This is a genomic window from Micromonospora palomenae, assembly GCF_007829925.1.
GTDB lineage: Bacteria > Actinomycetota > Actinomycetes > Mycobacteriales > Micromonosporaceae > Micromonospora > Micromonospora purpureochromogenes.
Genome location: NZ_VIXA01000001.1, coordinates 1,486,591 through 1,544,261, shown reverse-complemented (window position 1 = coordinate 1,544,261; position 57,671 = coordinate 1,486,591). Strand labels below are relative to the sequence as shown.

At 68.1% G+C, this 57,671-nt stretch carries 51 protein-coding genes and 2 pseudogenes (1 of these 53 running past the window's edge); 28 read left to right on the top strand and 25 right to left on the bottom strand.

Going from position 1 to position 57,671, the window contains the following annotated elements; genetic code table 11:
• Positions 1–889: 889 nt before the first annotated feature.
• The 3 genes and pseudogenes from FHX75_RS06945 to FHX75_RS06940 form a co-directional block, all read left to right on the top strand.
• Positions 890–1,170, top strand: a pseudogene (locus FHX75_RS06945) (transcriptional regulator); the annotation flags it as partial.
• A 488-nt stretch (positions 1,171–1,658) separates the two neighbouring features.
• Positions 1,659–1,796: a hypothetical protein gene (locus tag FHX75_RS30615; RefSeq protein ID WP_170285302.1), complete on the top strand. Its 138-nt coding sequence runs from the start codon at positions 1,659–1,661 to the stop codon at positions 1,794–1,796.
• 92 nt (positions 1,797–1,888) lie between these two features.
• Positions 1,889–2,353: a hypothetical protein gene (locus FHX75_RS06940; RefSeq protein WP_154937218.1), complete on the top strand. Its 465-nt coding sequence runs from the start codon at positions 1,889–1,891 to the stop codon at positions 2,351–2,353.
• Positions 2,354–2,699: 346 nt separating this feature from the next.
• On the opposite strand, the gene FHX75_RS30610 is transcribed toward FHX75_RS06940, so the two are convergent.
• The 4 genes from FHX75_RS30610 to FHX75_RS06920 all read right to left on the bottom strand — a co-directional run bounded on the left by FHX75_RS30610 (position 2,700) and on the right by FHX75_RS06920 (position 5,321).
• Positions 2,700–2,846 carry a hypothetical protein gene (locus tag FHX75_RS30610; RefSeq protein ID WP_170285301.1) on the bottom strand — a complete coding sequence of 49 codons (147 nt, stop codon included), beginning with the start codon at positions 2,844–2,846 and terminating at the stop codon, positions 2,700–2,702.
• A gap of 5 nt (positions 2,847–2,851) precedes the next feature.
• Positions 2,852–3,604: a DUF4839 domain-containing protein gene (locus FHX75_RS06935; RefSeq protein ID WP_154937216.1), complete on the bottom strand. Its 753-nt coding sequence runs from the start codon at positions 3,602–3,604 to the stop codon at positions 2,852–2,854.
• A gap of 636 nt (positions 3,605–4,240) precedes the next feature.
• Complete coding sequence (locus FHX75_RS06925) at positions 4,241–4,513, bottom strand: hypothetical protein (RefSeq protein ID WP_154937212.1); 273 nt, start codon at positions 4,511–4,513, stop codon at positions 4,241–4,243.
• 220 nt (positions 4,514–4,733) lie between these two features.
• The gene (locus tag FHX75_RS06920) at positions 4,734–5,321 is read right to left on the bottom strand and encodes a hypothetical protein (RefSeq protein WP_246157754.1); all 588 of its coding nucleotides are present in this window, start codon (positions 5,319–5,321) and stop codon (positions 4,734–4,736) included.
• 449 nt (positions 5,322–5,770) lie between these two features.
• On the opposite strand from FHX75_RS06920, the gene FHX75_RS31495 reads away from it, so the two are divergent.
• The 8 genes and pseudogenes from FHX75_RS31495 to FHX75_RS06880 all read left to right on the top strand — a co-directional run bounded on the left by FHX75_RS31495 (position 5,771) and on the right by FHX75_RS06880 (position 20,723).
• A complete protein-coding gene (locus tag FHX75_RS31495; RefSeq protein WP_246157752.1) occupies positions 5,771–6,007 on the top strand; it encodes a hypothetical protein in 237 nt (78 codons plus the stop codon).
• 314 nt (positions 6,008–6,321) lie between these two features.
• The gene (locus FHX75_RS06910; protein ID WP_154937208.1) at positions 6,322–6,729 is read left to right on the top strand and encodes a hypothetical protein; all 408 of its coding nucleotides are present in this window, start codon (positions 6,322–6,324) and stop codon (positions 6,727–6,729) included.
• A 172-nt stretch (positions 6,730–6,901) separates the two neighbouring features.
• The gene (locus FHX75_RS06905) at positions 6,902–7,264 is read left to right on the top strand and encodes a hypothetical protein (protein WP_154937206.1); all 363 of its coding nucleotides are present in this window, start codon (positions 6,902–6,904) and stop codon (positions 7,262–7,264) included.
• Positions 7,265–7,623: 359 nt separating this feature from the next.
• Positions 7,624–8,442: a hypothetical protein gene (locus FHX75_RS06900; RefSeq protein ID WP_154937204.1), complete on the top strand. Its 819-nt coding sequence runs from the start codon at positions 7,624–7,626 to the stop codon at positions 8,440–8,442.
• A gap of 410 nt (positions 8,443–8,852) precedes the next feature.
• A pseudogene (locus FHX75_RS06895) lies at positions 8,853–10,251 on the top strand (IS30 family transposase).
• Positions 10,235–10,561, top strand: coding sequence for an integrase core domain-containing protein (locus FHX75_RS06890; RefSeq protein ID WP_154937202.1), 327 nt, complete (start codon positions 10,235–10,237; stop codon positions 10,559–10,561). Before FHX75_RS06895 ends, FHX75_RS06890 begins: the two are co-directional and overlap by 17 nt.
• Before the next feature lie 225 nt (positions 10,562–10,786).
• Positions 10,787–19,405, top strand: a complete 8,619-nt coding sequence (locus FHX75_RS06885; protein WP_154937200.1) for a golvesin C-terminal-like domain-containing protein — start codon at positions 10,787–10,789, stop codon at positions 19,403–19,405.
• Between the two features lie 94 nt (positions 19,406–19,499).
• Positions 19,500–20,723, top strand: coding sequence for a hypothetical protein (locus tag FHX75_RS06880; RefSeq protein ID WP_154937198.1), 1,224 nt, complete (start codon positions 19,500–19,502; stop codon positions 20,721–20,723).
• Between the two features lie 521 nt (positions 20,724–21,244).
• Here FHX75_RS06880 and FHX75_RS06875 read toward each other — a convergent pair.
• The gene (locus tag FHX75_RS06875) at positions 21,245–22,297 is read right to left on the bottom strand and encodes an ATP-dependent DNA ligase (RefSeq protein ID WP_246157749.1); all 1,053 of its coding nucleotides are present in this window, start codon (positions 22,295–22,297) and stop codon (positions 21,245–21,247) included.
• Between the two features lie 175 nt (positions 22,298–22,472).
• Between FHX75_RS06875 and FHX75_RS06870 the strand changes: the two genes are divergently transcribed.
• Positions 22,473–23,147 (top strand): HNH endonuclease family protein, encoded by a 675-nt coding sequence (locus FHX75_RS06870; protein WP_154937196.1) that lies wholly within the window; start codon positions 22,473–22,475, stop codon positions 23,145–23,147.
• Positions 23,148–23,211: 64 nt separating this feature from the next.
• On the opposite strand, the gene FHX75_RS06865 is transcribed toward FHX75_RS06870, so the two are convergent.
• Both FHX75_RS06865 and FHX75_RS06860 read right to left on the bottom strand, forming a co-directional pair.
• Positions 23,212–23,463 carry a hypothetical protein gene (locus FHX75_RS06865; RefSeq protein WP_154937194.1) on the bottom strand — a complete coding sequence of 84 codons (252 nt, stop codon included), beginning with the start codon at positions 23,461–23,463 and terminating at the stop codon, positions 23,212–23,214.
• A gap of 223 nt (positions 23,464–23,686) precedes the next feature.
• A complete protein-coding gene (locus FHX75_RS06860; RefSeq protein ID WP_246157748.1) occupies positions 23,687–24,064 on the bottom strand; it encodes an immunity protein Imm33 domain-containing protein in 378 nt (125 codons plus the stop codon).
• 284 nt (positions 24,065–24,348) lie between these two features.
• Here FHX75_RS06860 and FHX75_RS06855 point away from each other — a divergent pair, with 284 nt between their 5' ends.
• Positions 24,349–25,098 (top strand): hypothetical protein, encoded by a 750-nt coding sequence (locus FHX75_RS06855; protein ID WP_154937192.1) that lies wholly within the window; start codon positions 24,349–24,351, stop codon positions 25,096–25,098.
• Positions 25,099–25,205: 107 nt separating this feature from the next.
• On the opposite strand, the gene FHX75_RS06850 is transcribed toward FHX75_RS06855, so the two are convergent.
• Positions 25,206–26,063, bottom strand: a complete 858-nt coding sequence (locus FHX75_RS06850) for a hypothetical protein (protein ID WP_154937190.1) — start codon at positions 26,061–26,063, stop codon at positions 25,206–25,208.
• A 171-nt stretch (positions 26,064–26,234) separates the two neighbouring features.
• Between FHX75_RS06850 and FHX75_RS06845 the strand changes: the two genes are divergently transcribed.
• The 13 genes from FHX75_RS06845 (at position 26,235) to FHX75_RS06785 (ending at position 41,958) form a co-directional block, all read left to right on the top strand.
• Positions 26,235–28,100 (top strand): Hsp70 family protein, encoded by a 1,866-nt coding sequence (locus FHX75_RS06845; protein ID WP_154937188.1) that lies wholly within the window; start codon positions 26,235–26,237, stop codon positions 28,098–28,100.
• Between the two features lie 181 nt (positions 28,101–28,281).
• Positions 28,282–30,162 (top strand): AfsR/SARP family transcriptional regulator, encoded by a 1,881-nt coding sequence (locus FHX75_RS06840; protein WP_154937186.1) that lies wholly within the window; start codon positions 28,282–28,284, stop codon positions 30,160–30,162.
• 225 nt (positions 30,163–30,387) lie between these two features.
• A complete protein-coding gene (locus FHX75_RS31490; RefSeq protein WP_154937184.1) occupies positions 30,388–33,294 on the top strand; it encodes a BTAD domain-containing putative transcriptional regulator in 2,907 nt (968 codons plus the stop codon).
• A complete protein-coding gene (locus tag FHX75_RS31485) occupies positions 33,291–34,415 on the top strand; it encodes a DUF2637 domain-containing protein (protein ID WP_425463470.1) in 1,125 nt (374 codons plus the stop codon). The genes FHX75_RS31490 and FHX75_RS31485 overlap by 4 nt, the downstream gene beginning before the upstream one ends.
• Before the next feature lie 304 nt (positions 34,416–34,719).
• Complete coding sequence (locus FHX75_RS06825; protein ID WP_154937182.1) at positions 34,720–35,787, top strand: hypothetical protein; 1,068 nt, start codon at positions 34,720–34,722, stop codon at positions 35,785–35,787.
• 157 nt (positions 35,788–35,944) lie between these two features.
• A complete protein-coding gene (locus FHX75_RS06820) occupies positions 35,945–36,271 on the top strand; it encodes a TraR/DksA family transcriptional regulator (protein ID WP_154937180.1) in 327 nt (108 codons plus the stop codon).
• A gap of 208 nt (positions 36,272–36,479) precedes the next feature.
• Positions 36,480–36,905, top strand: a complete 426-nt coding sequence (locus FHX75_RS06815) for a DUF6924 domain-containing protein (RefSeq protein ID WP_154937178.1) — start codon at positions 36,480–36,482, stop codon at positions 36,903–36,905.
• 219 nt (positions 36,906–37,124) lie between these two features.
• Complete coding sequence (locus FHX75_RS06810; protein WP_154937176.1) at positions 37,125–38,156, top strand: outer membrane protein assembly factor BamB family protein; 1,032 nt, start codon at positions 37,125–37,127, stop codon at positions 38,154–38,156.
• Between the two features lie 697 nt (positions 38,157–38,853).
• Entirely contained in the window at positions 38,854–39,888 is a 1,035-nt protein-coding gene (locus FHX75_RS06805; RefSeq protein WP_154937174.1) for a hypothetical protein, read from the top strand.
• A gap of 277 nt (positions 39,889–40,165) precedes the next feature.
• Positions 40,166–40,558 (top strand): hypothetical protein, encoded by a 393-nt coding sequence (locus FHX75_RS06800; RefSeq protein ID WP_246157746.1) that lies wholly within the window; start codon positions 40,166–40,168, stop codon positions 40,556–40,558.
• Positions 40,555–40,917 carry a WXG100 family type VII secretion target gene (locus FHX75_RS06795; RefSeq protein ID WP_154937172.1) on the top strand — a complete coding sequence of 121 codons (363 nt, stop codon included), beginning with the start codon at positions 40,555–40,557 and terminating at the stop codon, positions 40,915–40,917. The genes FHX75_RS06800 and FHX75_RS06795 overlap by 4 nt, the downstream gene beginning before the upstream one ends.
• On the top strand, positions 40,914–41,645 hold the full coding sequence (locus FHX75_RS06790) for a WXG100 family type VII secretion target (protein ID WP_154937170.1): 732 nt from the start codon (positions 40,914–40,916) through the stop codon (positions 41,643–41,645). Before FHX75_RS06795 ends, FHX75_RS06790 begins: the two co-directional genes overlap by 4 nt.
• Positions 41,632–41,958 (top strand): hypothetical protein, encoded by a 327-nt coding sequence (locus FHX75_RS06785; RefSeq protein WP_154937168.1) that lies wholly within the window; start codon positions 41,632–41,634, stop codon positions 41,956–41,958. The genes FHX75_RS06790 and FHX75_RS06785 overlap by 14 nt, the downstream gene beginning before the upstream one ends.
• A gap of 684 nt (positions 41,959–42,642) precedes the next feature.
• Here the strand turns inward: FHX75_RS06785 and FHX75_RS06780 are convergent.
• From FHX75_RS06780 to FHX75_RS06765, 4 genes are all read right to left on the bottom strand, one after another.
• Positions 42,643–43,182: a DinB family protein gene (locus tag FHX75_RS06780; RefSeq protein ID WP_246157743.1), complete on the bottom strand. Its 540-nt coding sequence runs from the start codon at positions 43,180–43,182 to the stop codon at positions 42,643–42,645.
• A 409-nt stretch (positions 43,183–43,591) separates the two neighbouring features.
• Positions 43,592–44,266, bottom strand: a complete 675-nt coding sequence (locus FHX75_RS06775) for a hypothetical protein (protein ID WP_154937166.1) — start codon at positions 44,264–44,266, stop codon at positions 43,592–43,594.
• A gap of 147 nt (positions 44,267–44,413) precedes the next feature.
• Complete coding sequence (locus tag FHX75_RS06770) at positions 44,414–44,812, bottom strand: hypothetical protein (RefSeq protein WP_154937164.1); 399 nt, start codon at positions 44,810–44,812, stop codon at positions 44,414–44,416.
• Between the two features lie 68 nt (positions 44,813–44,880).
• The gene (locus tag FHX75_RS06765; RefSeq protein ID WP_246157741.1) at positions 44,881–46,209 is read right to left on the bottom strand and encodes an IS110 family RNA-guided transposase; all 1,329 of its coding nucleotides are present in this window, start codon (positions 46,207–46,209) and stop codon (positions 44,881–44,883) included.
• A 118-nt stretch (positions 46,210–46,327) separates the two neighbouring features.
• Between FHX75_RS06765 and FHX75_RS06760 the strand changes: the two genes are divergently transcribed.
• On the top strand, positions 46,328–46,468 hold the full coding sequence (locus FHX75_RS06760; protein WP_211364352.1) for a hypothetical protein: 141 nt from the start codon (positions 46,328–46,330) through the stop codon (positions 46,466–46,468).
• A 62-nt stretch (positions 46,469–46,530) separates the two neighbouring features.
• Positions 46,531–47,076 (top strand): GNAT family N-acetyltransferase, encoded by a 546-nt coding sequence (locus FHX75_RS06755; protein ID WP_211364351.1) that lies wholly within the window; start codon positions 46,531–46,533, stop codon positions 47,074–47,076.
• 212 nt (positions 47,077–47,288) lie between these two features.
• On the opposite strand, the gene FHX75_RS06750 is transcribed toward FHX75_RS06755, so the two are convergent.
• The 13 genes from FHX75_RS06750 to FHX75_RS06690 all read right to left on the bottom strand — a co-directional run.
• The gene (locus FHX75_RS06750) at positions 47,289–47,669 is read right to left on the bottom strand and encodes a hypothetical protein (protein WP_154937160.1); all 381 of its coding nucleotides are present in this window, start codon (positions 47,667–47,669) and stop codon (positions 47,289–47,291) included.
• An 83-nt stretch (positions 47,670–47,752) separates the two neighbouring features.
• Positions 47,753–48,238: a hypothetical protein gene (locus FHX75_RS06745; protein WP_154937159.1), complete on the bottom strand. Its 486-nt coding sequence runs from the start codon at positions 48,236–48,238 to the stop codon at positions 47,753–47,755.
• A gap of 82 nt (positions 48,239–48,320) precedes the next feature.
• Entirely contained in the window at positions 48,321–48,659 is a 339-nt protein-coding gene (locus tag FHX75_RS06740) for a hypothetical protein (protein ID WP_154937156.1), read from the bottom strand.
• Between the two features lie 139 nt (positions 48,660–48,798).
• A complete protein-coding gene (locus FHX75_RS06735; protein WP_154937154.1) occupies positions 48,799–49,329 on the bottom strand; it encodes a hypothetical protein in 531 nt (176 codons plus the stop codon).
• 72 nt (positions 49,330–49,401) lie between these two features.
• The gene (locus FHX75_RS06730) at positions 49,402–49,815 is read right to left on the bottom strand and encodes a hypothetical protein (protein ID WP_154937152.1); all 414 of its coding nucleotides are present in this window, start codon (positions 49,813–49,815) and stop codon (positions 49,402–49,404) included.
• A 56-nt stretch (positions 49,816–49,871) separates the two neighbouring features.
• On the bottom strand, positions 49,872–50,846 hold the full coding sequence (locus FHX75_RS06725) for a DUF4192 domain-containing protein (protein WP_170285300.1): 975 nt from the start codon (positions 50,844–50,846) through the stop codon (positions 49,872–49,874).
• Between the two features lie 204 nt (positions 50,847–51,050).
• A complete protein-coding gene (locus tag FHX75_RS06720) occupies positions 51,051–52,649 on the bottom strand; it encodes a vWA domain-containing protein (protein ID WP_154937150.1) in 1,599 nt (532 codons plus the stop codon).
• A 20-nt stretch (positions 52,650–52,669) separates the two neighbouring features.
• Positions 52,670–53,794: an AAA family ATPase gene (locus FHX75_RS31935; protein ID WP_154937149.1), complete on the bottom strand. Its 1,125-nt coding sequence runs from the start codon at positions 53,792–53,794 to the stop codon at positions 52,670–52,672.
• 261 nt (positions 53,795–54,055) lie between these two features.
• On the bottom strand, positions 54,056–54,358 hold the full coding sequence (locus FHX75_RS06710) for a hypothetical protein (protein ID WP_154937148.1): 303 nt from the start codon (positions 54,356–54,358) through the stop codon (positions 54,056–54,058).
• A 44-nt stretch (positions 54,359–54,402) separates the two neighbouring features.
• Entirely contained in the window at positions 54,403–55,356 is a 954-nt protein-coding gene (locus FHX75_RS06705; RefSeq protein WP_154937147.1) for a DUF4314 domain-containing protein, read from the bottom strand.
• Positions 55,353–56,174: a hypothetical protein gene (locus FHX75_RS06700; RefSeq protein WP_154937146.1), complete on the bottom strand. Its 822-nt coding sequence runs from the start codon at positions 56,172–56,174 to the stop codon at positions 55,353–55,355. The genes FHX75_RS06705 and FHX75_RS06700 overlap by 4 nt, the downstream gene beginning before the upstream one ends.
• A gap of 92 nt (positions 56,175–56,266) precedes the next feature.
• Positions 56,267–57,370 carry a C40 family peptidase gene (locus FHX75_RS06695; RefSeq protein WP_246157739.1) on the bottom strand — a complete coding sequence of 368 codons (1,104 nt, stop codon included), beginning with the start codon at positions 57,368–57,370 and terminating at the stop codon, positions 56,267–56,269.
• Positions 57,367–57,671, bottom strand: the 3' portion of a protein-coding gene (locus tag FHX75_RS06690; RefSeq protein ID WP_246157737.1) for a hypothetical protein. 235 nt of this gene lie beyond the right edge of the window; 305 of the gene's 540 nt are visible here — the last part of the coding sequence; its start codon lies beyond the right edge, outside the window — the gene reads right to left on this strand; it ends in the stop codon at positions 57,367–57,369. The genes FHX75_RS06695 and FHX75_RS06690 overlap by 4 nt, the downstream gene beginning before the upstream one ends.

Genomic DNA, 57,671 nt, shown 5'->3' with positions numbered 1-57,671 from the left:
GCATGACGGGGGCTGGGCACCCGCAGCTCCGCTTGTACAGAGGCAGCGCCATCGGTAGCGGCCAGCAACTGGTCAAGCCGGTCGACGCGCAGCCCCGCCCCTGCGTGCAGATGCGCAAGTAGCACCGGCGCTGGCTCCGCCATCAAGGCCGAGACGATTAGGATCCCCGCAGCCAAGCTGGCTGCGTGCAGGTCCGCGATCACCGAACCAGCGAGCAGCCACACCGCGGCAGTCAACGCCCTGCGTAGCGGCTGCGGTATCGTAGCCCTGCTGCCCAGCCAGGCACTCCCGGTCGCCAATCGCGCCACGGGTGCGACCTGGTACAGCCACTCGAAAGGCGGGTGTGCGTCGGACATCTGGTCCGTCACCCGACCACCTCCTGTACAGACCATCTACTTCCCTCACAGGTCACTCGGCTGCAAATCAACATGCAGACTGCAATATCTAATCTGCCTGTGGCTGTTTGCCTCTGGCAGATTAGCCCCCGAGCGGGCGGGTGGCGTGACGCCACGCTCAGACACGCCGGACGGACTCAGCGCGCAAGTGGGCAACACGTCACCGATGCCCGAGCGGTCCTCGCCGCCGCGCCGCAACAGCCAAGCCGACCTGCGGGGGAAAGACCCCAGCTCCGCCGTCATATTTCGCCGGCAGCGGGCCGGTGGCCTGACACGCCGGCAAGGCCGGCCACAGCCACAACCCTGATCGACCGCGTAGGCCAGCCAGCGTGTGTGCTCGACCCGGTAGCGCGCGGCGGGCGACCTGCTCACCGTCATCGCCCAACGCCGTCGCTGGTTCAGGCGGAGCGCCTCGCCGGCACGCCACCGGGTACCTGAGCCCGTTCCCTCCCGCTAGCTGCCACCGCGCCGGCGGCGGAGACGCCCGGCGATGGGCAGTGTTGGCCGACCTGGACCCGGATGGCGACGGGGGAGCGAGGCCCCGCCGGTCCGCGTCGGCCCGTCTCGACCTTTGGGCTTGCTCTAGTCGCCGCCGGGCAGGCGGACGAGGCGGTCGTCTCGGGGCGCAGGCTGTGGCGTCCGGGCGCGTGGTGCCGTCGAACTGGTGGCGGGCTGAGGAGTTGCTGACGAGGGTGGAGCAGACGGGGTGCCAGAGGTGGAGACGTTGCGCAACCTGCTGGGCAACACCTCTCACTCACCTATGACCGGACCATAGGCAAGGGCCTCTGGGTGGGCCTGCACTATCCAGGCGACATCTTCGCCGCCGTAGCCGTCGTCGCCGTCGCGCCAGTCGTCGTAGGCAACCCCTGCAGCGCAACCGCGGGTGGTTGAGGCCGAGGTGCGAACTGGCCGATCAGCTGATCGCCGCCGTCCCGGCCGACATTCGGCAGGTGTTTTCGCATGCGCTCATCCGCTTCCAGACTCAGCGACCAGACGCGGCGAGCAGGGCCTTTGGTCGAGCAGGCGCCCCAGGGCTGTCTTCCTGGGGCGCCTGCTCCCTGAGCTGAGTGAACTATCGAGCCCCTTACCGCGTCAGCCGGTGTACCAGCACTTCTCGGTCTGGGGCTGCGGGTTGGCGGCGGTGCCCGGAGTGTTGAGGTTGTGGTCGTTGATCCATCCGTGGGTGCCGCGCTGCCAGTCGTAGGCGTGGTACCAGAGAGTGTTGTTATACGGGCCGGCCGGCGCGCCTCCATGAGCCAGGGCATGAGCGACGTCATCAACGGCCTCGTATATAACGCCGCGCACCTCCTCATCAAGCTGTCCCGCTCCACCGGGCAGCCACAGGAGGAGATCCTCCAGGAGTTCGGGGCGATGTACGCCGACCCAAACTGTGGAGCATGACCCGTTGCCCGCGCCGCGACCGCCGGCTCGACGGACACGGCCCCTTTCAACTGGCGGTTCGGGCCCCGTTGGGAGCTGGCTACGCTGAGATCGTGAAGTTCGATCTGGGGGACGTGCCGGCCTGGGCCGCGCTCCTCGCCTCCGTCGGGGCTATCTACGTGGCTACCCGCGCCAACCGGCACGCCCGTGATTCCGCCGCCGCCTCCAAGGACTCCGCCGTCTCCGCGCGCCGATCCGCTGACGCCAGTGAGCGGCAGGCCCAAGCCGCCGAGCAGGCGCTCGCGCCATCGTCGCCGCAGGTGAGGTGGCGCATCACCCGGGGGCAGGGCCGCGAATCATACGTCCTTCGTAACGTAGGGACTGCCACAGCTACCGCCGTCCAGGTCGACCTCACCTGCCTGCCGACGCACACGGTTTTGGACCTCGGCGACCACGTCTTCCGGCCAGGTCAGGCCATCACGTTTTGGATCATCCTCGCCGCCAGCGACGACGACGTACAGCAACTTTGGCTGACCTGGGATGGGCAACCCGAGGCGGTCCCGGTCCCCATGCCCTGACCCTGTTCCTGGCCCATTCGTCTCGTCAGAGGTCGACCAGCGGGCGACTGGATGAGTCGGGTTTGTACATGCCATCCACAGTGGGCCGTCAGGTATGCCCGATTGGGGTCTAGCGAGGGGACCTGAGGGGAGGCTTGTGTTTGCGCAGGTCAGAAGGCCCGCCGCTCGTCCGAGGTAGGGGCTTGACCTCGGACGAGCCACCCGCCGGCTGCGGCCGACCGTCCCAAGCCGGGTCGTGTCAACCTGGCGATGGCAGCGCCTCCGCGCGAGACCCGCCATCTGGTGTGCCATGACAGCCAGGACGAAAGCAGCAATCCACCGAGAACGGTCCGGCCGAGCGGCAAGGTCAGCGTGAAGACCGCCACGCGTTGGACTTCCCGCGCAGGGCAGCGGTCAACCAAGGCAAGAAGTAGCCGAGAGTGATCACGGTCAGGATGATGCTGATGGTGACGCTGATCGGCCGTGCGCGCCGGTCCGTGATGATCCGACTCACGTCGCCTACCGAATTTTCGTAGAGACCGGCTCAAGGAAGAACAGGCATTGGTTCGGGTTGTAGTCGCCAACCCGAGCAACGACGTGGAGAAGGTCGCCGGTACCTACGGAATCCGGGATGTTCGCGCCAGTGAGATGCAGGTCAGAGACGTTGACGTCTTCGAACTTGAATGCGGGCCCAACCACAGACTTCGGGCCCTTATCTCCGGGATAGACGCCGATGTCGTAGCGAGTGTTGTAATCGCCGTGACTTGGCATTGATGCGATGGAACCGTCGAACTCGATGGTCCTGCCCTCGTACTTGGCCGCGAACGTTCCGATCGTCTCGTCGCAGTAGTCCCGCACCGCCAAGAGCGCCGCGAGATCCTTGCTGTTCTTGACCGTCAGGACCTGGTCCGCGTCGGACTTATCTGAAGCCGATTCTTCGGGCTTCGGCGTCTCCGAGGGCTTTCCGCTGGCCACGACCGTCGTCTCGCTCGGCAACGTGGTGGGCTTGGAGTCCTTGTCGTCTCCGCCTTGGAGCGCGCTGGCGATTCCGCCGAGAATGGCTAGGAGCAGGACGACACCGGCGGCCACGGCAATGAGTACCCACGGGAGCTTCGGCTTCGGGCGGCGGAAGTTCAGCGTTGTCCGCAACGTCCCCTGGTTCTGGTCGACGAGCTCCCAACCAGCCTTCTGCCACTTCGCGATCGACCTGGCCTCGATGCCGCGGATTGCCTGCACGGACTTGAACTCGTACTGCACACCGTCGTCAGCCATGCGGCTCCCAGACCCCCCGAATCGGATTCATCGCTCATGAACTCCTCGCGAGGATAGGGGCTCAGCGAAGTCAGCGGGGGTCGAGGTGGCCTCGGGCCCGTCGGGTAGTGGCGCAGCGGGTTCGGAGCCGTTGGTCGACGCGGTTGCGGAAGCCGTAGGCGTCGCGGACGCTGTCGCTGTCATCCGTCCCTTGTGTAGACCGATCATCGGCCGCTCCGGCCGGGCGTCCGCGAGGTGCTGCCCGCGCTGGGCCCGCCGGTCCGGTCGCCGAGGTCAGCCGCCTCTTGGGCAGGACCTCGTAGAGCAACGGTTTCCTAAGACGGTGCTCGATCCGCGTGCGCAGGCTGACGTCCTGCATCCCCTCTGATCCTGCCGTACGTGTGCCGGTCGCAACGGATAGGCGCTGTGCTCGTCGGCCGGTAGATCAGCAGGCCGGCTGTAGGGCCTGCTTGACCGCCTTTCGCGGTTGCCCTGCTCACGTGGCGGCCGCTCGTAACCTTCTGATCCGTAGCCTGGGCCGCACTGTCCGGCTCGGTCCAGATGCGCCCGCAACCATTGGTCGCGGTGCTCTTCCCGTCTGCTGCCGTGTCTGGCCGTCCAGTGCCGCTGCTGTCAACGGTTGCTGTCATCGCGGGTCTACTCGGAAGACAACCAGAGGCCGGGAAGCTCGGTTCCCTCCGGAACGCCGTCAAGGACCAAGGACGTGTTCACGCCGGCCAGAGCCACACGCGAGTCGATGAACCTGGCGCAGAGGTGGTGTACGGCTCGCACGGAGACGCGGTGCCGCAGCTCGCCCTGGTTGAGCCAGAGGGCATCACCCTCGCGGATGTCCGCCAACTCCGGCCGTCCGGTGATCACAACCCCAACACGGGGAACCGTGAAGGAGTCAACGATCAGCATTCGAGCCACAGGTACCTCCTTCACGCAGTCTCGGCCCCTGACTTGCAAAGATCAAGACCGCTGTCGACGGATGTCGGCCACCGTCGCTGACCTGCGCGCCGCGTCGGGCGGTGTCGGTCTTCGTAGTACGTCGTCGGCCGGCTTGGCTGTACGGACGGCTGTACAGCCAAGCTCAAGTGTCTATATGCGCTCGCATCAACGTCTCGAAGCCCGGCGGCACCTGGAGCCGCTACGCCGTCCCCGGCGGGTAGCTGATCTCGGCGAGATATTCAACGAGGTCCATCGTCACGTCAGGATTCAGGCGCCGTACCAGGTCTTCGGTGAGCGGGCGCAGCGCGAGGACTTCACTGACAGCCTCGATGTCCACGCTCGTCTCGTAGTAGTCCTCGGCGAAGCGTTGGTACCCCATAGGCGTGGGGTCGACCAGCACCTCGAACAGTCCGTCCGCACCGTCAGGGTCGTCGCCACTGGGGAAGTCGATGTCGCCGGCCTGCCACCGGTCGTCGTCGACCTGGCGCCACAGGCACACCGTCGCGGACAACATGCCCTTGTAGCTGAACGCCGGCTCGTTCACATGCGCGGAGAACACTTCCGGCACGGTGTCGACCAACCCCGGCCACAGTTCGTCGTTGCGAGCCGGGCTCATCGGCGACTCGTGGTCGAGCCCCCTGATGAACGCGCCGGGTGGCGAGAACACGATCGAGTAGGCGTCACCCGAGCCGTTCCGCATCGACGCCATCTCCTCGCCGGGCCCCCATCGCGAGTCGAAGGAGTAGTAGCGGAACTCCCAATCCGGGCTCATGATCGCGTCCAGCATCGCCAACGCCCGGCACCGGTCGCGAAGCGTTGCGATGTCCGGCAGGGCTTGAGCTACAGCATGAGCGGTCACGGCGAACTCTAACCCGACGCGCGTCTGGCGGCCTGAAACGGACTAGACAAGGGGACTGCCAGTTTGGAAGAGCGTGATCCGCCGCCCGTGATGCCCGAAACGCCTGCGGCCGGCGGCTGACCCGGTTGCGTCTCGTGCCTGCTGGTGCCCGCTGCGCCCCACCGATACTGGCCCACGGATGGCCCACTGGCCATTGCCCGGCTCCGGAATACTCCCGTCATGCCTGAACGACCGACAGCCGGATGGCGCCGCTACCTTGATGAGCAGAGGGCCCAGCTCCGAGCAGGGACGCTGGAGGAAGGCGAAGACTGGGCGCTGGAGGCTTACCGGACTCCTTCATAGCGGCGACGGATGCCGCGCTCGCCAACTTCGAGCGGATGCTCACCCAGGTAGACCGGGAGTCCGATTCGGCCGTCCTCGGCGCAGTAGAGCAGGTTGTCCTCGTGCTCAACGATGTCAACGCGAACCATGACTCGTACGACACGGACGAACGCGAAGAGTTGTGTGAGTACATCGATGAGGCGCTTGTGAGTGCCGGCATCGACACCGAGGCGTTGGCCGCTAGGCACGGACTCAAGCGGTGGGAGATTACCGACCGCTGGCGCGATTGGTAGTCGGGACTCCTGCCGCTCGGGCTGATAGCGGATCTCCTCGTCGGGCAGTCGTAGACCGTCCAGCGTCCGGGGAGGCTGGTAGCCCTTGTGGTGCCCGGCGAGGTGAGCCGCGGGCGGCATCTCTGAGGAGGGTCGGGGTTCGGGGCGGAGCCCCGAGGTCTTCAAAGATCAAGACTGCTGTCTGGCCGCGTCGCTCCTTGTCTCCGGCCTGCTCATCTTGTCGGCTGATGCCGCCTTCGCCCTACCGCCGTCGACCGGCTTGGCTGTACGGATGGCTGTACAGCCACACGGCGCAAGGCTGGCACGATCGACGCATGGACGGAGCGGACACGCAACCAGGTCAGCCAGCCGCAGCTCTCAGCGACCTGGTCATGGTCGACCTCACCGAAGCTGAGCGCCACCTACTCGCCCGGGGGCTCAAGGAGTGGGGCGGGCCGGCTCATAGCACTGAAGCGTTGGCGGTCGCCATGGGCTTCGAGGGGGTCGAGGATCTCTATGCGCAGGCCGGTCCTTTGTACGCGTCGATCCGCGCTGAAGCGCCGCTCAGCCGTCGTGACTGGCGACGTGTCCTGATAGCCACTGAGGTAGTTTTCGCCAGCGACATTTTCGGATCCGGTTGTGATTGGTCGACCACCACCGGCCTATCAGACGAAGAGACGATTCTTCTCCTCCGGGCCGTTCAGCGCAAACTGGCACGCTCGGCGAACGTTCACAACCCATAAGGTCCCAATGGCGGCTGTCAAGCGCCGGCAGCCCGAGCCGCCCGGGGTTAGAAGAAGATCACGGGCGGCTGGTCAGGTGGCGGCTCCCCTGATCAGCCCGTCCGTGGATGTCGGGCGGCGTCGGCGCTTTTGGGCAGTCTTGGCTGTACGTATGGCTGTACAGTCCTCGGCCGTGAGCAGAGACGTGGATTTGCTTGTCGGTACCGCCGAACCGGACAGTGCACCCTCACTGAAGCCGTTCGCGCGGGACGTCGCTGCTGTGCTCGGCCTCGAAGGCTTGAGGGTCGTTGGCGACCCGGAGTATGTCATTGGTGACGGGGAGGATTTTAAGGTTTGGCTCAGCTTCCGCCCGGAAGACGAGGAGCCGAGCCTCAGTCACCCCTTCTGGCTAGAAGTCGCGGCCGAGATGGACGCGGAGTACGAAGTAGGCAGGAGGGTATTCCAGATGCTGGCGGACAGCGGACGCTTCCGTGTGATGCTGCTGCTGGATCATGACTGCGTGCGGTCGACGCACTTCCCGTGCGGGAACTGGTGACCAGGTCGCTGTTAGATCCGCCTGACGAGGACCGGACCATCGACCTACGCATTATGAGATCAAATTGCTTCCCCCGCCGACCTGGGCGTGTGGGCGTGTAGCAGCGGAAACCCTTCTCGACATCGCACACTGCTCCCCTGCTATCGGTCGACCTCTTGCGGACCAGATGCGGACCGCCCGCTCATCATCGGCTCGAAGCGATCGGTTTAGGGCCCGTCCGCGACCGCACCGCACTGCACGAGAGCCTGTCACCGCCGTCCGACGCGGTGAAAATCTGGAACGGACGCGCGATGTGAGCCTTGCTCGGCGTTGCTAACGTCGCGGCGACCTCTGGAGGGGCGAACGGGGAGGACGACGCGGTGGCCAGCAGCGGAAGTGCAGCGACCTTGGCGAATCGGCGTGCTCGCGCGCCGATGGTCGTGATCGGCAGCGTCGTCGCGTTGGCCGCCCTCATCGCGCTGGGGTACCGGCTGGGTACCGACCCGCGGGTCGAGCACGGAGAGGTCGTCATCCTCGTGGCGCTGGCTCCGGGAGCCCTTCTGGTGCTGTCCTGGCTCGTCCGCCTGGTGCAGTGGTGGGGTGCCGCTCGTGCTCCCGCGAGGCGCGTCATGGTGACCGCGCATCTCGCGCAGTCGCCGCAGCCGGGAAGTGCGGGGCGGGTCACCGGTGCGGCGCACGCCGTGAGCGCCGCCGGCGGGATCGACACCAGTCCCAAGGGATACGCTGTGTGGCTGACGGTGAGCGGCCGGGACGGCGGTGTCCTGCACCAACGCGTCGTCTGGGAACCGTGGTTGCGCGAGCTGACCAGGCCGCGTCAGGCCATGGTCCGGCACGGGTCCGGCGTCAGCGTGGTCGACGTGGCCGGGTACGGGCGGCTCTGGCCGGCGAGTTTCACGCTGCGCCGTCGTCCCTACGGAGTCAGACTCATTCCGTTCCGCAAGGCCCGGAGGCTGCCGAAGGAGAACAGCCTCTCGCACGGCCGTCTGGCCTACCTTTTTCTCCTGCTCGTCGTGCCCTGCCTGGGCGGCGCCGTCGCCCAGGGTGTGTGGGCGCTGCTCGGGTGGTGGGTGGCGTACCTCGTCGCCTCGATGGCCGCCGCCGGAGCCTGGTTCGGCATCATCCCGCCCGGCGTGCTTCCGGAAGCAGCCCGTCGGGGCCGCGCCCCGGCGACCTCGTGACCACGGACGCGATCGAGCGGACAGGCGGCGACCTCGGCCAGCTCCGTGAGGCGCTGCTCGATAGCATCGCCGAGCTCGTGCCGCACCGCTTCTTCCGTACTGCGAGTCGGCGCGCCCCAGCTACGAGAAGGCCCTCGCCGCCTACGGCGAAGCGGCGGCGCAGATTAACATTCCCGGCACGACGGGCTTTCTCGACAACCGGCACTGCGACAGTGTGCCAAGGACCGCATGCACCCACCAGGCCGCATGGAGCATTGTCAACATCGCTGATACACACGCCCCCGGCTGTGCTTGCGAGCGGATCTTCGTACCCTGCGAAGTCTCGCCGCAGGCCAAGGTCAACTGTCAAGGATCAGGTGGGGCGGCGAATTCAACTGGTCGTCGCAACACCTCGTCGGAAGGGTGAAGCGATGGCGTATGGGCCGAGGCAGGAGCGGGTTCGGGAGTATCGGGGTCAGATTCCCTCGCCGGGACGACCGACGGTGGCGTGGCGTGAGGGCAGGGTCAGGTTCTGGGCTGCGATCAGTCGTGGTGTGATGACCGAGGACGCGGCCACGGCGGCGGGCGTGTCGTCACCGGTCGGATTCCGGTGGTTCCGGCACGCTGGCGGCGTGAATCCCGCGTTGCCCGCAATGGTGCCGGGCCGGTATCTGTCGTTCAGCGAACGCGAAGACATCGCTCTGTCGAAGGCGCAAGGCATGGGCGTCCGCGAGATCGCACGCCGGCTCGGCCGAGACCCGTCGACAATCTCGCGGGAATTGCGGCGCAACGCCTCGACCAGGACATACCGGTTGGACTACAAGGCCACGACCGCGCAGTGGCACGCCAAGCGTCGAGCCCGCCGGCCGAAGACCGCGAAGCTGCTCGCCAATGATCGGCTCCGAGAGTACGTCCAGGAACGACTCTCGGGCGCGATCCGGACCGCGGACGGCGTCCCGATCACCGGACCGCAGGGCCCGAAGTGGAAGGGCCGCAACAAACCCCACCGCGGCGACCGGACATGGACTACCGGATGGAGTCCGGAGCAGATCTCCCGAAGACTCAGAGCCGAGTTTCCGGAGGGTGAGTCGATGCGCATCAGCCACGAGGCGATCTACCAAACGCTCTATGTCCAGAGCCGCGGCGCCCTCAAGCGCGAACTCGTCACCTGTTTGCGGACCGGGCGGGCGCTTCGTGTCCCGGGCACGCGCGAAACAACGCGCATGGGCGCACATCACCAGCGACACGCTGATCAGTGAACGTCCCGCCGAAGCCGCGGACCGCGCCGTCCCCGGGCACTGGGAAGGAGATCTGATCATCGGTTTGCAGCGTTCCGCGATCGGGACTCTGGTCGAGCGGACGACCAGGTTCACGATGCTAGTTCACCTGCCTCGTGAGGCCGGCTGGGGTGTGATCCCGCGGACGAAGAACGGGCGGGCTCTCGCCGGGTGTGGGGCGATCACGATGAGCAAAGCCCTCGCCGAGACGATCACGACCTTGCCCGAGCAGCTCCGCAGATCGCTGACATGGGACCGTGGCAAGGAGTTGTCTGCGCATGCACGGTTTACGGTCGAGACCGGAGTCCCGGTGTTCTTCGCCGATCCGCATAGCCCCTGGCAGCGCGGCAGCAACGAGAACACCAACGGGCTGCTGCGGTAGTACTTCCCGAAAGGCACCGACCTGTCCAGATGGAGCGCCGACGAGATCAACGCTGTCGCCCACGCGCTCAACGGCAGACCCCGGAAAACTCTCGGCTGGAAGGCTCCAGCCGAAGTCCTCGACGAACACCTACGATCGCTCCAACAACCCAGTGTTGCGACGACCAGTTGAATCCGCCCAGTACACGTCGTTCGAGTTCGGCCGGACCCTGCGCTCCTGCGGCGTCCTGGCCTCGATGGGCTCCGTGGCCGACTGCTTCGATAACGCCCTGGCCGAGACGTTCTTCGCGACCTTGAAGACCGAACTGGTCTACACCCGCGCCTGGCCTAGTCGCCACGAGCTGGAGGTAGAGGTCTTCTCCTGCATCGAGGGCTTCTACAACCCTCGCCGCCGGCACAGCCGTCTGGGTAACGTCAGCCTCAACACCAACGAGAAGATCCACCGAGAGTCCCTGACAGACATTGAGGTGTTCGGCCGATAGGGGTCACTTCAGCTCCGGACGCCGCTTCCGACTGTCACTTGACAAAAAAGACCTACAGGCCCATTCGGTTGGTCAAATATCTCCAATATAGGAGATCATATATCCGGCCTCGGGATCCTTACCCATCGTGTCTGTCGATGGACCGGAGGGTCACGGGTGAAGAAGCGATCACGAGGTCCCCTTGTCGGGGGACTGGTGCTGGCGTTGGTGGCCACGGTGGGCTGGATGGAGGTGCCAGACGACCAGCTCGGCGATGCCGTCCCGGTGGCGAAGGCCGAGGAGGACGACGGTTTCCTCTCGAAGCTGGGCAACGCGGCGCGGGACCTGGTCGACGGTGGGCCGCGCAAGGCCCGGCCGGAGGCGGTCAGCGCCGGGCTGGCGGTGAACGAGAAGCCGCCGCCGGCGAAGAACTGGCCGCCGCAGAAGCGGGTCAAGGAGCTGACCGGCAAGCGGACCGCCAACGGCAGGGTCTATCAGCTCTCGGACGGTCGGACGCAGGCCGAGATCTCGATGGTGCCGCTGCACTACAAGGACGCCAAGGGCAAGTTCCAGACCATCGACACCACGGTCCGCCCGGCCAAGGACAAGGGGTACGTCCAGGGCAACCGGACCAACAGCTTCACCAGCCTCTTCGGTGACAGCTCCAAGGATCTGGTCCGCTTCGAGCAGGACGGCCGGAGCATCGAGCTGGGCCTGGCCGGCGCCGCGAAGGGCGTGACGCCGAAGGTTTCCGGTTCCACGGTCACCTATCCGGGGCTGGCCGGTGGCGCGGATGTCGTATACGACGTCACCTCCACCGCGCTGAAGGAAAAGATTGTCCTGCACCGCGCCCCGGCCGGGCCGGTGTCGTACACCTTCACCCTGGACACCGCCGGACTGACCGCCGAGCAGCGCCAGGACGGCTCGATCGCGTTCGTGCGTCCGGGTGGTGGTGAGCCGGTGTTCGTGATGCCGGCGCCGTTCATGTACGACGCGAAGGACGACAAGGCCGCTCCGCACGGCAAGGTGTGGAGCGACAAGGTCACCCAGCGGGTGCAGCAGATGTACGGGCAGACGACCGTCACGGTGTCCGCGGACGCCGGCTGGCTGGCCGACCCGGCGCGGGTGTACCCGGTGGTCATCGACCCGACCATCAAGGTGCAGCCGGTGCCGACCGACGCCCAGGACGTGGAGATCTACTCGGGTGACACCGCCAGGAACTACAACGACACCTACCAGTTGAAGGTCGGCACGACCGACACGCAGGCCTGGCGGTCGTTGCTGAAGTTCAACCTGGGCTCAATCCCGGCGAACACCCCGATCAGCGACGCGCAACTGCAGCTGTACTACTCGCAGACGCACACCACCTACGCCTACGACGTGCCGATCGAGGCGCGGCGGATCACCGCCGGCTGGAGCGAGGACTCCGCGACGTGGCAGAACATGAACGCGAACAGCTCCACCGCGACGGTGGGCAACATCGTCGTCCAGGACGACGGTGACCCGGGCACGTCCGTGGTGGGCACCTGGAACTACTCCGGAGACACCAACCTGACCCCGCAGGCCGTTAACGGCGACTACCGCGTCAACAACGACTCCACAGGCGGGCACACGCACACCTGGGTGCCGACTCTCACCGAGCCCGGCAACTACAAGGTGGAGGCGCACTTCGTCGCCTCAGCGAACCGGGCCACCAACGCGCCGTACACCGTCCACTACGACGGCGGCTCCCAGGCATACCCGATCAACCAGACCACGCCGTCGGGCGAGGGAGTCTGGGTGCCGCTCGGCACGCACCCCTTCGTGGCCGGTACCTCCGGCAAGGTGGTCCTCGGTGACGTCGCTGGCAAGGCGGTGATCGCCGATGCGGTGCGGTTCACCAAGACCGGCGCGGTCAAGCTGAACGCGAAGTCGAGCGTCTGGAACTCGTTCCCGGTCCGGAGCCTCGTGCAGGACTGGGTCAACGGCACCTCCAACTACGGGTTCATGGTCAAGGCGGTCGACGAGGCGACCAAGGGCCGCGGCGGGCCGATCTACGAGGCCTCCGAGTACGCCTACAACAACGACCGGCGGGACTTCAACCTGCCGAAGCTGGTGGTCACCTACGGGCGGCCGGGTGTCACGGTGAACCCGCCGACGACGATCACCTCGACCGGTGCGGTGCTGGACTGGCCCGGGTACGTCGACCCGTCGACGGCGACCGGCGATGACATCGTCGAATACCAGGTGCACCGCAGCGTGCACCAGAACTTCGAGCCCTCGGACGCAACGCTGATCTCGCCGGTGTCGTCGGCCACGCGGTCGTATCAGGACACCACCGCGGTGCCGACGGCGGCCGACAACACCGACCCGATGGCCCGGAAGTTCTACTACTACATGATCGCGGTCAAGACCCAGGACGGGCAGGTCATCGCCGGCCCGACCCAGCAGGCGATGCTGCCCAAGGCCGGCCAGATCACCCGGATCTACCGGAGCGCGGCGAGCGACTTGGCCGATCCCTCGGGCTACAAGGGCGTCATCGACACCACCCTGTCGGCGGCCCGGCCGACCGAGAACGTCAACTACTACGACGGCGACCCGTATGTCAGCCCGGGCAACAACTCCAGCTGGTTCGGCGACACCCGGGGTCTGCTCAAGTTCCCCGCCTTGGCCGGCATCCCCACCGACGCGCAGATCGTCGACGCCGACCTGCGGATGTACAACAACGCCCTGTACCCGGGCACCGACACCGACGAGTACGTCGACGTCTACAAGCTCAAGCGGGCCTTCCACGAGACCAAGGCCACCTGGGACACCTACGACGGCGTCAACCCATGGCTCACCAAGGGCGGTGAATACGACACCACCTGGAAGGCGAGTTTCAACGGGTTCACCAATGACCCGGAGTGGGAGACCTGGGACGTCACTACCGCGGTGAAGGGGTGGCACACCACTCCGACGACCAACTACGGCCTGCTGCTGCGCCAGCGCGACGAGGTCAACCAGACCGCGCGAGCGATGCTGCTCTCCTCCGAGGGCGCCGAGCCGCTGCTGCGCCCGACGCTGGAGGTCACCTACCTCGAACAGACCGCCGAGTCGACCTACTACGCGGCCTCCACCCCGAAGCTGACAACGCCGAACGCCACGTACACCGTGCCGGTGACGGTGTCGAACCCGACTCTGGCCCCGTGGAACATCGCGGACTGGGAACTGTCGTATGACTGGATGCGGCCCGACGGCGTCAACGACGCCACCGACGACAGCTTCGAGCTGAAGACGCCGCTGCCGAAGGACATCCCGCCCGGCGGCACGGTTGACATCACCGCCTTGGTCAAGACCCCACCACCGTCGCTAGACGGGAACAAGCGCACCGACTACGTGCTCCAGTGGGACCTGCGGCGCAAACTCGACGGCAAGCGGTTGTCGGCGACGAGCATGATCAGGCACCTGCCGCAGAACGTGGCGGTGGAGGAGCCGACCTCCGACCAGCTTGGCTTGGAGAAGTTCTACTCGTACGCGGGTAAGAACACCGGTGCCGGCGGCACCCTGATGAACAACCTGTTCGCCGGCAACACCGTCTGGTCGTACAACCCGATCAACAACCCGTCGCGTGGCCTGTCGACGTTCGTCCGGATGTCCTACAACTCGCTGGACACCAGCGACTCGGTCGCCGGTTTCGGCTGGTCGCTGCAGGCGTCGTCGATGATGCGCCTGGGCACCCCGCTGGACTTCCACCCCAATCCGAACCCGACGAAGGTCACGCTGACCGACGGCGACGGCACCAGCCACTGGTTCACCTGGGACTCGGCCACCTCCGAGTGGAAGAGCCCCAAGGGGGTCAACCTCTACCTGCAGAAGAACAGCCCGGTCGACTGCAAGCCGAACGTGCAGGAGCGCAAGGCCTGGGTGCTGACCAAGCCGGACCGCACGCAGTTCTTCTACGACTGCGAGGGCTTCCTCTCCAGCACGGTCGACAACAACGGCAACGAGATGCTCTTCACCTACGAGGAGCGCAAGAGCAACAACAAGCCGACCAAGTTCCTGCGCTACCTCACGGACGCGGCCGGCCGGAAGACCCTGACCATCGACTACTACGCCAAGGGTCAGGCTTACGACTACATCAACGACACCACCTGGGCGCGGACGCCGGCGACCGACCTGACCAACTCGAAAATCATCGACCACGTCTCGCAGATCACCGACATCTCCGGGCAGAAGCTGACCTTCACGTACACCGACAAAGGTCTGTTGGGTGAGTTGATCGACGGTGCCGGATCCACCAACGGCGCGCCTAAGGTGTTCAAGTTCTCCTACGACATGACGCAGGGGAACAAGAACGTCAAGCTGGTCAAGGTCACCGACCCGCGCGGCAGTGCTACCGACCTGACCTACCACTACCCCCAGACCGGCGACGATCCGAAGTGGCACTGGCGGACCAAGTCCTACACCGACCGGCTCGGCTACCTGACCCAGTTCGGCTACGTCGACCCGGACGCCACCAACAACATCCGCACGACGGTCACCGACGCGGAGAACCACGCGACGGCCTACCTGCAGGACGGCTACGGCCGGCCGATCGAGACCACCAACGCCAAAAGCCAGACCACCAAGCTCGGCTGGGACGACGACCACAACGTCACCCGGCTCGAGGAGGCCAACGGCGCGGTCTCGACTTGGACGTACGACGCCAAGACCGGTTACCCCACTGAGATCAAGGACGCCGAGGCGGTCAAGAACGGCACGTCGGGCACGGTACTGGCCTACCAGCGCCAGCTCAACGGATACGTCGCTGACCTGACTGAGAAGACCAGCCCCGAGGGACGCAAGTACACCTTCGGCTACGAGACTGACGGTGATCTGGCCTGGGTGGTCGACCCGATGGGCAACACCACGGCGGACTCGGGCGACTACAAGACGTCCTACACGTACGACGCGTGGGGCCAGCAGGTGACGACGACCGATGCCAGGAACAACACCACCGTCAACAGCGGCTTCGACCCGAACGGCTATCCGCAGACCATCACAGACGCGGACAGTCGGGCGACGAAGTTCGTCTACGACGTGCGCGGGAACGTTCTTAAGGTCACCGACGCGCTGAACCATGACACCACCCAGACGTACGACACGTTCGGGCGGCCGCTGGAAAACAGGGTGGCCAAAAACCAGGCCGCCAGCGAGTGGATTACCACGCCGGCGCCGACATACGACGAGAACGACAACATCGTCGAGTCCATGGCAGCAAACGGGGCTATCTCTAAGGCGTCGTTCGACAAGGCTGACCAGGCGGTCTACACCCTTTCCCCGCCCGACTTCACTAGTGATCCAGAGCGAAAAACGTCGTTTAGCTACGACAAGGTGGGCAACCTTCTCACCACAACTGAGCCGAAGGGTAATCTCACGGCGGTGGCCGGGGATTTCACCACGACCAACGGCTACGACGCGATCTACCAGTTGACCTCGGCGACAAACGCTGCTGGCCAGACCATCACCTATGAGTACGACAACGTGGGCAACGTAATCAAGGTGGTCGACCCGCGCAAGAATGCAACCGCTGATGCAAACGATTACACCAGTAGGTATGTCTATGACCTTGCCCATCGGCGAACCAAGGTCACGGACGCGGCCGGCAAGTCCGTCGTCAGCACCTATGACCGGGATGGCCTAGTAACGGCAACGACCGACCAGCTCGGACTCACTGCCGAATTCACCCTCGATCCTCGGGGCAAGCTGACCCAGCTCAAGGTCCCTCACAAAGACGAAGCTGGAACGACCATCTACCGCATCACCAGATACGAGTACGACGGGGTCGGAAACCAGACCAAGTTGATCAGCCCGCGGGGCGTGGCCACTGAGGACGACCCGGACGACTTCGCCACGGTCAACATCTACGACAAGCTGAACCGCGTCAAGGAGAGCCGCACCGCGTACGACAAGGACGACACCCGCTACACCACGGCGGACGTCACCACCTATGAGTACGACGAGGTGGGGCGGCTCAAGACCCTGTCGGCCCCGCCCTCCGCGGGCGAGTCCGTCCGCAACAACACCACGTACACGTACTTCGACAACGGCTGGACGAAGACCAGCAGCGACCCGTGGGACATCGCCACCGCGTACGACTACAACGAGCTTGGCGCCCAGACCAGGCGGACGTTGACGCCGGCCGGCGAGGACCGGTCGAACTCATCTGCCAACCGGACGATGACGTGGACCTACTACCCGGACGGCAAGCTTGAGTCCCGCGCGGACAACGGTGTGCCGGTCGGCAAGCAGGTTGTACTCGTCGACAACTCCGACTTCAACAACACAACCGCCACCGGCACCTGGACCGCCGCCACCACGGCTGGCAACAAGTACGGAACCAACTACGTCACCCGGCCCGGGGGGACCGGCGCGAATACCTTTACCTGGCAGTTGAACGTGCCGCAGTCCGGCACGTACCAGGTCTTCGCCCGCTACCCGACGGTCACCGGCGCGGCCACCGACGCGAAGTACACGGTGAGCCACGGCGGCGGCAACACGCCCAAGACGGTCAACCAAACCACTGGCGCCGGCACCTGGGTCAGTCTCGGCTCGTACAGCTTCACTGAGGGCAACAGCCACAAGGTGTCGCTGTCGGACCAGGCCACTGGCACGGTCGCGGCGGACGCGGTCAAGCTCGTCCGCGACAACACCGGCGAGATGGACGACGAGGAACAGGAATACAAGTACCGGTACGACCCCAACGGGAACCTCGAGACCATCACCGACTCGTCGCCGGGCAACCGGGTCGACACCTATGCGGTTGAATACACCGGCCTTAACCAGGTGCAGAAGGTCACCGAAAGCAAGTTGGGGGCGTTCAAGAACAGCACCTCGTTCACCTACAACGAGAACAGCGCCCCGCTGACCACCAAACACGAGAAGCAGTACTCAACCTACGAGTACGACGTCCGGGACCTGCTGTCGAAGGTCACCAACGGCAAATCACCCACCGACACCGACAAGAAAATCACCACCTTCACCTACACCGATCGCGGCGAAAAGCTCAAGGAGACCAAGGGCAACGGCAACACCGTCGACCACACCTACTACCACGATGGGCTACTCAAGTACCAGGTCGAGAAAAAGCCAGACGGTGTCCTCGTCTCCGAGCACTCCATGTACTACGACCTTAACGGTAATCGCACCAAGGACATCAACAAGAAGATGCGCGCGGACAACCACTCCGCCTACATCTTCAACACCAATGAGCACACGTACGACCCGCGCAACCGGCTAGTGTCGGTAACAAAGACTGGTGACACGCCCGGCGGTGAAGCGTACGTCCACGACGCCAACAACAACGTAATCAGCCAGACCATCAAGGGCGCAACCACAACCTTTAACTACGACCGAAATCGTCTTTTGACGGCAAGCGCCGGCGGTGTCACCTCCTCGTACAACTATGACCCGTTCGGCCGACTGGATACGGTGACGGCCGCGGGGACAATCCTCCAGCGCAATGTCTATGACGGCTTCGACCATATTCTCGAGAGCCGCTCGACGACCGGTTCGGGTACGTCCGTCACTAAGTACACTTACGACCCCTTGGATCGCACCGCGACCAAGACAACGGACGCCCGCAGCGCGAAGGAAAAAACAACCACCTTCAACTACCTCGGACTGTCAGCGGAGGTGCTAGACGAGGAGGTCGGCGGGCGGCTGACCAAGTCGTATCAGTACTCGCCATGGGGTCAGCGCCTTTCTCAGGTGACCCACAAAGCCGACGGTACCGAAGAAGCCGCCTACTACGGTTACAACCCGCATTCAGATGTTGAGCAGTTGACCGATGTAGCGGGAGACACCAAAGCCACATACGGCTATACCGCTTATGGCAAGAATGACGATGCCCAGTTCACTGGCATTGACAAACCGGACACTGCCGACCCGACTAAGGAGCCATACAGCGCCTATCGCTTCAACTCCAAGCGATGGGATCAGGCCTCCGGTTCCTACGACATGGGATTCCGGGATTACGATCCGGGCCTGAACCGATTCTTGTCTCGCGACAGCTACAATGGCGCGCTTTCGGATCTCGATCTAAGCCTCAGTCCATTCACGGGTAACAGATACGCATTTGGTGGCGGCAACCCGATCTCAATGATCGAGGATGACGGTCACACGCCGTACATCGATGACGCTGAGCGCGTCAGCATGAACTCCTGGATGGCGTACTACTACCAGAAGGTTCAGGATATTCCGAAGTCCGGCAAGACGGAATCAGGATATGGGTACGGAGTCACGAAGAAGACCCTGTTCGGTTCGGCTGCCGTTTATGACAAGGACGGCAACCTGCTGGCTTCTGAGGACAATATCCGGAGCGGCGGCGGGACGCTTCCTGGGGAAGGGTCGAAGGTCCAACAGGACAAACACGTCGAGAAGCGTGCAATTGACTGGTTTGACAGGAAGGGACTGCTTCAGCGTGGGAACACTCTCGTAATCGCAGTCAACAAGGAGGGCGCGCCCCCTTGCCCGCGAGGAAAGAGTTGCAATACTGCCATGCAGAGGGTGGCTGACAGTAAAGGGATTCGAATCATCTATGTCGAGCCGGGTGCGGAGCCAGTGAAGTACGGCGAGAAGAATTCAAGCGCTGTTCTGAAGGGGCAGCCTGTTACGCCCAAGCGACCTATTGTGTCCAAACCTCCGGTCGGCGGTGTGCCTGAGCCTGGGGGGACCGGGCGCGGAGGCGCGAGTGGGGTTGGGCCGCGTGGAATAGGCGCAGCGGGCGCGTTCAGCCTCCTCGGTGACCTTTACATGATCCATAAGGGAGCCCAGGCACTCTCGGACCCCGAGGCAGGGAAAGACCTCATGTGTGAGATGGGGTATACATTGTATTGTCGCAGCAATTTGCCTCCCGTAATTTAGCTTTCCATTCAGGCTGACTGCTAGCTTGCTGGTTCGCAAGGGCCTGCGGCTCCCGCCGCAGGCCCTTGCTTGTTAGAGGTGGTACGATTCCCAGATGCCTGAGTGGTCGATTCCTAACCAAGAAGTTGACTGGTCGTCGGTAAGCCATGCATATGGTCCTGCCACCGAAATCCCCTCTCTGCTGCGTTCGGTCAGGTCCGGCAGTCAGCAGGTCCGCCAGCGCGCCTACCAGGAACTCGCGGGACTGGTGGTGGACCAAGGTTCTAGGTTCGAGGCGAGTGCCGCTGTGGCCCCGTACCTCATCCAGCTGGTGGCTGATCCCGGGGCCCCCGACCGATTCGCCGCCTGTCAGGTGTTGGCTGCCATCGCGGTGGGCGACGACAGCTCCTGGCTCAGCGACCCCGTTCACCCCGCTCACCTCAGGTCAGAGGCGAACCGCCGCGCGCTGATGAGCCGAGACGAACTGGAGGAGGAGCATCGAGCGTGGATCGCTGCGGCACCGAACGAAGAGGAGCGCAGCGCGCGGGCCCGGCGAGCGGAGTGGGGGGACGTCGAGGCTGACCGCGATGAGGAGCGGTGGACCATTCAAGCCTACGATGCGGTGCGGGCCGGAGTGCCCGTGTACGTAGCGGCGCTGGCGGCACCTGAGGCGGCGGTCCGGCTGTACGCCGCCTATCTGCTTGCATGGTTTCCTGAGGACGGGGAGACCATCATTCCCGCCATGACCCGGCTAATTCGGGAGGAGCGGGACCCGATCGTCGTGTCGACGGCCTGTGTCGCAGCAGGGCTCGTTGGCGCCCCCGGTGATGAAGCTTTGATCGAGGCTCTCTCCGCCCGCCGTGGCAGTCCTAATCGTGGCGAATCCTGGTCAGCGGTGCTGGGGCTTTCTAGGGTCATTACGCGTCCCGACCGCTCCCTTGTTCGAGACCTTTACTCGTGCTTGCTCGAAGCGACCGGGCCCGTTCCCCACTGGCCCTTCCTGGACGGGGATATGTCGGCAATGGCTGCGTTCTCGATTCGGGATTTGGGACCCGAATTGGCGCGTGACCGGGTCGAGGTCCTAGTGGAGCGTGTGGTGAATGCATCAGAGAGCACTGACGTCTTCCTGTTGTTAACGGCTATGCTGGATGCCGCCTTCCCGGCTGGACCGGTGCCCGACGGAGCAGGGTTCGATGAACTTGCAGCTGAGCAGCAAATGGCACTTCTGGCTCTGCTGGAGAGCAACCTACTGCAGGCTGGCCCAATGGTGCCTATGCTCCTCGGGCGCTACAACCTGCCTCAGACCGAGCCCAAGCTCCAAGCCTGGTGTGGCCGTTGAAGTGAGCCACCAGCATGGATGACCTTATGAATGCTGTTCGGCCCGCCACAAGGACGCGGATGAACGCGGTCGATACCGAGCACCACATGGACTCCTCCAGGTGGCCGTGCTGGCTAGCCGGGTCGCACTTTGGCGGTAGCCAGCTCCGGTAGTTCTCTGCCCACATCGGCACGCAAGCTCCGCCCGCCCGTGATGGCCTGGGTTGGTCTATTGCTGGAAGCGAGGGCAGCCGGTCCCCGCGCCCGGTTGGTTGACGCGGGGACCGGTGGTCGGTGGCCTGCGGTCGGGGCTGCTCCACCTGCACGTGGCCGTGGCCAGCAGCCGGGCGGCGTCCTCGCCGACCATTTCAGCTTCTCCGCCAAGACGTTGGCGCGCTGCGGCCGCTCATGTGGCTGTGGATAACTCTCGTGCCTGTGGATAACGCCCTGATCATGTTCGGTTGTGCTAGCGCCGGACCGGGCGCGAAGGCTTCATGAAGTCGCGAAATGGCCGTCTCTGCCGGGTGACGGTGTTGCCGGGCCTCAAAACCGGCTGTTGAGCGGTGGTACGTCGGCGATGGCCAGGTCGAGGCGCGGGCGTCGGTAGCGGACGAGGTGGCGCCACCGGTGGTGCTCATAGGCGATGTCGACCTCGATCTCCGCGGCGACGGCGGGGAGGACCGGGGTGTAGGGGAGCGGCTGGGGCCGGTCCAGATGCCCCGTCCAGGAGGCGGGCAGTGGTTGCGGCCAAGGATGGACGGTCCCGTCTGGTGCCGAGGTGTGAGGGGCAAGCAGGTCGATCAGCTCCGCGCGCTGGGCGGGCCGCAGGGCGTGAGTCCGGCCGGTGTAGCGGAGTCGTCCGTGCTCGTCGAGGCGGCCGAGCAGGAGAGTCTCGAGATTGGCGAGGCTGGGGGTGACGCCGCCGATGATGGCCTCGGTGGTGTGGTAGGCGCGGTACTTATGCCAGCCACGCTTGCCGGGCTCGTAGCGGCTGTCCAGCCGTTTGATCATCAGTCCTTCGATGCCGGCGGCGGTCCAGGTGCGCAGCCACTCGGTGGCCTGCGCGACGTCGGTGCTCTGCGGTGACAGGGTCAGCTGTGCCGGGGCGTCGGCGAGCAGTGACGTCAGCAGGGCGCGCCGTTCGGCGAGCGGCTTGTCCAGCAGGGGAAGGCCGGGCGGTGCGCTGAGGAGGTCGAAGACCACGTAGTGGGCGGGGTGGCTCCTGGCCAGGGCGTCGCGGCCAGTCCCGGCGGTGACCCGCCGCTGCAACAGGGAGAAGTCGGTCCGTTCTCCCGCCCACACCACGAGTTCCCCGTCCAGCACGGCGCCGGGTGCCACCGCCTGGTTGACCGCCTCACGCACGTCAGGGAAGTAGGCGCCAAGGTCACGCCCGGCTCTGGACTGCAGATAGACCCCGTCCTGGTGGCGGAACGCCAGGGCACGCCAGCCGTCCCACTTCGGCTCATAGGACAGGCCGTGGCCTGCCGGCACAATCTCGACGGGTTTTGCCAGCATCGGCGCGACCGGTGGCCGCAACATGCCACCGGCATCGGGTGGGCTGGCGCGCCGGCGGCCAGGGCTCACCGCGAGACACACCTTGGGCGGACCTGAATACCCCTCACCTCCTCCCTTCATGGTTGGACCGGGGTGGCGGGCGGCGCGGGAAGATGCCGAACAGTCGATGCCTGTACGACATCCCTTTACAGGCACGCCCTTCGATCGACATGATCGTTAGAGACGGTAGCCGTCCACCACCACGAGGAGGCCCGCCATGTCGATCACCCAAACCTCTCCCCGATTCCCGCGCGCCAGACGACACGCCGCCGCGCTCGCCGTCGCGGCACTCGCGGGAACCTTGCTGGCCGGCGTGAACCCGCAGCCCGCCTCGGCCACGCCTCCCGGCATCCCATCGAAAGCCACGGCGCAGTCCCAGCTCAACGCCCTGACCGTGGCGGCGCAAGGCTCGACCAGCGGCTACTCACGGGACCTGTTCCCGCACTGGATCACCATCAGCGGCAGCTGCAACACCCGCGAGCAGGTCCTCAAGCGCGACGGCACCTCCGTCGTCGTCGACAGCTCCTGCGCGGCCATCTCCGGCCGCTGGTACAGCCCCTACGACGGCGCCACCTGGTACGCCGCCTCCGACGTCGACATCGACCACGTCGTGCCCCTGGCAGAGGCGTGGCGCTCCGGCGCCAACTCCTGGACCACCAGCCGGCGGCAGAGCTTCGCCAACGACCTCACCCGCCCCCAGCTGATCGCGGTCACCGACAACGTCAACCAGGCCAAAGGCGACCAGGACCCCTCGACCTGGCAACCGCCCCTGTCGTCCTACCGATGCACCTACAGCAAGATGTGGATCACCGTAAAATACAGCTGGGGCCTGACCCTGCAATCGACGGAAAAGTCCGCCCTGCAGAGCATGCTCAACACCTGCAGCTCCTGACCGCACAGATCCGGCCGGCGGCGCCGTCTCTCGGGATGCGACCGCTGGCCGGACCCTTCTGCCGTCACTGAGGTGGGGACGAAGCGGCGTCACCGTCTTGCTTGCGCCAACTGCCGCCCGCGTCCGCGGCGAGCAGGCGCTGGATCATGGCGAGGGCTTCGGGCTCGGTGTCGAAATCCCACCGCAGTACCCGACCCGTCTCGGCATCGCCAGCGCGGGCGATGACCTTCCACCGAACCTCGCGGGTCAGCCACACGTCCCGGCGGCCCAGCCGGCCCCAGATGCCATTCCACCAGCGCCCCGCCACCTCCCGCACCACCGCATCGTACAAGCGTTCGACTGGCGCTGTCGGGCGAGCCGCTGTTCGAGGGCGGTGTGGCGGCTTGCACCGATGGTGGCCGCCCACTTCGCGCTACGTCGGGTCGTTGCGCCGTGTCGGGACTGGGCGCGGTGCTCGGGACCGCGCATCTCGCCGCGGTTCAGTGCCGGAGAATGCCAGGGCTGGCCTACCTGCGGGGCCTGGTGCTGCCGAGCCAAGGTCAGACGTCGAGGAGAGTCTCGTCGTACCAGACGTCCTCGTAGCCGGGTGCCAGTACCACGCCCCAGCCCGGTGGAAGAGCGAGATACGGCCCAAGCTCCGGGGCGTATTCGTGCAAGTGCTCGACATGCAAGGGTGCGAAGAAGTTGTCGTCTTCCCGGGGAATCGCCTGGCCGCGCCACACGAACCAGCCGTTGCTGCTACCGGCGATCGGGTGCCGCAGGGCGTTGAGCGGCTCCAAGTGCCGGGGGCGCGACAGTGCGAGGCCGACCATCGTCCGCTGTCCGGGCGGCACCGGCTCGACCGCGAAGCGTCGACACGTGTCGTGTTGCGCAGCCGAGACACCGAAGCCCGACCTGCGTCGACGCCAACTGATCATGTCGCCCATCATGTGAAGTCGAACCGTCACAGGTCAATCGGAGTGCGACAGCCGGCTGATCCGTCAACCACCACTCACGCTTCGCAAAGGATGACGAACACGTGCGTCCTCTCCCGGTAGACCTGCAGCTTGACGTGGACGGATCAGCCGGCGACCTGAGAGAGGTCGCGTACGAGTGGCTGGAGGGGGTGTCAGCGCGGCTGTTGCCTGACGAGCGGAACGCGCTGGCTCCCCTCCCTGGCCGGGTATCAAGGGGTCTGGGGGAACCGGGATCACTGTTCGGCGTGCTCGGCGTGACGCGTGGCGGTATCGACGCGCCGCCGAAGTCGACCGAGCGCAACTGCTCCGTGTCGGGATTCACGTGGTTGCGGAAGGAGTTGGCCGACCTTCCCGCGATGGCGACTCTTGAGATCGGCACCTTCGATGAACGCGGGCATCGAGCGGAGCGACAACTGGGTCTCAGCGTTCGGCACCACCCTCTGTCGCCCGGGTGGCTTCGACTTGCTGTGTTGAAGGACGACCGGCCGCTCGACGGATCCGCTGACAGCCTGAGCGTCCAGCAGGAATGGTTAGACACCCTTCGTTTCTATGCGGAGAAATGGGACCCTGGATTCGGCCATATTTCCTACAGCTACGGACTCGGTGCCACGGCGCTGGAGGACTGCCTACCCCCGCGAAGTTACCCGCCGGAGCAGCGGGAGCCTGAGCGCACGGTGAATGAGTGCCGCCGCCTGCTGCGCGGCTATTCGTGGCTGACCATCGTGCCGAAGGAACTTGCCGCCCAGGTCGGCGGGCCAGCGGCCCTGTCGGCGACAGGAGCCTTCTGCCGGGTCGATGAGCTGCCCGGCGGTGCGCTGTGGCTACAGGCCACCGAGCGGTTCGAGGACTACCACGGCGAGATCGTGACTAAGGTCTTCGCTGCCCTCGCCCCGGTGCTGCGGCCCGGCCTGCCCGTCGAGACGCTCCGATACCCCGGTCAGCCTCCACACCTGCTTGTTTTCGAGGACGCGGCAGAGCACACCGGAAGGGGGTAGGCCCTGCAGCCCCGGCCGGTACGGCCCTACAGGGTCAGTCGCCTTCGCAACCAGAGCACCCGGCGGCTATCGCAGCACCACCGAAGCCGGGCTCTGCGTGCCGCTGATCACGGTATCGGCAGCCCATGCGGATCGATGTGCTGGACGCTCACCCGTTCGGTCATCACAGCGAGGTCGGCGAAGGGCCACCAAGGTCCGGACGTCAACGCCACTTCCCGGCAGCCCTTCCAGCCGGGGTTCGGGGTGGTGCCGAACGCGGTGCGGTAGGTGTCGATGGCGGCGAGGACGACGAGGTCGGGGTAGAAGTGCCAGGCGGGATCGAAGAACCGATCTTTGGCGTCCGGTAGGCAGTACTGCACGACGGCGCGTGCCTCGTCTTTCTGTTCGACCCCGGTGTGATGATCCTGCCAGTACCGCACGGCACGCAAAGGGTAGCTGCGCACTGCCGTGCCCAGCGCGTCCCAAGCCGGGCGCAGCACCTGCTCATAGGTGCTGCGCACGGCGGTCAGGACTGGTCGCAGCGCTGCCCGCTCTGCGGGCAGGACGGGTGAGCAGAGGTAGGGGTGTTCCATCAGGTCGTAGCGTTCGTCCATGCCGTCGTAGCGTTGTTCGCCGTAGTAACCCTTCCACTCGAAGAAGTGGTGGAAGGCGCCGAACGCCTTGCTCTGTTCGAGGTCGGATGCCTTCTGCCACAGCGGTGCCCGCGCCGTGGACAGGGCCTGTTGGAGAACGTCGCGGCGCACCTGGCGCACCAGCGGCGTGTGGCCTTGGGCGATGTGGCGCCCGAGCTGATCTATGGCCTCGTGCAGCGATGTGCACCAGATGAATCGGGTAGGTGCCGGGAGGTCGGCAGCGCGGTAGGCCGCCCGGGCGGCGGCTTCGGCGGCTTCTCGGTCCACGGGATCGGTCGCGGTAGCGGCTGTCGTCCAGAGGGCTGCGACGTCGTCGGGGGATACGGGCGTCATTCGTGGTTGCACGGTGTCATCCAATCCGTGGCGGTCAAGGTAACCAAGTGGGTGAAGCGATCGAGGGCGGTAGGTAGGACGTCGGATTTTTTCTCCAGCCCCTGCCGCCGTTGGTGGCTGTGCGTGATTCATGGGTGACGTGCCAGTGATCCTCATGTTTGACTGGGGTCTATGCGACCGGGGGAGGCGCGGCTAGCGATCGATTGCGGCAGTGCCACCACGACCGCGGTCGTCGCCTGGCCGGACGGTCGATGGTTTCCGCTGCAGTTCGACGGTGGGCCGGCACTGCCCAGCGCCGTGTACCTGTCCGACGACGGGAACATCCTCACCGGACAGCGGGCCTGGCAAGCGGCGGCCGCGGAGCCGCGACGGTTCATCCCGGCGCCTCGACGCTCCGCCGAGCAGACCCTCACCGTCGCCGGCACTGAAGTCGACGCATTGGACCTTGTCGTGGCGACCCTGCGCCGCGTGGCCGGTGAAGCGCAGCAGGCGGTAGGCGTCGCGGTGGAGGACGTGCGCGTGGTGGTGCCTGCGGGGTGGGGGCCCCGGCGGCGGACGTGGATGCGGCACGCCGCGCACCGCGCTGGCCTGCCGCAGCCTCGCCTGGTGGAAGCCCCGGTGGCCGTGGCCGGCCAGCTGCTGACCGAAGGGGTGCAGCTGCCGGTGGGCGCGTTCTTCGTCGTCTGCGATGTCGGCGCTACCGCGGAGGTCAGCGTTCTGAGGCGTGGCCCGGCAGGATTCGAGGTCCTGGCAACCCTCACCGACCTGGACGCCGGCGGCAGCGCCATCGACGACGCGTTGATGGCCATGCTCGTCCCAGCGGCGACCGGTAGGAACGGCGAGCAGGCAGACAGGTGGGGCCTGACCGCCAGCGTGCAGGCGGGCAAGCACGCCCTTGCCCACCATCCGGCGGTCACCGTGCCCCTGCCCGGCGGCCCCGCCGCGGTGGTGAACGCTGCCCTGCTGGAGCAGGCCGCGCGGCCCGCGCTGGACCGAGTCGCTGAGTTGACGGTGGAAGCGATCGCCGCGGCGGAAGTCGACCGGGCCCATGTCGTGAGCATCTTCTGCGCCGGCGGGGTCGCTCACATGCCCCTGCTGGCGAAGACCCTCAACGCGGCGACCGGCATCAGCCCGGTCGTGGCGGCTGATCCTGACCTGGCCGCGGTGCGTGGTGCCGCCGACGTCGGCGCCGTCGTAGTCGGCGGCGGTGCTGTCGCGCCAGAGACGGCTGTGGTGCCGCCGGTGCGCAGGGCTGTCGCCATCGCGGTGCCCGGCTTCGCGTCCCTGGCATTGGTGGCGCAGTTCCTGCTCACCCCGGAGTGGATGGGAGGGATCCTCGGTGTCATTCCGGCCACGGCAATGCTGAACTGGGGTGAACTGGCCCTGGCCGCGGTGTTCGCCCTGATCGCCTGCCTCGGCGCCGGCACGGTCATCGCCTCAGCCATCGCCGCCCGCAACTCCACCGAGCCCAGCCCACCCGGCGCTCAGACCGGCACGGGCATCCTCGCCGCCGCGAGCATGGGCAGCGCGATCGCCGGCATGTACGCGGTCGTCGGCAGCCTCTACATCGAGACGGCCGTCGGGCCCTTCCTGCGGTGGGCGCTGCTGCCGATCGCCCCGATCATCGCGGTCGCGGCGGTGCTGGCACTGGTTGCCGCCCGCCAGTGGCGCACACCTGACGGCGGCTGGTCACAGCTTCTAGCCTTCCCCACCAGCTCGGTGGTGACGGCGGCCGCCGGGATGCTGTGCATCCAGTACTCCCTGACCGCCGACCGCTGGCCCAACATGATCCTGTTCATCGACATCACCGGCCGCCTCGGCGGACTGCTCCTCGGCGCCGGCACCATCATGGCGATAGTGCGCCAACCGCTGCTACGACTCATCCTCGGCGCCCCCATGGCCGTCATCACCGCCGCGCTCGTCAGCCCCCGCGCCACCGGAATCCTCGGCGTCATCTACGCAATCGCGGTCGCCATGTGGTGGATCCGCCAACTGTGGACCCGGATCCTACGACCGCACCCCCACCCGCACACATGAGCGCCTCCACCGACATGGACCCCCATCTCGCCGCAGGCGAAGCGGCTGGCGAAGCGGCTGCTTCCGGGTGGTGGTGGCGGTGAGATGGTCACAGCGTGTGGCAGGGCTTCTTGCGCTGTCGCTGCTGTTGGTCGTCCCGCCGCTGGTCCTGCTCAGGACCACTCGGTGGCCCATCCAAGACATGCCCACCGCTGAGCAGATACGGGACTGGGTGGCGCAGCCGCTGACGCAACGCACACTGACCGCCGGGTTGACCATGCTGGCTTGGTTGATCTGGCTGTTCGTCGCCTACACCGCCATCGCGGCCGCCGCCCGGCGGGTGCGCTCGGGCGCGCGGTGGCTGCGCCGCCTGCCGCTGCCCACGCCGCTGCAGGCCACCGCCACCAGCGTCGCGGGCGCGGCGGCCCTGGGCGCGGGCCACGCCGCTGTTGCCCAGCCTGCGGAACCGGTGGCCCCGGTCACCGCCTCCACCGTTGACGGCTCACCTATCAGCCCCGAACCCGCTGACACGGTGGGCGTGGGGGAGGGGGTCACCATCGCGGGAGGGTGGCTGCCCCGCGAGACGGCTGAGCAGGTAGCGGCTGCGTCGGTGCTGGTGTGGCTGCGTCGCCGCCGCGACTACCAACCCCTGACCGCGGCAGGACCGCCACACCATGACCTGGCGCCGCTGTCGCAGACCCTCGCAGCTGTCCGGGCGGCCCTGGACGCCACCACCCCCACCGACGGCCCGGCTGGACGGCCACCACCGGGCGAGGCTACGCCAGCGGGGCCGCCGACCGTGCTGCCAACGGCGGTCGCACTGACCGGGCCCGGCGCTCTACAAGCAGGCAGGGGAGTACTGGTCACCACACTGCTCGCCGCCGTGCGACAGCCGGCGGACGGAACGCCAACCGTGATCACCCGCACGGCCCTGACGATGCTGCTCGGCCCGGCCGCCGCCGTCGCACTGCAACAAGGGCTTCCCGGCCTGCAGACGACGGCCAGCCTCGACGACGCGCTGACGCTCGCCCACGGCACCGCACGCAAGATGCTGCTGATCAGCGAGACCGTGCCCGCGCCGGCGGGCGGCCGGTTGGCCGCTGTGCTCGATACCGGCACCCTCACCGCAGTGGTTCTCGGTACCTCGCCGGTCGGGGCGACGTGGCACGTCGACGTCCGCGGCCACACCAGCGAGGTCGGGCGGTCGCAGGAGGGCGGGCCGCGGCTGTGCGTGCTGGACCAGGTTGCCGCCACCGACCTGCTCGCGGTCCTCACCCTCACCCGGCCACCGCTGCAGCGCCAGTCAGCCGACGCCACGGTCGTTCCCCGCCCGCGGCCTCCCGCCGATCCGGTCACCCTCGGCGCAACGACGGCCGAAGTCGCGGAGCCGACGCCATCGGTTCACCTGCGGGTTCTCGGCAAACCCGCCGTCCTCGTCGACGGGCGACCCGTCGCGGTCCGCCGCAGCGCCGCCTGGCAGGGCCTCATCCTTCTCGCTGTTCACCCTGAGGGCCTGGGCGCCCGGCAGCTGACCGAGGCCATCTGGCCGGGCATACCGGCCCACACCGTCACGGGCCGCCTCTACACCACCCTCAGCGACCTGCGCCGCACCATCGGCGCGGCTGCTGTACACCACCGTGACGACCGCTACCGCCTCGACCCGGACCACGTCGACGTCGACCTGTGGCGCCTACGCGCGGCAGCCCAGCACGCCGCTACCGCCCTCACCGACCGCCCCGGCGCCTGGCAGAAGGTCATCGACACCTACACCGGCGACCTCGCCACCGGCCACACCTGGGCCTGGATCGACCCGCCGCGCGAAACGACCCGCCGACTGGTCATCGACGCCTACGCCGCCGCGGCCGCCGCCCAACCCGAACCACACCGCGCCTTGGAGCTGCTGGAAGCGGCGCTGCGCGTCGACCCCTACAACGCGCACCTGCACCGCCGCGCCGCCGAAGCCCTCACCGCCATCGGTGACGAAAGCGGCGCAGCGCAGCTCCTGCACAACTACACCCATCGCCTCGCCGACGCCGGGCTCGCACCCATCCTCCTGGGTCAGACGACACCTTCCACGCGGTAAGCCACCCAGGGCCGTGGCTGCCTCGGCGAGTGGACCTTGCCGCGCGTCGCTGACCTGCGCGTGTAAGGCCGTGTGAGGTGGTGTGAGGGTCTGTCAGCCGCCGGCCCCTGCCCCCCACACCCCGCCCGCTCCTAGCGTCGATCACGAACCACGCCGACCACATGGCAAGGGGAGAGGAGGCGTCAGGTGAAATCCACGTCGGGCGTTTTGGGCGCCATCAGCGCCGTGACTCTCGTGTCCGCCGGCTACGCCGCGTTGCTGCACGCGAGCCTGTTGCCGGCACCGCGGCTGCCGTCCGCGGCACAGACCCGGGCCTGGATCGCGCAGCCGTTGACCGAAGGCTTCATCGTCTTCCTCGCACAGGCCGCGGGCGGTGTTCTCGCCGTCTACCTCGTCACCGCGATGACCACCCGCGTGGCCGTCCGCCTCACCCGCGCCGCCCGTTGGCTGGCCGTACTGCACCTGCCCGGCCCGATGCAGAGCCTGGCCGCCGCGCTGCTCGGCGCCACCGCGGCCACCGCCACCGCGGCGGGCATCCCCGCCGCTGCTGCCGCGACGAACACCGCCGACACCGACGGGCAACCGGCCGGGCGCGGCGCAAGCACCGAAGCCGGGAACGCCGCTGACGCCTCCCAGCAGCCGTCGGCGGCGGCGCACGACACCGGGCCGAGACGCCCGACCTACACCGTGCGGCGCGGTGACACCCTCTCCTCGATCGCCGCGCGGCACCTCGGCGACGAGCACCGCTGGCCCGACCTGTACCACCTCAACCGCGGCACCCGCTTCCCCCACCCCGGCGGCACGCTGCGCGACCCGAACCTCATCCGCCCCGGCTGGACCCTCACCCTGCCCACCGACGCCCCCCGCGCACCGCAGCGCACCGCCCCACCGCCGCAGCAGCCCGAGACCGCAACCCCTGGGCCCGCCCCCACGACCGCACCGTCGACCGGACCGGGAACCACCACCGGCGCACCTGGCCCGGCGGCCACGAGCGCACCGGAAAGTCCCACGCCCGCCACACCCACCTGTGCCGGCGACCGCGCAGGCGGTGCACCCGACCGCCGCAGCGACGCCGCGCGGCGCGGGATCAGTCTGCCCAGCGGCAGTTGGGTCGATCTCGGCCTCGCCCTCGCGATCGCCGCCGCGGTCACTGTGGTGTGGGCACACCGGCAACGGCGCTACGTCCCCCGCACAGTCCCGACGCCGCACCGCCTGGACACCCCGGACCTGGCGCCGATGCCCCGCGTCATCGCGCACATCCGCCGCGGCCTACGCCGGGCCTCCGTCAACCGGCCCGACCTCCACACGTCGGCGAACCGGCGCGGCGCCGACCACGACGATGTGGACAACCTTGACAACGGCCCCCTGCCCCTCCGTCCGGACGCCGACAGCGGCACCCCGCTGCCGGTGGTGCCGGCGTTGGACAACCCGCTTGCGGCGCTGTGGCCTCCGGCCGGGCTCGGCCTGACCGGGCCCGGCGCGGACGCCGCCGCCCGCGGACTGCTCACCGCGGCCCTCGCGACGGGCGGTGTGGACCAGCCCGAGGCGCGCACCGAAGTGGTCATCTCGAAGATGACCGCGGTGACGCTGCTCGGCGACGCGGCCCTCACTCTGCCCCGCACACCCCGGCTGACCGTCACCGCCGACCTCGACGAAGCCCTGGACCTCTGCGAAGCGCAGACGATGCACCGCACCCGCCTGACCTGTCAGCACGAGGTCGACACCGTCGCCGACCTGCGCCGCGCCGCCCCCTACGAACAGCCCTTCCCGCCGGTCCTGCTGATCGCCGAGGCCACCAACCGCCACGACCGCGCCCGCGCCGCGGCCCTGCTCGTCCAAGGCCAACGTCTGGACATCCGCGGCGTGCTGCTCGGCGACTGGCCCGACACCGTCACCGTCACCGTCGCCGCCGACGGCACCACCACCCCCGCCGACGGTGAAGGCGCTAGCCAGGGCAGCCACCGCGCCGACGTCGGCCGTCTCGCCGTCCTCAACCCCGCAGAGACCACCGACCTGCTCACCACCCTCGCCGAGTCCCACACCGGCCAGCCGCCAGCCCCCGCACCTTCCCCACCCACACCCCAGCCACCGGCCGAGACGTCCGGCTGCAGCGCGCCCGCCACTCCCACCGACCGCAGCGCACCGGCCGTGACGGCTCCGGCCGGCAGCCATGCCGACGACGCCTCCGACGGCACGGCAGCAGCGCACCACGTGCAGCACACACCCACCGATGTCGCATGCGGCACCGAGAGCGATCAGCAGCTTGCGCCCGCGGAATCAGCCACAGCCAGCGGTCAAGCCGCGGCCGGGCAGCAGACAGCAAACAACCCGCACGACGGCAGGCTCAGGCGTCCGGTGCGCGTGCGGGTGTTGGGCACACCCGGCGTCGTCGACGGCGACCCGCAGCGCACCCCACGCGCCAAATCCCTGGAACTGCTGGTCTACCTGGCCGTGCACGACGGAGCAGCCTCGACGGAGGCGATCCTCGACGACCTGCTTCCCGACGCCCCGACCAGCAAGGCCGCCGGCCGGCTCTACACCTACGTCTCCGGGCTCCGCGCCGTCCTGCGCCACACCGGCGGCCCCGGCAGCTACGTCAACCACCCCGGCCACCGCTACCTGCTAGACCGCGACGTGCTCGATGTGGACCTGTGGCGGATGCGGGCGGCGATCCGCGAGGCCGGCCAAGCCAACGACGCGCAAACCCGCACCGCCGCGCTGCGCCGCGCCGTCGATGCCTACACCGGGCCCCTAGCAGAGGGCTGCGACTACGAGTGGGTCGAGCCCTACCGCGAAGCGATCCGCCAGGACGCCCTCGACGCCCACCTCGCCCTCGCCGACGCCCTCGCCGGCGAACCCGCGCAGCAAATCGCCGTGCTCGACGCGGCCATCGCCAACCACCCGCACCACGAGGCCCTCTACCGCTCGGCGATGCGCGCCCACGCCCAGTTGGGGCACCTGGACGTCATCCGCGCCCTGCGCCGCCGGCTGACCCACGCCCTCGCCGAGATCGACGCCGAACCCGACGACGACACCCTCGCCCTGGCGGACCGGCTCGTCGCCCAGATCCAACGCACCCCGCGCCCCTGCCCGTCGCCCGCGCCCCGCTACGACGGCGAGACTGCGGCATGAGCAGCGCGACGACACCCGTCACCGCTGAGGTGAGCGAGGTGGACCGGCGGCACCTGCGGCGGCTGCGGTGGGCGGTGCGCGCCGTGCTCGCCCTCGGCGTCGCCGCGTCGATCGCGGCGAACGTGCTGCACGCCCGACCCAACCCGATCAGCCAGGTCATCTCGGCGTGGCCGCCGCTGGCGCTGATGCTCACCGTCGAGCTGATCTCCCGCGTACCCACCCACCAGCGGGCGCTGGGAATACTGCGACTGGCCGCCGCCGCACCGATCGCCGCCATCGCCGCGTGGGTCAGCTACTGGCACATGGCCGGCGTCGCCGCCCGCTACGGCGAAACCGAAGCCGCCGCCGCCTACCTGCTACCGCTGTCCGTCGACGGGCTCGTCGTGGTCGCCAGCGTCAGCCTCGTCGAAATCACCGGCCGGCTGCGCGCCACGCCACCACGCCCTGCGGCTGCCCCCGGGTCGACCACGGCCGGCCACCAGTCGCGGCCCGGCAACGCCACACCGTACGTTCCGCTTGCAGCCGAGACCGAGTCCGAGGCTGCGAGCGGGACTGCTCTCCATCTTGCGACTCCGGTTATCCCGGGGCGGACGCAGGGATCGCAACCCGTTGCGCCCGTCGCCGTAGCCGCCCACACGCGGCGCCTGCCCGAGTCGCCACCGGCCACACATTCGCGTCAGCAGCCTTATCGCAACGGCACGCACACGGGTGACGACAGGCGAGCGGCGTCAGCGGACGATGACCGCACCAGCGCCGAAGCCGTCGGACAGCGTGGCAGTGGTCAAGTGAGCGGTCACCATCCTGCCGACGCCCACCCGGGCCTGCACCCCGTCGCGGCGGGGGTAACCGATCCTGCCGCGCAGACACCCGGACAGTCCCTCGTGGACTCCACCGACGCGCAGCACCGGCCGGGTGAGGATGCGGTGCCGACGGACACCGCCGCAGCGGTGGCGTACTGGCACGGTCGCGATCCGACGCTGCACCCGTCGGAGATCGCTGCGCGGATCGGCCGGTCTGAACGCACCGTCCGCCGCTACTGGCCGCCACGGCCCCACAGCAGCGGGCCGCAAGTCAACGGTCCCCTCGCCGGCAGCCGCAGGAACGGGCGGGCGGCATCGTGACGTCCCGTTACCAGCGAGTCGGCATTGACCGTATGGCCCATCCGCTTCTGCCGATAGCAGTGCACTTGATCAAGCTAGTCGAGGCGAGGCATACCACAACGAAAAGGGCGGACCGTCTCAATGATCAGTCGCAGGACTTGAAGTCGGCGATATCTATTAGCGGATAGCTGTCGCTCGCAATTTCAAGCTACCTCTGCGGCTAGGACTTGCCGTACGTTGACGGGTAGGTGTATCTCGCTACACTTAGCGGCGACGGGAGGTCATGTTGACGCGACGCACGAGGTTGACCCGACGCATGAGGATAGTGACGTCGGCCCTTCTCTTCGTCTTCACTGTAGTCATCGGAATCGCTATCAACAAGGTCACGGACACGTTCACTTGGGCCTGGGCCGGGGCCTTGGCGACGCTGGTCCTCGGTGGCGTTGCGGTACAGATCACTGCCACCCGTCTGCAGGAGGGAGCAACAGAGCCTGCTATAGACGAAGGCGCGATCGCGCAGCAAACATTCGCCGTCACGGGCGGCATCGTCGTTAATCCTATTCAAAAGCTCGTAGTGGGCGTCTCAGGACGGTCCTTGGCCGTCATGGCAGCGTCGATGGCCGTCGTGGCAGCGTTAACCTTCCTGCTCGCTTTGCTTGCCGTCGCTATTGATCGAAGAGCTGACGATGCTGGTGGGGGACCACTCAAGTCGCAGGACACTGAGACCGGTAACCCTCGACTCGACGGCCCCGATCCGTACCTTTACGTCGGTTTCGATAACAGCGTCCACCTGGCCCGTAAGCAGACCTGTGCAGGACTGTTCGGACTTTGTTTGGGGCAACCGGTCCAGCTTGCGCTCGACTCGTTCGGTACCACTGAGGTCGACGGCTTTCCGCAGAATGGAGGGCGGCCGGGAGCAACGTGCCACCGCTGGCATCCCAAACACTTGGACACGGTCACTGTGTGCGACTTCGCCGGCGCAATCGAATCGATACGCTACGACTCCCTGTCGAGCACCTCTTTGACACTGGCCGCTCCACAAGACGTGGTAGTCGAGTTTCCCGCTACCCTGCCGATACAGGCCTCATTGATCACGGAGGCATTTAAGAACAAGCCGTTCTCGTCAACGTACGTGCCGGGCGAGGGGGAGGGGATCTTCGGGATGGACTGGTTCTTGCCCCAAGAAGCCGAAGGTACACCTGATGCCTACCTGTCTATCGTAGCCCGCGTGCCCGGCCTGTTCGAGATTGATGGAAGGCTATGCTTGGGTGAGGATGATGTCTACTATCCATACGATGAGCTTCTCCGAAGCGGCGAGATGGCGATCATTACCAGCGTCGAGGTCAACCTGACTAAGGCCGGATATCTCCGAGGCCCGAAGAATTGCAAATAGCCTGTGGCTGTAACGTCCGCATCACGGCGGATTGTTTTACTATCGTGCCGCTGACAGCGCGTTGGTAGCGCCTGGCGCCGTGCGCTGTCATGCCGCCACCCGTGCGCGTCCCCTCCATGGCCTGTCTGTGCCGGCTGGAGGCCGTTAGGCTACACATATGGTCCGGGATGAACTGCTGCGGCTGCGAGCGAGGGCGGAGGCTGAGGCGGCGACGCTGGCCCAGGATCTGGAGGCGCTGTTCCTGGCATCGCGGGATTCGAATGCCGACGACGAGCACGACCCGGAGGGCGCCACCATCGGCTTCGAACGCGCCCAGTTGACCGCGCTGCTGGCCGGGGCGCGGGAGCGGATCGCCGACGTTGACGACGCGCTGCGTCGGGTGGACGCGGCGACCTACGGCGTCTGCGAACGATGCGGGCAGCCGATCGGCGATGAACGGCTCGCCGCGCGGCCGTTCGCCCGCTTCTGCATGGCATGCGCATAGGGCATCAAGGAGAGTGAACACTGGGGGCGCTCACTAATTCCAGCGAAGCGTTTACGCGGGCCACGACCAGATGCGCTCAACTGCCGCAGACTGTGCGCTTGCGCTACGCAGCGTCACCGCACTGGATCTAGCCGGCACCCCGGTCGCGGCGAGAACATTGCGCCTCCTAGCGCGACCGGAGGAACGTTCGCCTCGCTACGCTTTTGCCGTGGCCGATCTACCAGAGACGTGGTGCGTTCCGGTCGTGCGTGCGGACTTCCGCGACGACGGTGTGTGGGAGCAGTTCAAGGACGAGATCGTCACCCCCACGGAAGAGGGCTTCGTGGCCAGTGTCGAGTTCGTCGAGGACCGAGCGCTGATTGGCCTCAGCGGTGCGGAAATCGCGGCCAGCTATCCTCACGCCTACCCGCGTCAGTACAGGCACCCGGTGGTGTTCGTCGTCGACGCCGTCACCGTCTCACTGCCGGAGCATCCCCTGCTCGTCGTTAATCTGAAGGAAGGGGACGAGACAGGTCCGTTCAGGACACTGCCACGGCAGGTCCAGGCGATTGAGAACAACCTGTCGATCGTGAACATGGACTTCTTTGAGTTCGCGCGTTCGGCAGGCCCGGACGGCGTGTTTCGAGGCTTCTAAGCGCAACGCCGGCCGGCCCACGCCGCGCCCGGATTCACTGATCTGCCGCCGTGCGTGCGCGCCGGCCGTTGGATCGTTCGTCACCGCCCATAACTGGCGTTCGTAGGCGTGAGCATCCTACTTTGCCGAGTTGAGTGCGTGGCGTTCGCGTCAGCCAGCGAGCCGTATTCGACGATCGCAGGTTCCTCCGCACGTACTGAGGTACGTGACACTGGGGTGGTGGATCAGTCGATGGAGATGCTGTGGTCACGGCCTTTGCACGTGCGGTCGAGCCCGACGGCAGTGGCGGCGACATCCGATTCCCTCATCGTGGCGGAGCGACACTCGCGCCTGGTCCGGCTTGACCCGAGCAGCGGGGCGCCGCTATGGGAACAGCGCGTCGAGGACTGCTGGGGCACCGCGGTCGTCGCGGAAGAACGGTGTCTCTATCTAAGCCAGACAGGTGTTCTGCATTGCTTCGACCTGTGCAGTGGACGCCGCATGTGGTCGACCCCGGGTCTGCGATTCCATCATTACGTCAGCGTCAGCGGAACCGTCGTCGTCCTAGGCGGCTGGCGCGGCTACCACCCGCTGATGCGAGTTGACCTCACGGATGGCACGTGTCTCGCGGGCGATCCGACGTTCGCCCCAGGCATTGCGTTGGTCTGGCCTCTGCCGCTTCGGCTCAAGCCAGAGTCGGGTTCCGCCGCCGATGCGGTGCTCCTCGCCAGTACCAGTCAGCCAGCACTCCGACTGCTGGACACTCGAACCGGCGCTGAACTGGGTGCGTGGCCGCTGCCGGCGCCGGTGCATTGCCCTGACTCCGGCAACGCCTACAGGGTCGGCGACGACGGCCGCATCGTCTTCATCAGCGGCAGGCGCACCGTCATGGCCTTCCACCCCGCCAGTGGCGTGGAAGTGCTGTGGCAGCACGAACGGGACCTGCCACCACTGCCACCGATCCTGAGTGATGGCACGCTGTTGCTGGCCGGAGCCTCCTGCGTCACGGTCGTCGACCTAGTCAATGGTGGCCGCACTGAGGTGACGTCCCTATCTCCCGGCGCCGCCTGCGCTGCCGTGGCCGTGCCCGGTGGTGCGTTGTTCGCCCGCACCGACGGCGACCTCATCACCATCGACCGCGTCGGTCGGCTCCGCGCCCGAGTGCGGCTGCCAGCACCCATCGACGGCTTGTTCTCCGGGGGCGGTTCTCTCGTGCACACCATCGGCAAAGGGCACCTCACCACGCTCAAGGTCTCGAGCATGCAGAACTGACCACCCTTGACGGTTGACCATCATCCGCGGATGCCCAGGCCCCGTCTGGGTGCGCGAGCCAGCCAACGGGCGGAGCGCCATCCGGACATGCCGCTGCCCGCGCGTTTCGACGGGCCGTCGAGTCCGCCCAGCGGCGCCGCCTGCCCCACCTGCATCGACGCACGTCAAGCCGTCCTTGACGTCCGGCGACCATGCTGTCGGTGGCCTCAGCGCGACCCGTCAGCGAGACAGGGCGGATGTCGACCTGCTCGCCCCATGCCCATCGGCCGGCCCTCAACCCGGTGGATCCACGGACGCTCGTCTTCCGCGACCGGGTCGGGCGCGCACTGCGCCGGTCGAAACTTCCGCCGGCACGTCCGGGAGACGCCCTGTGAGCTGGGCCGGAGCCCGTACCCCGAATAGGGACGACCCCCGTCGGGGGGAGCCTGGTCGATGTTGCCGGGCAGTGGCAGCGGGTGTCGTTCCCTGTGGTCCCGCCCTCGGTGTCATGCCGGCTGTGACCATTGGAGTCGGTCGCGCACCACAGCGTTCGCTGATTTTCTGCTGACGCGGTGCCTCCTTGACCCCACAACCGCGCCGACAGGGGCCCCACCAGCCGGTAGGCCCCTCGTCATCTTGTCCACCACGTGTCAACTACGACATGAGTCGCTAGCCTTCCGGTCCTTCCCCGCATCGGGGGCGGTCTTACTTTTGGTATATGACGGTGCGTCGGCGGGCGCCACCGATGTGGCTGACCGCCGTGTTGATGTTTGCAGTTGCCGGTTGCGGGACCGGCACGTCACCCAAACCCGAGCAGGTTGAGGAGCGCCTCAGCGAGATCGCCGCCGGGGCCGAACGGCCGGTCTACTACCTCGGCCCGCGGTTCCGTGACTGGCCGCTGACCGAGGTGGGCGCGGACGACACCGGCCGGGTCGATGCGATCTACGGGACATGTCGCGCGGTCGTTGACGGGTGTTCGCCCCCGGTCGACGTCATCAATCAGCCGCTCGACTTCTCAGCGTGGAGTATGGCCGTCGGTTGCAGCCGCTTGCCGCCGGTCCGTGGCGTCCCAGCCGCGCATTTCGGCGGTGCGCTCGTCCTGCTCACCGGTGACTCGCTGGTCACTGTCGCCGTCACCGGTGATGACAACGCGACCGCCGTCGCCGCGGCGGAGCAGCTGCGCGAGGTTGGGGCGGAGCTTTCCCGTGCGGCGCTTCCGCCGCCGGACACCGTGGCCCTGCAGGTCATCGAAGCTGCCTGCGGGAAGAACCCGGGCGACACCGGTCGCATGGAACCCGACGAGGGCCCGGAACCGGTCGGGGAAATGCAGGTGCCGGACTTCACCGTGGGCCGGCTCGGCGGCGGTGACCTCCGTTGGACGGCGTACCTCGGCAAGCCCGTGGTGGTCGTGGTCGGTGACGTGCCGCACGTGCTCACCGGGATTCAGCGCGTCCTTGCGCTGACCACCAGTCCCCGGCCGGCCGTCATTGGCCTGGTGTGGAAGCCGTTCGGGTCCAAAGATGCCCCGGCACCAATCGCGGAAATCGAGCAGGAGGCCGGCCAGGTTACGGTTCCAGTTGGTTATGCCGCGATCCCCCGGCCGGCAGTCTGGTTCTTCGACATGGCAGAGGTCGACGCGGCGCAGTCAGGCGTGATCGCGTTCGTCAACGCCGACGGCGCCGTCATCCGCCATGTCCGAACCGACGCGCCCGACGACGCCATATCCGCCGCTCTAGACAGGCTCGCACGCTGACCGGCATGCCTGCCCATCCGCGAGGGTTGCAAGCCAGCCTTGCTGGAGGCCCTGCGACACACGGCTTAGGAAGGGTGTAGCGCCTGCCGGGCCACCCCTCGCCCTACCAGGACAAACCCCCGACGGCTCCCCGACGACGCGCTTGATCATTCCGTGAGTGTTCCGGATCTTGTCCGTTGGCGCGCTGCTGTCCCCAACAGCGATGGTGGCAACCTCGGCGTAACGGCGGTCTACATGTCGACAGCTAATCGTCTGCGTGAGAGCGGGGTCGCGCTCGGTGGTCGCGCTGTGGCATGGTGCGGGCGTGAGTGAGACGGGGCAGACGGATCGGGTGACGGCGGTGCCGGAGAAGCTGGATCAGTGGCATGACTTCCGCAAGAGCGTCGCTCTGGTGTCGATGGTGCTGTTCTTTTTCTGCGTGGTCGGCCTAGGCTTCCTCGTCTACCAGCTGGCGATCGCCGGCGACGACGGGACTTTCAGCACTTGGTCGTTCTTCCGCTTCGCGTCGGTAGCAATTCCCCTCGGCGTCGCTGCCGTGGCGGGTCTCGGTGTCTACCGCGCGTCCAGCAGCGCCGAGTCGAAACGGCGCGGTCGAGTCATGGCCCTCGCGTTGCTCGCCGCCGCGATCCTGCTCGTCGTGACGGGGATCATCGGGGACCGTCTGTCGTGAGCTTTTCCGTCGAACCTGGTGCGCTGGAACGCGCTGCTTCCCGCCTGAACGACGCGAGCCTCGACGCGCAGACCGCCCGCGCTTACATCCTCAAGCACACCGACATGCCCTGGCACGGTCAAGGACTGCTCAACGAAGCATGGCCCGCACATCAAAGGCTCGTCGACGAGATGAACCAGCGGCTCACGCACCTGATGGAGCTGCTCGGCAAGTCACGCGACGCGCTCCAAGGCACCGCCGACTACTACCGGCGCACCGACACCGGCAGTGCCGCCCGACTGGACGCCACCTACCCAACCGCCGACCGCAGCGGCTACGAACTGCCCGGCGGGCGCCCTCTCGGCGGGAACATGCCATGAGAGAGCCGACAGACTTTCTCGTCGAGCCTGCGCAACCAGACGCCTCACTGACCAAGGGCTTCGCCAATCCCATCGGCATCCTCGATGCCTTCTCCATCTCCCACTGGGTCAACCAGATCATCAAGGACGTCGCCGGCTACGACGTGATCGGCACCATCAGCAACGCCTTCGTGGGCGACTGGGAGAGCTTCTATAAGGCAGGCGACGCCTACGGCAACCTCGGTCAGAGCCTGCAAGCCCTCGGCCAGAACGTCAGCCTGGTCTCCTCCCAGCTGGACCAACAGTGGGACGGGCAGGCCGCCGACGCCGCGTTCGTCTACTTCCGGCAGCTTGGGACGGCAGCGGTTCAGCAGAACGTCGTGCTGGCCCAGGTTGAGGAGAAGTACCACGAAGCCGCGCGGGCCATCTGGCTCCTGGCCGACATGATCGGCGGCCTCATCAAGATGATGATCGATAAGGCCATCATCATCGGCGTTAGCGCCGCCGCCGGCACCGCGCTCATCGAGACCGGCGTCGGTGCCGTCGCTGGCTACGGCATCGCCACCTGGCAAGCCATCGAACTGGTCAAGAAGGTCAACGACGCCGCGTTGAAGATCCAAGCCAGCGGCACCCTCAACCTCGGCTTCTTCAGCTTCATCAAGACCCTCGCCGAGCAGGGCGGCGACCTGTCCAAGGTCTCCCTGCCGGACCAGCCCTACACAAGCCCGGTGCTCCATGACGCAACCTGAATCGCATCCAGAGCGGCAGTTCCTCGACCTCACCGAAGGAAACCAGGGCCTCGCCAAGCTCCTCCACGCCAGCCTCACCCGGCTCCGCGACGGTGTCGCCGGCGACGACCTCCAAGAGATGGCCCGCGACGTCCTCGCCGGCCACACCGACCTCCGGCAGGTCGCCGCCACCGACGCCTACGGCGGCATGCTCCTCGACCGCTACCACCGCTTCCGCGAATGGGAACAGAACGTCGACCCGGAGGAACGCCAACACATGGCCGACCAGGCGGCCGACCTCACCGCGGACCTGAACCCGCGCGACCAGCAATAGGGACCGCGCCAGGGACCCGACCACCGTCGACCGCGTTGAGTTGAAGCGGAACTGAGAGCCGCGATCCAGCTACCAGCGACGACACCGTCCGGTACCTGCTCACCCGGCGTCTCGGGCTCTCATGGTTGTTCGGTGGTTGACGACGTTTCACGGTGTCTTGTGCCCCCTGTGTGCCCCACAGGACGCTCCGCGCTACCACTTCCGACGCCATTTGAGGCGACCTTGGTGCGCCACAGCCGGGACATCCCCCTCGCTGGACATACAGCACCTCGTCCTCAACCCACCAGACGTCGCCGCCACGAAGGAAGACTGGATCCTCCAACGTCAGGGCAAGAAGACAGCCGCCGGAACTGCCGGGCAGCCCTTCCAGGTCATCCACCAACTCCATTCGACCTGCGGTGACGGGCTCGGTCCTCACGCCACCATTTTGCCGGTGTCGGTGCGGCCCCGACGACTCCTTGACCCCCAGGCAACCAACACGGCCCTCCGAACTGCCCTGAAGCATCGGCTGAACTGCTGAGACGATCCGACTTCGCCCCGACGCGTCCACGGGTGTCCGTCGTGATCGTCACCCAGTTTGTTACCCACTGGCTCCGGGCCGCCCCGGTTCTGCTTCACCGCCGTTCCTCACCGTGAGGTTGCATCCTGACGGCGGTCCTTATGCTGACCCACCGCCCCGGTGGGTCACAGGCCGGTTCGCCCGTCGATGCACTCGCGCAGGAGGTCGGCGTGGCCAGCGTGCCGCGCATACTCCTCGATCACGTGGACAAGCACGTCGCGCGTGGCGTGGCTGCCACCGTCGGCCGGCACCTCGCGGCCCAGGTCGGCCTCCTCGAGGGCGTCGAGCCATTCGTCCGCCTTGGCGATCTCGGCCTTCCAGGTTGCAAAGGCGTCCTTCACCACCGCTGGGTCGGGGACCGCGCCCCCGAAGTCCCAATCTGGGTCGTCCTCGTGCTTGTAAAGGCACGGTGCGTCGGTCCGCCCTTGCAGCACACGCTGGAACCAGTGGTTCTCCATCTGAGCCAAATGGCGGACCAGGCCGAGCAAGCTCAGGGTGCTGGGCGGCACCGAGCGTCGACCGAGCTGCTCGGCGTCCAGTCCGCCGCACTTCATCTCTATGGTCAGACGGTAGTTGCCGAGGTACTCCCGGTAGGTCGCCTTTTCGCCGACGGGCTGACCGAAGGTCCTGGGGTCGCCCTCGGGGGCGGTCCACAGTTTGCTCACGGCGCCACCCAATCGCGGGCGGACCGCACCAGTCAAGTGAGTTGCGGTGCCCCAACTTCGACGGCCGCCAGAAGGAATTCGATCGCCGCTCGCTCATCGGCTAGAAGCGAATGTTGCCGCATCCGCGTCTTCGGCCAGAGGTTCACAGTCGGTAGCCAGCGGATAGGGGACCGCGTAACCCATCAAGCGGAGCCAACGTTTAACGCATCAACCGGAGTACGACAGCTGTCGTACTCCGCTTGATGGGTTACGTCCTGGCTTCACTTGATGCGTGACACGATGCCCTGGCTCGTTGGCTACCCGCTGTGAACGCGGGGCGGCCGGAGAGGGCTGGCCTATCCGCTTCTGCCGAGGAGAGTGCACCCGGTCAGCCGGGAAACCCGGGCCGAGGAGGTACTGAGGCACGGCGTTACTGCAGTGCCCGCGTCAGCTTGAGCAGATCTTCCGGAGGCAGCCCGCCCGGCCGGCGAACCGCATGTCTACCGTCGCAAAGCAGTACTTCACCGTGCATAGTCCACCGCGTTTCATCCTTGAGCAGTTGCTGAGCGGCCTCCACAGCGATCTCGTAGGAGCACGTGGCGTTGCCGACGGCCAACAGTGCTTCGGCAACTTGTCCCACCACGTCCGTCGGCATATCCGCGTCCCCCAGCGCGCGCAGAAGCAGAAGCAGACGCTGAGCAGTTGAGCCGAGACGCCCTCGCCCGATCAGCCTCTCTGCCTCCGGCCAGGACAACCCAGGTCCGTAGAAGCCGCCTTCGACACTTGCCACGCTGATACACCGATCGCCACCAGGCAAAACGACGAAGTCGTAGCCCTCCGTGCCGTGACCATGCCAGGCGACCATCGCGAAGTCTGAAGCCTGGGTTCCGAGCCTGAGCACTGGCCACTTACCGGACTGTTCGATCTCTTCATGCAGATTGTCGATCTGGTCAGTCAGCCAGACCTCTTCACCACTGCCGAACAGAGCATCGAGGAGGTCCTCCTCAGCCAAGCCGTACATCAGGCTCGCCCAGAAGGTTCGCCGCTCAAGCAACCAAGTCCCATCGGCCAGGATCTCCGGCGGCACGCCGTCGTAGCGACGCAAAAAGTCAACAGCCTCAGTGTGATGTAACACAGGCTCATAATCGCAGCGGAGAGCCAACACCGAACATCCGCTTCTGCCGCCGATCGTGCGCGCTCTGCGCTGCGGTCGCCGTCAGTAGCAGTCGCGGCTTGCGGCGACGTGCGCACCTTACGATTGCTCCGGCGGCAGCACGTGCGGAGCCGGACGCTCTCCCGCAGCAAGGTTGTCGCGCCAGTAGCGGTAGACCAGGCCGGGTACCACCTCAACCGACCCTGCTGCGAGGAGACAGGTGAGAACACCCCCAGCTGGTGCATCGACGTCGAAGGCAACGATCACTGGTGGTTCTTCACCGACATGCCGATGTACGAATGCGCGCTCGTCGAGGGTGGGTTCCCGGAACCGAGGATCCCGGAACTGGGTCGGACAGGCCAGGTATGCGACGTCTGTGAAGACCACCTCGAGACCATGGTGGTAGGTCAGGTCGTGTCCCGCGGCCAACCGAAGCTGGGAGCCATCGAAGTGCAGCACGTCCCAATCCCACCAAGAACCCTCAGGCAGTTCGATCACACGGCCGATCCTCCCATCGGTGACCAGTCAATGACCGAGCCGGCGTCCGGATCTGGCACCCCTCTGTGTCAAGAGGCCGCGGCGAGGGTTGTTCTAGGCTGGGGTGTGGCGGGTCCGGGAAGTGACTTTTCCGAAGTGTCGATCTCGGGGTTCAGGTCGGCCGCGCTGGATTGCAGAGTCGCCCCCGCGTGTCCTCCCGGACCCGTCCTGACCAGCTTCGCGTCGGCGACCATCTGCCGGTAGACGATGTCGGACAGGCGCCGCTTCAGTGCCCGTAGGGCCTCCATCGGGGTCTTGCCCGCGGCCAGTCTGCGCCGGTAGTAGCGGCGGCCTTCGGTGTCACGGCGGAGTTGGACGATGGCCATGATGTGCAGCGCCCGGTTGATGCGCCGGTTGCCGGCTCTGGAGAGCCGGTGCCGGTTCTGGTCGCCGGACGAGGCGTCGATCGGTGCGGTGCCGTTCCACGAGGCGAAGTGGGCGCGGCTGGTGAACCGGGCGATGTCTGCGATGTCGCCGAGCAGGCGGGCGGCGCCGGACGGTCCGATGCCGGTCAGGTCCATTAGCTGGCTGCCGGTGCTGTTGACCAGGTCGGTGAGCTCCTGTTTCGCGATTTTGATCTTCTTGTCGATGACGACGAGTTCGCCGATCAGCTCGGAGGCCAGCCGGCGACGGGTTTTGCCGACCACGTCGCGCGGGCGCACGGTGCCCAGCAGGGCGCGGGCCTGCTGGGCGGACAGGTCCTTCTTCGCGCCGCCGGGCACCAGTTCGAGTAGCAGGTGGTGCAGCCGGGAGACCACGTCGGTGCGGGCGCGGCCGAGCTGGTCACGGCGGTCGACGAGCAGCCGTAACGCGACTGTGGTGTCGTCGGTGACGACCTGCCGTAGACCTTCGGTGCGCAGGGCGACCACAGCGACGCTGCGGGCGTCGACCGGGTCGGTCTTGCGGCCCTGGCCGGTGGCGAACACCCGGGCCCGGGCGGACAGCTTCGCGGGAACGTCCACGACGGTCTCGCCGTCAGCGACCAGGCGTTGAGCGACGTGCCGGCCGATGCCGTTGCACCCCTCGACCGCCCAAAGGCGGTCCTTGTGCTTGCGACCGGCGGCGAGCATGGCCTGGTAGCCGTCGCGGTCGGTGCCGAACCGGCCCTGCCCGAGCGCCTTCTCCCGGGCGTTGATGATTTCGATGGTGGCGGAACGCTTATGCGGGTCCACGCCGATGATGACCTGGGCCATCGTGTCCTCCCTCGATCCGACGGTGTTCGTCGACGGGAGGGCAGCGCTACCTTGAGCCGGACAGTCCCCTCTTGAGCCTCTCTCCGCCGCGGTGACCGGCGGGACGCACGCCAGATGAGAGCCACACCAACCTGCGGTGGGCAGCCGCGATGAGAGCGACCCCACCGGTCACCTCGACCAAGCCTGGCCTGGCTGCGGTCGTACCACCAGCTAACAGGTAGCCGCGATCCGCGCGGCACGCAGCGTGACGGCTGGAGCTGCCGCTCGCCATCCGGAACTGCCGATGAGCGGACGCTGGCTCGTCACCGCCTACCACTTCGAACTGCTGGCCAGGGTCCTGCCAGACGCGCACCTGCACGTCTCGGCAACCGCTGCCGACGTCCCCACCTGGTCCGACCGGATCGGCACCTTCCTGGCCGGCTGACCGGCAGCTTCCCGGCCGGATAGTCCATCGCCCCGTGGGCGCCGGAATGCTACGAAGGGGACGTGCCTGACCTGACAAGCTCCCTTGATGCCACGTCCCTGGAGACTCCGCGCCTGCTGTTGCGCCGCTGGCAGAGCGATGATCTGGACGGGTTCGCCGCGGTCAACGCGCAGCCCGAGGTGATGCGCTATATCCATGATGGCCGCACCCTGGACCGGGCCGCGACCGCGGAGCGCCTGGCCAACTATCAGCGGCACTGGGACGAGCACGGCTTCGGCTTGTACGCGGTGGAGATCAAGGAGACCGGCGAGCTGGCCGGTTTCACCGGACTGGCGGTGCCGACCTTCCTGCCCGAGATCATGCCGGCCGTGGAGATCGGCTGGCGGCTTGGCCGCGCGTACTGGGGCCGGGGCCTAGCCACCGAGGCGGCCCAGGCCGTCGTCGCCCACACTCGTGCCGAGCTCGACCTGCGGCGGCTGGTCAGCATCCACATCGTCGGCAACGAGGCGTCCGCGCGGGTGATGGTCAAGCTGGGCATGTCGCTGGAGCGCGAAACGGTGCAGCCGGACACGGGCCGCCAGGTCCGGGTTTACGCGATGGACCTGTAGAACAGCATCGAGGCATTGAGCCCGGCGGACGCCACGGAATTCCAGCGTCGGGCGCTGGCCGAATCGGCCCGCGTGCACAACGGTGGCGGCATAGTCGCCGACCGCAGCGCCACCGTCCACCTCGCCATCGCCCCACCCAACTTTCCGAAAGGCAGGCCGTAGGGCAGAGGGGCCCGGCAGTTAGCAATGGCCGAGCCGACCCGCGAAGCGCTTCAACGTGATGGCGCGGCGGCGTCGGGTGTGGCCGGCTGCGGGTCGGCCTGCGGCGGGTCGACCTCGATGAAGCCGAAGAGCCGTTCGATGAGTTGCAGTGCCTGGGTGCGGTAGCGGTCGGCGAAGCCGCGGCAGATCGCGGGCTGGGCGTCGGGGTGCCTGTAGTGGGGCAGTGTCGAGTGGCAGACGATGAACGACTCGCGGGCTCGGGCTTCGGCGACGAGGTCGCGAAGCCGGCCTGGCGCGAGGTGCATTTTGTTGCCGGGGGCGAACACGCAGGTATCGCACTGCCGCCACAGCAGCCGTGACTTACCGAGGTCGGGGTCGCCGACGCTGAGGCCTTCGCTGGCGGTGTCGTCGGGCTCGGAGCGGTGTTTCATGGTCTCTCCTGCTGCACGTGTGCAAGGGGCGCCGCCATTCGGCGACGCCCCTTGCCATGTCGGGGTGGGTAAGGGTGGGCGGGCTACGTCCGGCGATGGTGGGGGTCAGCGAGCGAAGGACCAGGTGCGCGGTTACGCGCTGCCCAGCGGGTACCCCCGATCCGGTCAGGTCTGCGTGGCGGGCGGGTGGACGGCGATGAGGAGCCGGTCGACTGGCGGCCAGCCGTCGGCAGGAACAGCACCCCGGCGTCGCTGGGCGCTATGTCGTTGCCGACGACGTCGCCGGTGAGGTCGAGGGCTTGCGCGGCGGCGGCGATGATCGCGGTCATGGCCGGGGCGAGGACGTAGGGCTCGCCGTGCTGCCACGGCTCGTGCGCGACGCGGGTGAACGCGCCCAGTACGTCGCTGTGCCGGGCGGGGTAGTCGGGGTCGTGGGCGAGGCGGGGTTCGAGAAACGCCCGTAGGTACTGCTGGGCGAATCGGCTGCGGGAGTATTCGGTCATGCGAAGGCGCAGGTCCACTGCCGCGCGGGCGTAGCCGGCGAGGGTCGACTCGGTACGGAAACTCACGGTTCCTCCGAGGGGGTCGGGGGCAGCGGCGGCTGGCGCGTCGCCGCTGCCACGGGGGCAGATGTCGGTGTGCGGGGCGCGCTCAGGCGGCACGCGGATACGGCATCGACAGCGGTGACGGTGTGACCGGGCGGGTGGGCCGGAACCAGCCGGCGAAGCGTGCCGCTGCGCCGCCGGCGGCGGGGGCGGTGACCCGTGCGCGGCCGTGGGCGAGTAGCCGGGGGCGGTTGGCGGCCTGGCAGGCGCGGTGGGCGTCGCGGGCTGGTGGGCAGGGGTACGGCTGGCCGGTGCAGCGCAGATTGGCGCAGCGGTCGGGCTGCTCGGGGTGGGGTTGGTGGGCTGCGGCGACATCGGTGGCGAGCAGCCACAGCAGGACGTCGGTGACGGTGCGGGATACGGCGTGTCGGTGCGGCTGCGTCATCGTGTGGTGCCTTCCGGCAGCGGTGTCGGCTCGGGTGGCCGCCACCCCGGCCAGCGGTGTGGGGATGCCGCTGTCGGGTTCGCCGGGGTGGCGACCGCGAGCAGTGACGCTCGACTTTCCGTATGGATCAAGTCGCCCGTCACTGGCCGGGGTAGGGGCGTTCGGCCGCGCCGGGGTCGAGGTCGCCGGGGTTGGCGTCGTCGCGTTCGCGTCCGTCCCACTCGATGTGCACGTCGAGTTCGGCGTTGGTGAGTGCGGTTTCGACGGCGGCTTCGGCGGTGTCGAAGGCGTCCTCGCGGCTGGTCGCGGTGACCTCGATGAGGATGGGCAGGGCGAGGCGGACCTGCCAGCGGCGCGGCAGAAGCGGCAGGTCCACGGCGTGCAGGACCCGGTTGGCGGCGTCGACGTCGATGTCATGCTCGGCGACCGCGTCGCGCAGCGCGCTCCAGACGTGGGCGCCGAGCTGCGCCGACGGGTCGGTGAGTTCGACCGCTGGCGGCTGCGGCTGCGGGACGGGCTGGTGCTCGTGCAGGTAGGCCTGGACCTGGGTGGCGGTGTGGGTGAGCCATCCCAGCGGCGCGGGTTGGGTGGGATGGAAGGCGTCCCAGGCTTGGCGCAGGACGGATTCGAGGGTCGGCGGTGGGGCGCTGGTCGTCGTCGGTTCGGTCATCGGGTTACCTCATGTCTCGGGTAGGGGCCGGCCCCGCTGCCGTCCTCGGGCGGGGCCGGCGCGGCGGTCTGGTCAGGGCGTGGTGGCGGCGTCGGGCTGGCCGGTGGCGGCGCTGGTGACGTCGCAGGTCGTGACCAGGGCGCTGTCAGTGCTGATGAGGGCCTGGCAGGTGCGCCGGAGGGCCGCGGTGGCCTTGTCTCGTTGGGCGAGGGCGGTGGTGAGGGCGCTGGCGACCCGGTCGAGGCGCTCGCGCAGGGACAGGACGGTGTCGGCGTCTGCGCTGGCGTGGACGTCGCAGAGCAGGTTCGCGGCGTCGGTCAGGGCGGTGATTTGTGCCTGGGTGGCGGCGATGGTGGCGGCCTGCGACAGCAGCGCGCACACCTCGTCGGGCTGCTGCGCGCATGCCTGGGCGAGCTCGTCCAGGGCGAGGGCGTAGCCCTGGTGTTGCAGGAGTCGGTGCAGGACGTCGAGGTGAGGTTCAGACATCGATGTTCTCCAGCAAGAGGGGGTGTGGGTCAGGGCGTGTGCGGGCCGGGGTGGGGTCACCGGTCGAGCACGGACGGGGGCAGTCCGGCGCGGAGGGCTTGGTCGATGAGCTGCGCGAGGGTGTAGGTGGGGTCGGCGGTCAGGGCCCGGTCGAGGGCGACGGAGGCGAGGGCGCCTTCGCCGCGGCGCCAGGCGGCGAAGGCGAGCAGGGTGGCGGGTGGGGCGGCGAGGGGCGGGTGGACGCGGCGGGTGATGTCGGCCCAGAGGGCGGTGTGCCAGGGCAGCGAGTCGGTGGCCAGCCAGGCGGCGTCGCGGACGGCGGTGATGGGTAGCAGGACGGTGAGCCAGGCCAGCTCGTCGTCGGTGAGGACCTGCTCGTCGGCGTAGCGGGCGAACGCGGCCCGGACCGCCTCTTCGCCCGCGCGGATGAGCCCGTCGGGGCCTTGGCTGGTGGTGAGGGCGCGGCGGCGGACGCGGGCGCGTGCGGTGGCGCGGGTGAGCGTGGCGCGGTTGCGCCCGGTGGCGGGGGCGATGCTGGCCACGAGGGCGGCCCGGTCGGGCAGGGCGTGGCAGCCGGCGACGATCGCGTGCATGGTCACGTTGTTGCGGTCCGGGTCGAAGCGCACGCCGTCGGCGGGGCAGCAGGCGGGTTCGGAGCAGTGGTAAGAGAAGTAGCGGCCGTCGGTGACGCGCAGGGCGTCGAGCACGTCGAGGCCGGCGGCGGTCAGCCGCCCGGTGACGGTGTCCATGACCGGGGTGACGGCGGCGGCGGCGGGCCCGTAGCCGACGGTGATGGCGCGGGTGGCTGCCGCGTTGCGCAGCAGACGGAGCTGCGACGGCTCGATCGCCTCGGCCCACTCGGTGACGTCGCCGGGTGCGGGCAGGTCGGTGCGGCTGGCGACGACGACCCGGGGGCCGGCGAGGCCGACGAGCACGAGGCTGTCGGTCGGGTGGAAGCCGAGCAGGTACGGCACGGCGGTGAGCAGGTCGGCCGGTGAGGCGAGCGATAGGCGGTTGTTCGAGTGGCTCACGGTTGTCTCCCAGAGGTCGATGTGAGTTCCGGGCACGGCACATCGGCCGTGCCCGGGCGCGCCGAGGTGCGCAGGGGGCCGGGCAAACGGCCAGTGGCGATTCAGGGATGCGCCCCGACGTGTGCCGCTCAGCGCGGTGCAGGCCCACCTGCGTGACGGCGGGGTCAGGGCGAGCGGGCCGAGGCGGCCGGGGCCGCCGGGCTGTCAGGCGTGTTCGAGGGCGGTGACGGCGGCGCTGGCGATGTGGTCGATGGCCTGCACCGGGTCGGTGACCACGATCGTGGTGGTGTCGGTGAAGGTGTGCCCGTCCAGGTCCGCGGGGCGCAGCCACAGCACCGGGCATCCGGCGCGGTGCAGGGTGCTGACGAGTCGTTGTGCGGCCGGAATGTCGTCGAGGTCGCCGTCGGAGACGACCGCGAGCATCCGCAGCCTGCCGGGTTGACGCAGCTGCAGCAGCTCGTCGGCGAGTTTCACGGCGTCGCCGAAGGTGCTGCTGCCGCCGGAGGTGTCCATGTCCTGCACGTGGGTGGGGCGGTTGCGGGGGCCGATGAGCAGGGTGACGTCGCTGCCGAAGGCGACGGTGGCGGTGACGGCGTCGCTGCTGCGGGCGGCGTGGGCGAGGATCCATCCCGCCGACGACATGGGTGCGGCGTAGGGGTGCATGGAGAAGGACACGTCGACGATGACGCCCAGGTGCAGGGTCGGCTTCGGCGGTGGCAGCGTGGCGCGCCGCTGCCACGGTGTGGCGGTGGGTATGGCGCCGGCGGCGATCTGCGCCTGGGCGGTGATCGCGTGGCGGGTGCGTAGCCGGCCGGGTGGGATGAGGCTGGGCCGGGTGTCGGGTTCGGGCTGATGCGTGCGGGCGCGGCGCAGCCGGGTGGCGAGGTGGCGGGCGGCGCCACGTTCGGCGTCGGTGGGGTCGCGTCGGGTCCACGTCGCCGGGGCGGAGAATTTCGTGCTGATCTGCTGGGCCCGGTATGCGGCGGGGGTGAGCCCGACAGTGTGGGCGAGGTAGTCGGTCAGGGCTTGGGCGAGCTGGCCGGCGAACATCCCCGGATCCGGGCGTGGCACCTCTGGCTGCAGGTGGGGGTGGATGCCGAGGATGCGGCACCACCGCCACGCCAGGTCGATCATGGTGTCGGCGTCGGAGTCCTCGACGGTGTGCGCTTGCCGCCACAGGTCGCGCAGCTGCAGCAGACGTTTGCGGCCGAGGACCGCGGTGACGGCGGCGCGGACCCCTTTGATGTCCTTGGCGGTGATGATCCGGGCGTCGACTCGGGCGAGGAGCAGCCCGGCCAGGTGTCCGGCGTGCCACGCGTCGTCGACGGGGGCGTCGTCGGCGCTGATCAGCGCGGTGACGGTGTGGCGTAGCCACCTGCGGTCGCCGCGTCGGCGGCTGCGCTGCCGGTATTCGATGCGGGACTCCTCGAGGACCTCGGCGACGGCGGCGACGACCGGTGGCGTGCCGGGCGGAGTACGCCAGCGGCTGTGGGCGGCGTGCGCGGCTTCGTGGACGAGGAGCCCGTAGGCGGTGGGCACCAGGCGTTTGTGGCTGGCGCGTCGGGGGTTGGCGACGTCAGGGGTGCCGATGTGGGTGGCGTCGACCTCGATGCGGCCGGCGTCCGGGTAGAAGCAGGCGGGGGCGCCGCCGCCGGCGCCGGGAGCGACGGTGACGGTCAGGCCGGTGCGGCCGGTCAGGACCGGGATGTGTCGGGTCCACGCGCTGCTCCATTCCTGCCACTCCGGGTCGCCGATCGCAGGGGCGGCGGTGCCGGGCTGCAGGTGTGTACGGGGATGAGGCATCACGTTCTCCCTTCCAGGGGTTAGCGCTGCTTGCCGAGGGTCAGCGCGGTGATCTCGCTGCCGAAGTGCTGTCGCAGGGCGGCCAGGACGTGCTCGCGGTCGTCTTCGGGGGCGCGGCCGGCGAGGTTGGCCACCGCCGCGGGCAGACCGAGGGTTTTGCGGACGCGGGCGAAGCCGAGCAGCTCGCGCAGCTGCGGCGCCCAGGACACCCGCCCGGCGGCGAGGTCGGTGTTGAGGGCGATGGCGGCTTGCACGGCGGGTGCGGGGACGCCGAGGTGGCGGGCGAGGTCCCAGTCGGTGGTGACCTCGATGTGCACGTCGAACCGGGACGCGAGCGCCTCGGTCAAGATGGCCCCGTGCACGCCGGGGTTGTGCCCGGCGATGACGTAGAACCCGTCGACGGCGTCAACGCGTTCGTTGCGGTAGCCGGGGATCGTGATGACCCGGCGGCCGTCCATGGCCGGGTAGAGCACGGCGAGGACCTTCGGGGCGATGAGGGTGGCGTCGTCGACCAGCAGCGCTCGGCCTTCGCGCATCGCGGTGACGAGGGGGCCGTAGACGAATTCGAAGCCGCCGTCCGGGAGGGGGATGAAGTTGCCGAGGAAGTCCTCCACGACGGTGTCCCCGGTCCCGGCGACGGTGAGCAGATCAGGAAATGCGGCTTCGACGAGTGCGGTCTTGCCGGTGCCCGGCGGGCCGTAGAGCAGCACCGGGATACGCTTCTCACGTAGCCAGCGCAGCACGTCCACATCGGTGGCTCCCGCGAGTTTGCGGGGAAAGTACAGGTCGCCGTTGGGGCGGGGGACCGGCTGCCGCCGTCCTGCCCCGCGTCCACTGCGGGGTGTACGCGGGGCAGGCGGTGGCATCGCCCCGGCGGCGTCGATTCCCGCCTTCGTGATCTGGAAGCGGTGCGGGCCGGTGGAGTGGCTGGCGTAGCCGGCGGCGGCCATCTTCTTCAACGCTTCGAACACCGCGCCGGTGGAGCGGGCGGCGATCGCGGTGGTGACCTGGCCGACCTTGAGCCACTGGTCGGGTTGGCTGGCGAGGTAGGCGGCGACCTGCCGGTAGAGGTAGCCGGGGCGGCGGTCGCCCTCAGGGCCGCCCGGGGTGGGATCGATGGTGGTGGGCGGGGTTGCAGGGTCCATGCGGGCCTCCTGTCGTAGGGGTCGCGCCCGCGCACCCGTCTCCGGGTGCGCGGGCGGTGTGGCGGTATCCGCGCGGCGGAGACGGACGGTTGGCGGGTCGAGCCCTGTGGCAGGGACGGCCGGCAACTTCCGTGAGGTGGTCAGGACACAGCTCGAGGGCTGTGGGTCAGCGGTGTCGCCGCCACTGGGCGGGTGGGCGACGACAAGGAACGCACCCGCCCGCGCAGCGATCAAGTCGACCCGGAACGGGCGCACAAGGCGTTAGTTGCGGCGGAGGGTGACCTCGCTGCGGGGGCGGCGGGAGATCTGCACCGTCAGGCCGAACACGCTGCCGTCGGACAACTCGAGCCACACACCCCGGTCGAGGGTCATCACGCCGGCGTCGCGGTAGACGCGGGCCGAGGTGATGGTCACCGGCTGCCCGTCGTCGTGGGTGAGCTGGGGCAGGTCGGCGTCGTCGCAGAGCTGATCCAGGTCGGCGCTGGTGAGCAGGTGCCGCACCAGGGCCTGCAGGATCTCCTCGTGGGCGTACCCGCCGAACTCGTCATCGCGGTCATCAAGCACGATCGTGGTCCTTCCGGTCAGGTAAGTCAGAGCGGAGGGGTCGGTTAGTCCTCAGGCGTCGGCTGGCCGACTGGGTCGGGAAGGTCACCGGCGATGCGGTCGCAGTCGTAGGGGTGCACGGCAATCCAGGTCCAGGCGCGGCCCATGACCGTGTACCTGCCCTGCCCGTCCGGGACGATGCGGTGCACCGCCGTCGGGTCGCCGTGGATGAGGGTCTCGTCGACGTCGATGACGTCGCCGTCGAAGCGCATCCGGGCCAGGGATTCGTCCACCAGCCGCTCCCGCCGCGCCTCGGTGACGCCCTCTTCAGCGAGGGTCTGCCGGTAGCGGTCGCGGGCGGCCTGCTGGTCGGCGACGATCGCTTCCGCCACCGCTCTGGTGCAGGTGAACACCGCCCACCCGTTCCAGGTGTCGACCAGGGTTCCGACGAACCCGATCGGGATGCGCATCTGCCCGTCGGCGTTCGGCGTCCACGCCCAGTCGCCGGCGAACACGCCCGGCCCGCCGAGGCGCACCCAGTCCGGGTGCAGGTGGCTCAGGTCGCGGTCGTCGCCGGTCGGGGACAGCACGATGTGGCACTGTCGGGCCACCTCGTCGGTGAGCGCCTGGTCGAATCCGTCGCACCACGCCCACCGTGTCTGGTCGCAGCGGGCGGCGGGCAGGTCCTCCCACGGCGGCGCGCCGGCCGCAGCGGCCTCGGCGTACCGGTCCCGATCCTCACCGAGGCAGTACCGGTCGGCGGCGGGAAGCCCGTCGAGCACCGCCGGGTCCCCGTCGTCGATCCCGGCGAGGATCCGCCGCGCGGGGCCGGCGGCGTTGCCGCCAGCCCGACCGCCGAGGATGTCCTGCGCCCACCACTGCGCCGCTGACCGTCCGGCCACAGCGCCGGCTACGCGCAGCGCGTCGAGCACCTGCTGCCACCCCGCGTCGCTGCTCTCGTCACCGGTGAGGGCACGGTTGCGGTCCCCGGCGTCGCGCTCGCCGGGCCGGTAGGTCATCGCCGCGTCACCTGGGCGGGCCGGAGCTGCCACGACCAGCCGGGCGCCGGCACGTCGAGAAGCAGCAGCCCGTCGGCGTCGCGGCGAAGCCGATAAGGCCGCTCGCCGCAGCTGTCGGGCACCACCAGGTCGAACTGCGGGCCCACCGGGCGCAGCCACGGCGCGGGCCGCCCGGCCTGCAGGGTTGTGGGGGCGGTGGCGGCGGTGATCGCGTGGGCGGTGGCGTCGGTGAACCGCAGGACCGTCGTCGTGCTCAGGTGCGGGGCCAGGCAGATCTCGGTGTCCAGGCCGGTGCGGGCGTCCGGCAGCCACAGGCGAACCGTGTGCCAGCGGTGGCCGTGCGTGCGGTAGCCGCCGCAGCCCAGCACCTGCCCGTCCGCGTCCGGGTCGAGCAGGTGCCCGCCCGAGTCCGGGTCGAGCAGGTGTCGGCTGTGGCGCAGCCAGCGACCGTGACAGGTCGCCTCGTACACGACGACGGTGTCGGTGGCGACGTCGATCAGGTACATCCATTCGAGGTAGCCGTCGATCGGGTCGTCGACCCGGCCGCGGCGGATCCCGTCCTGCAGGCCGGCGGTGACGCCGACGCCGGGCACCGGCCGCTGCCCGTTTCCGCGTGCGGGGTGGCGGGGGTAGTCGAGGGTGAGCCAGTCGTGGCGCAGCAGCGCCTCGCCCGTGGCGAGGGTGCGCCGGTCGAAGGTGTGCTGCCAGATGCGCCGCAGCTGGGGCAGCACCTGTGCGGGGTCACCGCCCCAGTGCAACCAGCGCACGGCGTAGGCGCCGCCGGAAGCGGTGACACCGATCAGGGTGGAGCAACTCACGATGGAACCTCCATCAACGGTGTGAGGACCCCGGGCCCGGCGGGTCCGGGGGCGACAGAAATCAAGTCGTCTGCCTGCCCGAGGGCGCGGGATCAGGCGACGATGCGGCGGACGGCGGCGAGCTGGCTGGCCCACGCCGAGAGGCGGCTGATCTTGACGACGTCGCCGCTGTGCGGGGCCTGCACGATCAGTCCGTCACCGAGGTACAGGCCGACGTGGCCGGGCCGGGCGGGGCTGCCGCGGCTGCCGGGGATGAACAGCAGGTCCCCCGGTCGCAGGTCCCGGTGGTCGGTGACCGGCTGGCCGGCGTGGACTTGTTCGCTGGTGGTGCGGGGCAGGGCGATGCCGGCGGCCCGGTAGGCCTGCTGCACCAGCGAGGAGCAGTCGCACTGGCGCGCCGGGATGCCGGAGTGCGCGGCGGTGCAGTCCCCGCCGAAGGTGTAGGGGGTGCCGCGCTGGGCGAGGGCCCAGCCGATCGCCGTCGTGACCGGCCGCGCGGTGCCCGGCGGGAGCGTGAACCCGTCCGGTAGGGGAACCTCCTCGCCGCCGAGCTGGCCGTCGCCGGCGTCGAACAGGCACAGCGGGTTGCTCATCGCCTGCTCCAGCTCGGCGGCGACCGGGCCTGCCGGCGTGCCGCCGGTGAGGACGCGGACCAGGGCGATCGCCTCGTGCTCCCACTTCGCGTACGCGCCGGGGTAGGCGGATCGCTGCACCGCCTGGGCGGCGTCGGTCAGCGCCATGGCCTGCCACCCGTCGACGGCCAGCAGCGCCTGGTAGAACCGGCCAGCGGCGTAGCGGGGGTCCCGGAGTTGGGTGGGGCTGCCCCACCCTTGGGAGGGGCGCTGCTGGAACAGGCCGACCGAGTCGCGGTCCCCGCCGGGCAGGTTGCGCAGCGTGGACTCCTGCATCGCGGTGGCCAGGGCGATGACCCACCCGCGCGGCGGGACCTGAAGGTCCGCGCCGACGGCGACGATCACCGCGGCGTGGGCCGTCTGCTCGCTGGTCCACCTGCCGGCAGCGGCAGCGGGTGGGGAGAGGGTGATGCCCGCCGGCAGAGGCTGTCCGTCGGCCGCAGCGCGGTAGCAGGCGGCCGAGGCGGTGCCGCCGCCGGTGAACAGCGCCCCGATCCCGGCCGCGCACAGCAGGAGCAGGGCCACCACAGCGGCGGCTACGGCGCCGAGCGCCCGGGCGGTCACCGAGCTGTCCCCGGCGCCGACACCAGCGCGCAGGATGCCGTCGCGCTCGTGCCCGAAGCGGGGCTGCGTGCCGGGTCCGGGCCGGCGGAGGGGCTGACGCAGTCGCGGAGCCGGTAGCGGGCCAGGTGGTGGCCGTCGTCGGTGTGCACGGCGACCGTGTCGGTCGCCGGGTCGAGGAGGTAGATCCACTGCGTGTCGAGGTGCCCGGCCCGGCACAGTGGGAACACGGTGACCGGCTCCGGCGCGTCCACGGCACAGTCCGGGTCGGCGCCGGTCAGGGGGATGCCGACGCCCGGCACGG

Bases quoted from the DNA above. Each gene is read 5' to 3' on its own strand.
- FHX75_RS06840 (WP_154937186.1), top strand. From the start codon at position 28,282: ATGCCCACCGCTGAGCAGATACGGGACTGGGTGGCGCAGCCGCTGACG.
- FHX75_RS06880 (WP_154937198.1), top strand. From the start codon at position 19,500: ATGCCTGAGTGGTCGATTCCTAACCAAGAAGTTGACTGGTCGTCGGTA.
- FHX75_RS06785 (WP_154937168.1), top strand. From the start codon at position 41,632: ATGACGCAACCTGAATCGCATCCAGAGCGGCAGTTCCTCGACCTCACC.
- FHX75_RS06805 (WP_154937174.1), top strand. From the start codon at position 38,854: ATGACGGTGCGTCGGCGGGCGCCACCGATGTGGCTGACCGCCGTGTTG.
- FHX75_RS06760 (WP_211364352.1), top strand. From the start codon at position 46,328: ATGAGCGGACGCTGGCTCGTCACCGCCTACCACTTCGAACTGCTGGCC.
- FHX75_RS06850 (WP_154937190.1), bottom strand. From the start codon at position 26,063: ATGACGCCCGTATCCCCCGACGACGTCGCAGCCCTCTGGACGACAGCC.
- FHX75_RS06750 (WP_154937160.1), bottom strand. From the start codon at position 47,669: ATGAAACACCGCTCCGAGCCCGACGACACCGCCAGCGAAGGCCTCAGC.
- FHX75_RS06705 (WP_154937147.1), bottom strand. From the start codon at position 55,356: ATGACCTACCGGCCCGGCGAGCGCGACGCCGGGGACCGCAACCGTGCC.
- FHX75_RS06860 (WP_246157748.1), bottom strand. From the start codon at position 24,064: ATGATCAGTTGGCGTCGACGCAGGTCGGGCTTCGGTGTCTCGGCTGCG.
- FHX75_RS31485 (WP_425463470.1), top strand. From the start codon at position 33,291: ATGAGCAGCGCGACGACACCCGTCACCGCTGAGGTGAGCGAGGTGGAC.
- FHX75_RS06870 (WP_154937196.1), top strand. From the start codon at position 22,473: ATGTCGATCACCCAAACCTCTCCCCGATTCCCGCGCGCCAGACGACAC.
- FHX75_RS06910 (WP_154937208.1), top strand. From the start codon at position 6,322: ATGGACGGAGCGGACACGCAACCAGGTCAGCCAGCCGCAGCTCTCAGC.
- FHX75_RS06740 (WP_154937156.1), bottom strand. From the start codon at position 48,659: ATGACGCAGCCGCACCGACACGCCGTATCCCGCACCGTCACCGACGTC.
- FHX75_RS06730 (WP_154937152.1), bottom strand. From the start codon at position 49,815: ATGTCTGAACCTCACCTCGACGTCCTGCACCGACTCCTGCAACACCAG.
- FHX75_RS06735 (WP_154937154.1), bottom strand. From the start codon at position 49,329: ATGACCGAACCGACGACGACCAGCGCCCCACCGCCGACCCTCGAATCC.
- FHX75_RS06920 (WP_246157754.1), bottom strand. From the start codon at position 5,321: ATGCTGGACGCGATCATGAGCCCGGATTGGGAGTTCCGCTACTACTCC.
- FHX75_RS06720 (WP_154937150.1), bottom strand. From the start codon at position 52,649: ATGCCTCATCCCCGTACACACCTGCAGCCCGGCACCGCCGCCCCTGCG.
- FHX75_RS06885 (WP_154937200.1), top strand. From the start codon at position 10,787: ATGGAGGTGCCAGACGACCAGCTCGGCGATGCCGTCCCGGTGGCGAAG.
- FHX75_RS06820 (WP_154937180.1), top strand. From the start codon at position 35,945: ATGGTCCGGGATGAACTGCTGCGGCTGCGAGCGAGGGCGGAGGCTGAG.
- FHX75_RS31495 (WP_246157752.1), top strand. From the start codon at position 5,771: ATGCTCACCCAGGTAGACCGGGAGTCCGATTCGGCCGTCCTCGGCGCA.
- FHX75_RS06790 (WP_154937170.1), top strand. From the start codon at position 40,914: ATGAGAGAGCCGACAGACTTTCTCGTCGAGCCTGCGCAACCAGACGCC.
- FHX75_RS30615 (WP_170285302.1), top strand. From the start codon at position 1,659: ATGAGCGACGTCATCAACGGCCTCGTATATAACGCCGCGCACCTCCTC.
- FHX75_RS31935 (WP_154937149.1), bottom strand. From the start codon at position 53,794: ATGGACCCTGCAACCCCGCCCACCACCATCGATCCCACCCCGGGCGGC.
- FHX75_RS06845 (WP_154937188.1), top strand. From the start codon at position 26,235: ATGCGACCGGGGGAGGCGCGGCTAGCGATCGATTGCGGCAGTGCCACC.
- FHX75_RS06935 (WP_154937216.1), bottom strand. From the start codon at position 3,604: ATGGCTGACGACGGTGTGCAGTACGAGTTCAAGTCCGTGCAGGCAATC.